The 57,671-nt window shown below is 73.5% G+C and carries 46 protein-coding genes and 1 riboswitch (1 of these 47 only partly in view); of the genes, 20 read left to right on the forward strand and 26 right to left on the reverse strand.

Translation table 11 applies throughout. From position 1 onward, the window contains the following. The 6 genes from AB0G08_RS14490 to AB0G08_RS14515 form a co-directional block, all read right to left on the reverse strand. A protein-coding gene (locus tag AB0G08_RS14490; protein WP_358087294.1) for a glycosyltransferase family 4 protein crosses the window boundary here: on the reverse strand, positions 1-976 show its 5' portion. 158 nt of this gene lie to the left of the window's left edge; the window shows 976 of its 1,134 coding nt (coding positions 1-976); its start codon is at positions 974-976; its stop codon lies beyond the left edge, outside the window. A gap of 14 nt (positions 977-990) precedes the next feature. Then, positions 991-2,313, reverse strand: coding sequence for a glycosyl transferase family 1 (locus AB0G08_RS14495; RefSeq protein WP_358087297.1), 1,323 nt, complete (start codon positions 2,311-2,313; stop codon positions 991-993). Further along, positions 2,313-3,716, reverse strand: coding sequence for an oligosaccharide flippase family protein (locus AB0G08_RS14500; protein WP_358087298.1), 1,404 nt, complete (start codon positions 3,714-3,716; stop codon positions 2,313-2,315). The genes AB0G08_RS14495 and AB0G08_RS14500 overlap by 1 nt, the downstream gene beginning before the upstream one ends. An 88-nt stretch (positions 3,717-3,804) precedes the next feature. Then, on the reverse strand, positions 3,805-4,920 hold the full coding sequence (locus AB0G08_RS14505) for an acyltransferase (protein ID WP_358087300.1): 1,116 nt from the start codon (positions 4,918-4,920) through the stop codon (positions 3,805-3,807). A 66-nt stretch (positions 4,921-4,986) separates the two neighbouring features. Beyond that, entirely contained in the window at positions 4,987-6,183 is a 1,197-nt protein-coding gene (locus tag AB0G08_RS14510) for a glycosyltransferase (RefSeq protein ID WP_358087302.1), read from the reverse strand. Positions 6,184-6,243: 60 nt separating this feature from the next. Further along, entirely contained in the window at positions 6,244-7,188 is a 945-nt protein-coding gene (locus AB0G08_RS14515; RefSeq protein WP_358087304.1) for an NAD-dependent epimerase/dehydratase family protein, read from the reverse strand. A 211-nt stretch (positions 7,189-7,399) separates the two neighbouring features. On the opposite strand from AB0G08_RS14515, the gene AB0G08_RS14520 reads away from it, so the two are divergent. Further along, positions 7,400-8,329: an NAD(+)/NADH kinase gene (locus AB0G08_RS14520; protein WP_358087306.1), complete on the forward strand. Its 930-nt coding sequence runs from the start codon at positions 7,400-7,402 to the stop codon at positions 8,327-8,329. A gap of 50 nt (positions 8,330-8,379) precedes the next feature. Here the strand turns inward: AB0G08_RS14520 and pgm are convergent, their stop codons facing one another. Together pgm and glgC are read right to left on the reverse strand one after the other, a co-directional pair. Beyond that, the gene (gene pgm / locus AB0G08_RS14525; protein WP_358087308.1) at positions 8,380-10,026 is read right to left on the reverse strand and encodes a phosphoglucomutase (alpha-D-glucose-1,6-bisphosphate-dependent); all 1,647 of its coding nucleotides are present in this window, start codon (positions 10,024-10,026) and stop codon (positions 8,380-8,382) included. Continuing rightward, complete coding sequence (gene glgC / locus AB0G08_RS14530) at positions 10,023-11,255, reverse strand: glucose-1-phosphate adenylyltransferase (protein ID WP_101409073.1); 1,233 nt, start codon at positions 11,253-11,255, stop codon at positions 10,023-10,025. Before glgC ends, pgm begins: the two co-directional genes overlap by 4 nt. A gap of 71 nt (positions 11,256-11,326) precedes the next feature. Between glgC and glgA the strand changes: the two genes are divergently transcribed. The 5 genes from glgA (at position 11,327) to AB0G08_RS14555 (ending at position 17,518) form a co-directional block, all read left to right on the forward strand. Further along, a complete protein-coding gene (gene glgA, locus AB0G08_RS14535; RefSeq protein ID WP_358087310.1) occupies positions 11,327-12,535 on the forward strand; it encodes a glycogen synthase in 1,209 nt (402 codons plus the stop codon). Between the two features lie 38 nt (positions 12,536-12,573). After that, a complete protein-coding gene (locus AB0G08_RS14540) occupies positions 12,574-14,673 on the forward strand; it encodes a maltotransferase domain-containing protein (RefSeq protein WP_358087312.1) in 2,100 nt (699 codons plus the stop codon). Further along, positions 14,661-16,763, forward strand: coding sequence for a 1,4-alpha-glucan branching protein GlgB (gene glgB / locus AB0G08_RS14545; protein WP_358087314.1), 2,103 nt, complete (start codon positions 14,661-14,663; stop codon positions 16,761-16,763). Before AB0G08_RS14540 ends, glgB begins: the two co-directional genes overlap by 13 nt. A 129-nt stretch (positions 16,764-16,892) precedes the next feature. Beyond that, complete coding sequence (locus AB0G08_RS14550; protein ID WP_357871637.1) at positions 16,893-17,147, forward strand: type II toxin-antitoxin system prevent-host-death family antitoxin; 255 nt, start codon at positions 16,893-16,895, stop codon at positions 17,145-17,147. Further along, complete coding sequence (locus AB0G08_RS14555) at positions 17,144-17,518, forward strand: type II toxin-antitoxin system VapC family toxin (RefSeq protein WP_358087315.1); 375 nt, start codon at positions 17,144-17,146, stop codon at positions 17,516-17,518. The genes AB0G08_RS14550 and AB0G08_RS14555 overlap by 4 nt, the downstream gene beginning before the upstream one ends. Before the next feature lie 63 nt (positions 17,519-17,581). Here the strand turns inward: AB0G08_RS14555 and AB0G08_RS14560 are convergent, their stop codons facing one another. After that, positions 17,582-19,606 (reverse strand): family 10 glycosylhydrolase, encoded by a 2,025-nt coding sequence (locus tag AB0G08_RS14560; RefSeq protein ID WP_358087317.1) that lies wholly within the window; start codon positions 19,604-19,606, stop codon positions 17,582-17,584. 512 nt (positions 19,607-20,118) lie between these two features. Further along, positions 20,119-21,159, reverse strand: coding sequence for a phosphatase domain-containing protein (locus AB0G08_RS14565; RefSeq protein WP_358087319.1), 1,041 nt, complete (start codon positions 21,157-21,159; stop codon positions 20,119-20,121). 179 nt (positions 21,160-21,338) lie between these two features. On the opposite strand from AB0G08_RS14565, the gene AB0G08_RS14570 reads away from it, so the two are divergent. From AB0G08_RS14570 to AB0G08_RS14585, 4 genes are all read left to right on the forward strand, one after another. Continuing rightward, positions 21,339-22,958: a hypothetical protein gene (locus AB0G08_RS14570; protein ID WP_358087321.1), complete on the forward strand. Its 1,620-nt coding sequence runs from the start codon at positions 21,339-21,341 to the stop codon at positions 22,956-22,958. A gap of 62 nt (positions 22,959-23,020) precedes the next feature. Continuing rightward, positions 23,021-23,818: a peroxide stress protein YaaA gene (yaaA, locus tag AB0G08_RS14575; RefSeq protein ID WP_358087323.1), complete on the forward strand. Its 798-nt coding sequence runs from the start codon at positions 23,021-23,023 to the stop codon at positions 23,816-23,818. 102 nt (positions 23,819-23,920) lie between these two features. Continuing rightward, positions 23,921-24,595 carry a hypothetical protein gene (locus AB0G08_RS14580; RefSeq protein ID WP_358087325.1) on the forward strand — a complete coding sequence of 225 codons (675 nt, stop codon included), beginning with the start codon at positions 23,921-23,923 and terminating at the stop codon, positions 24,593-24,595. Positions 24,596-24,700: 105 nt separating this feature from the next. Then, on the forward strand, positions 24,701-25,666 hold the full coding sequence (locus AB0G08_RS14585) for a TAXI family TRAP transporter solute-binding subunit (RefSeq protein WP_358087326.1): 966 nt from the start codon (positions 24,701-24,703) through the stop codon (positions 25,664-25,666). 10 nt (positions 25,667-25,676) lie between these two features. Here the strand turns inward: AB0G08_RS14585 and AB0G08_RS14590 are convergent, their stop codons facing one another. The 3 genes from AB0G08_RS14590 to AB0G08_RS14600 form a co-directional block, all read right to left on the reverse strand. Next, the gene (locus AB0G08_RS14590) at positions 25,677-27,131 is read right to left on the reverse strand and encodes an ATP-binding protein (RefSeq protein WP_358087328.1); all 1,455 of its coding nucleotides are present in this window, start codon (positions 27,129-27,131) and stop codon (positions 25,677-25,679) included. A gap of 9 nt (positions 27,132-27,140) precedes the next feature. Continuing rightward, complete coding sequence (locus AB0G08_RS14595) at positions 27,141-27,797, reverse strand: response regulator transcription factor (protein WP_357871610.1); 657 nt, start codon at positions 27,795-27,797, stop codon at positions 27,141-27,143. Between the two features lie 142 nt (positions 27,798-27,939). Further along, positions 27,940-28,251 (reverse strand): hypothetical protein, encoded by a 312-nt coding sequence (locus AB0G08_RS14600; RefSeq protein ID WP_358087330.1) that lies wholly within the window; start codon positions 28,249-28,251, stop codon positions 27,940-27,942. A 114-nt stretch (positions 28,252-28,365) separates the two neighbouring features. Here AB0G08_RS14600 and AB0G08_RS14605 point away from each other — a divergent pair, with 114 nt between their 5' ends. Both AB0G08_RS14605 and AB0G08_RS14610 read left to right on the forward strand, forming a co-directional pair. Next, on the forward strand, positions 28,366-28,704 hold the full coding sequence (locus AB0G08_RS14605) for a DUF952 domain-containing protein (RefSeq protein WP_358087332.1): 339 nt from the start codon (positions 28,366-28,368) through the stop codon (positions 28,702-28,704). A 159-nt stretch (positions 28,705-28,863) separates the two neighbouring features. Further along, positions 28,864-29,406 (forward strand): acyltransferase, encoded by a 543-nt coding sequence (locus tag AB0G08_RS14610; protein WP_358087334.1) that lies wholly within the window; start codon positions 28,864-28,866, stop codon positions 29,404-29,406. Between the two features lie 55 nt (positions 29,407-29,461). Here the strand turns inward: AB0G08_RS14610 and AB0G08_RS14615 are convergent, their stop codons facing one another. The 3 genes from AB0G08_RS14615 to AB0G08_RS14625 all read right to left on the reverse strand — a co-directional run bounded on the left by AB0G08_RS14615 (position 29,462) and on the right by AB0G08_RS14625 (position 34,248). Then, positions 29,462-31,204 carry a CDP-glycerol glycerophosphotransferase family protein gene (locus AB0G08_RS14615; RefSeq protein ID WP_358087336.1) on the reverse strand — a complete coding sequence of 581 codons (1,743 nt, stop codon included), beginning with the start codon at positions 31,202-31,204 and terminating at the stop codon, positions 29,462-29,464. Positions 31,205-31,373: 169 nt separating this feature from the next. Beyond that, positions 31,374-32,657: a nucleotide sugar dehydrogenase gene (locus tag AB0G08_RS14620; RefSeq protein ID WP_358087338.1), complete on the reverse strand. Its 1,284-nt coding sequence runs from the start codon at positions 32,655-32,657 to the stop codon at positions 31,374-31,376. 4 nt (positions 32,658-32,661) lie between these two features. Next, entirely contained in the window at positions 32,662-34,248 is a 1,587-nt protein-coding gene (locus AB0G08_RS14625; RefSeq protein ID WP_358087340.1) for a glycosyltransferase, read from the reverse strand. Between the two features lie 325 nt (positions 34,249-34,573). Between AB0G08_RS14625 and AB0G08_RS14630 the strand changes: the two genes are divergently transcribed. Further along, entirely contained in the window at positions 34,574-35,752 is a 1,179-nt protein-coding gene (locus tag AB0G08_RS14630; protein ID WP_358087342.1) for a hypothetical protein, read from the forward strand. A gap of 83 nt (positions 35,753-35,835) precedes the next feature. Here AB0G08_RS14630 and AB0G08_RS14635 read toward each other — a convergent pair whose 3' ends face one another. Beyond that, positions 35,836-37,731 carry a hypothetical protein gene (locus AB0G08_RS14635; RefSeq protein ID WP_358087344.1) on the reverse strand — a complete coding sequence of 632 codons (1,896 nt, stop codon included), beginning with the start codon at positions 37,729-37,731 and terminating at the stop codon, positions 35,836-35,838. A gap of 363 nt (positions 37,732-38,094) precedes the next feature. Here AB0G08_RS14635 and wecB point away from each other — a divergent pair, with 363 nt between their 5' ends. From wecB to AB0G08_RS14650, 3 genes are read left to right on the forward strand one after another with little or no spacing between them, the layout of a single operon-like run. After that, the gene (gene wecB / locus AB0G08_RS14640; protein WP_358087346.1) at positions 38,095-39,177 is read left to right on the forward strand and encodes a UDP-N-acetylglucosamine 2-epimerase (non-hydrolyzing); all 1,083 of its coding nucleotides are present in this window, start codon (positions 38,095-38,097) and stop codon (positions 39,175-39,177) included. 59 nt (positions 39,178-39,236) lie between these two features. After that, positions 39,237-40,715, forward strand: a complete 1,479-nt coding sequence (locus AB0G08_RS14645) for a glycosyltransferase (protein ID WP_358087348.1) — start codon at positions 39,237-39,239, stop codon at positions 40,713-40,715. Further along, positions 40,712-42,847 carry a glycosyltransferase family 1 protein gene (locus AB0G08_RS14650; protein WP_358087349.1) on the forward strand — a complete coding sequence of 712 codons (2,136 nt, stop codon included), beginning with the start codon at positions 40,712-40,714 and terminating at the stop codon, positions 42,845-42,847. Before AB0G08_RS14645 ends, AB0G08_RS14650 begins: the two co-directional genes overlap by 4 nt. A gap of 74 nt (positions 42,848-42,921) precedes the next feature. Here the strand turns inward: AB0G08_RS14650 and galE are convergent, their stop codons facing one another. From galE to AB0G08_RS14670, 4 genes are all read right to left on the reverse strand, one after another. Further along, a complete protein-coding gene (gene galE / locus AB0G08_RS14655; RefSeq protein ID WP_358087350.1) occupies positions 42,922-43,998 on the reverse strand; it encodes a UDP-glucose 4-epimerase GalE in 1,077 nt (358 codons plus the stop codon). Next, positions 43,995-45,014: a Gfo/Idh/MocA family oxidoreductase gene (locus AB0G08_RS14660; RefSeq protein ID WP_358087352.1), complete on the reverse strand. Its 1,020-nt coding sequence runs from the start codon at positions 45,012-45,014 to the stop codon at positions 43,995-43,997. The genes galE and AB0G08_RS14660 overlap by 4 nt, the downstream gene beginning before the upstream one ends. Next, a complete protein-coding gene (locus tag AB0G08_RS14665; protein ID WP_358087353.1) occupies positions 45,011-46,120 on the reverse strand; it encodes a DegT/DnrJ/EryC1/StrS family aminotransferase in 1,110 nt (369 codons plus the stop codon). Before AB0G08_RS14665 ends, AB0G08_RS14660 begins: the two co-directional genes overlap by 4 nt. 111 nt (positions 46,121-46,231) lie before the next feature. Beyond that, positions 46,232-46,891, reverse strand: coding sequence for a TetR/AcrR family transcriptional regulator (locus AB0G08_RS14670; protein WP_358087355.1), 660 nt, complete (start codon positions 46,889-46,891; stop codon positions 46,232-46,234). A gap of 152 nt (positions 46,892-47,043) precedes the next feature. Here AB0G08_RS14670 and AB0G08_RS14675 point away from each other — a divergent pair, with 152 nt between their 5' ends. From AB0G08_RS14675 to AB0G08_RS14690, 4 genes are all read left to right on the forward strand, one after another. Continuing rightward, a complete protein-coding gene (locus tag AB0G08_RS14675; RefSeq protein WP_358087357.1) occupies positions 47,044-47,949 on the forward strand; it encodes an ABC transporter permease in 906 nt (301 codons plus the stop codon). Beyond that, positions 47,942-48,739, forward strand: a complete 798-nt coding sequence (locus AB0G08_RS14680; RefSeq protein ID WP_357871560.1) for an ABC transporter ATP-binding protein — start codon at positions 47,942-47,944, stop codon at positions 48,737-48,739. The genes AB0G08_RS14675 and AB0G08_RS14680 overlap by 8 nt, the downstream gene beginning before the upstream one ends. Before the next feature lie 139 nt (positions 48,740-48,878). Continuing rightward, positions 48,879-50,381 carry a bifunctional cytidylyltransferase/SDR family oxidoreductase gene (locus AB0G08_RS14685; RefSeq protein WP_358087359.1) on the forward strand — a complete coding sequence of 501 codons (1,503 nt, stop codon included), beginning with the start codon at positions 48,879-48,881 and terminating at the stop codon, positions 50,379-50,381. A gap of 35 nt (positions 50,382-50,416) precedes the next feature. Next, positions 50,417-52,144, forward strand: a complete 1,728-nt coding sequence (locus tag AB0G08_RS14690; protein WP_358087361.1) for a CDP-glycerol glycerophosphotransferase family protein — start codon at positions 50,417-50,419, stop codon at positions 52,142-52,144. Between the two features lie 106 nt (positions 52,145-52,250). Here the strand turns inward: AB0G08_RS14690 and AB0G08_RS14695 are convergent, their stop codons facing one another. From AB0G08_RS14695 to AB0G08_RS14715, 5 genes are all read right to left on the reverse strand, one after another. After that, positions 52,251-52,994: an alpha/beta hydrolase gene (locus tag AB0G08_RS14695; RefSeq protein ID WP_358087363.1), complete on the reverse strand. Its 744-nt coding sequence runs from the start codon at positions 52,992-52,994 to the stop codon at positions 52,251-52,253. Between the two features lie 105 nt (positions 52,995-53,099). Further along, positions 53,100-53,945 carry a C39 family peptidase gene (locus AB0G08_RS14700; protein WP_358087364.1) on the reverse strand — a complete coding sequence of 282 codons (846 nt, stop codon included), beginning with the start codon at positions 53,943-53,945 and terminating at the stop codon, positions 53,100-53,102. A gap of 227 nt (positions 53,946-54,172) precedes the next feature. Continuing rightward, positions 54,173-54,312, reverse strand: a riboswitch (cyclic di-AMP (ydaO/yuaA leader). A gap of 311 nt (positions 54,313-54,623) precedes the next feature. Beyond that, complete coding sequence (locus AB0G08_RS14705) at positions 54,624-55,391, reverse strand: hypothetical protein (RefSeq protein ID WP_358087365.1); 768 nt, start codon at positions 55,389-55,391, stop codon at positions 54,624-54,626. Positions 55,392-55,539: 148 nt separating this feature from the next. Next, positions 55,540-56,055, reverse strand: a complete 516-nt coding sequence (locus AB0G08_RS14710; protein WP_358087367.1) for a hypothetical protein — start codon at positions 56,053-56,055, stop codon at positions 55,540-55,542. A gap of 137 nt (positions 56,056-56,192) precedes the next feature. Next, on the reverse strand, positions 56,193-57,434 hold the full coding sequence (locus AB0G08_RS14715) for an acyltransferase (protein WP_358087368.1): 1,242 nt from the start codon (positions 57,432-57,434) through the stop codon (positions 56,193-56,195). Positions 57,435-57,671: the final 237 nt, after the last annotated feature.

Here is a 57,671-nt window from a genome sequence, read left to right on the forward strand (position 1 = left end):
GTTCGCTCCGGTGGTCCGGGGAACTCATCACCGCCGCCAGGGCGACGGCGAGTCGATCCGGCTCGTGCGGTGGGACCACGACGCCACAGCCGTCGCCCAGCATCTCCGCCACCGCCCCCACGTCCGTGGCCACCACCGCGCGGCCGAGCGCCATCGCCTCGAGGATCACGTTGGGGAAACCCTCCGAGTGGCTGGGCAGCACGAACACCTCGCAGCCGGCCATGAGTTCCAACAGGTCCGGCCCGCCCAACTCACCGAGGAAGGTCACGGCGGGCTCGGGCGTGGATGGCCGGATCCGCTGCACGTAGCCGCTCTCGCCCGGGCCGGCGATGACCAGTTCCCAGCCCGTGGTCTCGATGTCCTGCCACGCGGCCAACAGGTCCTCGACGCCTTTCGCGGGGATCACCCATCCCGCGAAGAGCACCCGCTTGCGCGGAGAAGCCCGCCCCGGGCCCGATGGCAGCGTCGACAGGTCCACGCAGTTGGGAATGCGCACGAGCAGCTGGTGATCGGCGTGACCGCGGATGGCGAGTTCGGTCTCCTCGTCCAGGGCCACCACCGCCGACGCCCGCTCGATGACCCGCCGCATCAGACGCCACTCCCGTCGGCCGCCGGCGACGATCTCCGGCACCCTGCCGAACCGGATGTGGTAGACGAACGGCACCCCGAACACCCGGCAGATCCGGAGCAGTACCAGGTCGCGAACGACACCGAGGTGCCCGGAGGTGTTGACGTGCACGACGTCGGGTCGCCGTCGCGCCATCTGCCAGCCGAGCGAGCACGCGCTCCGGGCGAGCTGGATCGCTCCCGCGAGGATCCGGCGCGCCAGCGACGTCTGATGGATCGACCTTCCCCGAAGCGCGATGTCCACGACGACGACATCAACCGTGCCGATGCCCCGCGCGGCACCCGCGATCATCGCGGTCCAGCGCGCGATGCCTCCCTGCGGCGGCGGCAACGGCGAGACCAGGGCCACCCGCAGTGGACGGCTCACCGCCGCGCCTCCCCCGCCGCGCCCGCCACCCGCGCGAGATGCGCCGCGAACGCCGATGCCACTTCCTCGCGTGAATGGCGCACCTTGGCATAGGAGTAGCCGTTGTCCCCGAGCCGCTGGCGCAGCAGGGGATCGCGGCACAGTCGCTCGATGCGCCGTACCAGCGGCTCCATTTCTTCGTCGCCCACCACCAGCCCGGCGTCCGCCGCCACGATGTGCCGCATCGAGGCCAATTCGCCCGGGCCGTGCCCGAGGATGGGCCGCCCCGCAGCCAGGTACTGCGGGATCTTCGTCGACAGCGACAGGCGCGTGTATCGCACGAGATCGGGCGCGAACGACTCGACGTGGACGAGGACATCCGCGCTGCGCAGGATCGGAACCACCTCCGTGCTGCCGACGGACCGCGCGAGGCGGACCGCCGACAGGTCGGCGAAGGCCGGGGCGTAGCGCTCCAGGTCACGCTCTGGCGCGTACACGGTCAGCCGGGCCGGTGGAAGCGGCGACACGATGTGCTCCAGCGCCGACCCGATCCGCGCCAGTGCGGCCCATCGCCCCAGGTGCAGGCCACCGGCGTAGACGAACTCGACCGAGCCCTCAGCCGACCTCGGTCCAGGCGACCCCTCGCCTGCCCGATACCCGTCGAAGGCCGCCCCGTCCACGCAGTTCATGAAGGCGGCGAAGGGGATGCGGTAGCGCCGGCGGTACTCGTCGGCCATGGGCGTGCTGATACAGAGTCCGGAACGGGAAAGCCGCATCACCTCGCGGAGGTTCGCCTCGGCCGCCCGCCGGCCGAGGCCGAGCAGTTCGCCGTCCGCGTACAGCGTGGTCGGCCAGTCGTCCATGAAGTGCGGCACCAGCGGCACGCCACAGTGCCGGGCGATGCCGCAGGCCAATCGCATGACCCGGACGCTGCCCAGCACCGAGTAGACGACCTCCGGACGGTACCGGCGGGCCCAGCTGAGCAGCTGTCGCGGGAGGACGAGCGGGCTCAGATCCGCGACCGCCCGCATGTGCTGCCACATCCGCCCCCGTGCCGACCGTGCGGCAGGACCGGCGTCCGGCGCAGGGGGGCCGCCAGGGGTGCCTTTCGCCATCAACCGCCGCGTCCAGTAGTCGACGGGCGCGCTGCGCGGATCCAGCGCGTAGTAGCGCCGGCACACGTCCGTCGAGGGCGCCGTGGCGGTCAGGTGGACCTGCGCCAGCCGCTCCGCGGGCCAGCCTCCGAAGAGGTTGGACAGGGTTATCCCGGTCCCGGTCGCGTGCCCGAAGGGCTCCGCGCCCACCACCAGTACGCGCGGGTAGGTCGAAACGTCCGCCATCAGTCGGGTTCCTTCGCTGTCGCCGCATGGGCTTCGAGCACCGTGCGGTATCCGTACAGAGCCCCCGGAACGACCGTCAGCAGATAGACCAGGGTTCCGGTGAGGGGCACGGCGGCCGCGCCGTACCTGCCGGCCGCATACCACTTGAGGGGAATCGAGACGGCCAGATAGAAAGTCCAGCCCACCAGCTGCGGGCGGATGACGCCGGCGGCGTTCTGCACCATGAAGCACGGCGACATCGCGGCCAGCAGCACCCACCAGCAGGCGAGGCCGGCGAGCAGCAACCCGCCCCCGTCAACGCGGATGCCGGCCCAGACGTCGAGCAACGGGCCGCCGGCGAGCACGAGTCCACCCCCGAGGACGACAGCCGTGCTCGATGAGACGATCGTCATCCGGCGGCTGGTCCGCCGCACCCAGCCGATCTCGCCTCGGGCAAGGGCGTCTCCGTTCGCCGCCCAGAGCGGCACGTTCACGAGCGAGACCAGGATTCCGACCTGGGCGAAGAGTCGCGCGGAGACGGCGAAGTCGGTGACGTCCCGCAGCTGCAACACGTGCGCGATCACCAGGGTGTCGGCATTGTTCGCCACCGACATGACGATCGTCAGAAGGAAGAACAGCCCCCCGAGAGCCAGCAGGTCCCGCGCCTCGCCGCGATCGGCCGCACGCCACCGCGGGCGCAGGTGCGGCAGGGCGCGCCCGTACACCCAGCAGCTGGTGAGCAGGTTCGTCAGGACCGGTCCGGCCACGCTGGCCGTCACGACTCCGACCGGCGGCAGGTCGAGGTGCACGGCGAGCAGCACGAGGGGCACGGCGGACAGGCCGCCGAGCGCCTGCCACAGGTTGCTCTGCGCCACCTGCTGGTACGCGAACTGCACTCGGACGACCAGGGAGAGCGGCACGTTGACGACGAAGGCCGTGAGGCAGGCGAGCACGAAGGGCTCGGCCTCGGCACCGGCCCGGCCGTCGGCGCCGATCAGCCCCGACCACGGCACCAGCGGCGAGGTCGACCACAGGCACAGCAGGATCAGTACGGCGATGCCGGTGAGCAGGACGTAGGCGCTGGAGACGTAACGACGGGCGCGCGCCACGTCCCCCGTCGCGAAGCAGGGCGCGAGCCTGGTCATCAGGCCGTTGCCGAGGCCGAGGTCGGCGAAGGCCGCCATCGCGGTCAGGGCGCCGATCGCCGCCCACAGTCCGTAGAGGTCCGGCCCCAGCTCCGTCAGCATCACCGGAATCAGCACGAGCGGGGTGACCACGCCGACGGCCCGGCAGAGCACCGTGGCGGCCATTCCGGTGAGCAGACGCCGCTGCCGGTCGCGGGCCGGCAGAGCGTCCGTGTCCGCCGTGGTCGGGGGCGGCGCGGTCCGCACCGGGGTGACGACCTCCTCCCGGGACAGGGACATCACTCACCCGCCGATCGCCGGGGTACGCCGTCCGCCGCCCGGGGCCTCGGCGTCGTGCCGCAGCCAGACGCCGGTCGCGGCCGCCCGCTCATGTGGCCCTGACTGAGTAACGCTTGAAACGCAGGGCCGGCTTCTCCACCAAGTGCCACGAGGCGACGGCGCAGCCCAGCGTGAGCGTGACCACCAGGACGACCAACGGGGTGCCCCGCACCGGCCAGTGATCGCGGCCGGCCCAGATGAAGACATTGACGAGAGGCATGTGCCAGATGTAGGCCCCGAAGCTGAGGTCGCCGATGCGGGCTGTCAGCCCCTGAAGGACCGCGGGTCCTCGGTGTCCCACCCAGAACACCAGGTAGGAGAGGGGAACACCGGCCAGTACGCCGAGCAGCACCCGGCCGGACGGGCCGGTGAGATGCTGGGCCCAGGTGAGTGCGCCGTACCCGCAGAGCGCGGCGAGGGCCACCGCGCCGGATCGAGGTGCCAGGTGCCAGGATCGCGACCACATGACACCGAGCAGGAAGTAGCCGAGCCACGGTAGGACGGAGACGCCGAGCAGCCGTGCCATCTGGTTGTCGCCGCCACTCAGCGACCAGGCGTACAGGCCACCGCCGGCCGCGGCGACCACGAGCGCGCCGTACATCATCGTCCGGAACGACCGGCGGACGGCCACCAGCACCAGGGCCGGCACGATCAGGTAGAAGCCGATCTCGGCAGGGATCGTCCAGAGGCTGCCGTTGACCACCCCCGTCCCGAAGTCACCGAAGAGCGCCGGATGGTAGACCGGCACCAGGAGCAGGGTGCTGGCGAACCAGCCCGCGAACTGGACGTCGGCAAGCGACCGGACGCCCACGACGCCGACGGTCAGCAGGAAGCCGGTCATCACCAGCAGATAGACGTGGATGGCCGGAGCGATACGGAGAAGCCTGTTGCGGAAGTACTCCGTCCAGCCCCGACCGCTCTGCTGACACCTCAAGGCCGAGGAGAAGACCAACCCGCCACTGATGACGAAGAACACGGCGACGCCGTCGCCGAACCACCTGCCGCTGCCCGGCTCGTACCACAGGAAGCGACTGCCGGTGTGCTCGACGGTGTGCTGAACCACGACCGCAAGTGCCGCCAGCAGTCGGAGCAGGTCGAAGCAGTTGCCGTCCTGCCGGCGTGGTGATCCGGTCCGGAGTGCCGCCGAACGGGCGATGGTCGTCATGTGGTGTCGTCTCCCCGCGATCGACGTGTCCGTACAGCTGCCGCGCCTGTGGCCCCACCCGAGCGCCTACCGCCGCCCGCGAAGCGAATCGAGGAATCCGGCGACGGGCTGGGCATACCGTCGGTAGTCGAAGGACGACTCGGCGGTGGCCCTCGCCGCCTCCCGCATCTCCTCCTGCTGTGGCCGGGGCAGCATTGCCGCACGCCGCAACACACGCTCAAGCTCGGCGCTGCTGTGGTCGGCGCAGACGAACCCCTGCCGGCCGTCCTGGAGGTAACGACCGATGTCGCTGGTCAGGTTGGCGATCACGGGAGTGCCGCAGGCGAGACTCTCCACGAACTTGGTAGGAAAGCCGGCGTGCGTGAACCGCTCGGACGGCCGGACCAGGACGCTGAAATCCGCGTTCCGGACGATGTCCTCGACGTCCTGCTGCGGCACCCGGCCGGGCACTCGTACCGACGACGGGAGGTGTGCGCCGCCGACCAGGTCACGGACCTGCTCGGCGCTGGGTCCGTAGACCGAGAGGATGACCGGCGTGCTGCGGCTGACCGCGTCAGTCGCGCGGATGATCGGCGTCAGGAGATCCTTGCGACCCGGTGTCCCGAAGTACACGACGTCGAGCGGGCCAGCCTGCGTGGTGACCGCACGGCCGCCCGGCTTCACCTCGAACACGTCCAGGGTCGGCGGCACCAGCAGAACCCGGCAGCCGCGTGCGCGATAGTGGCGCTCCAGCAGGGAACTGATCGCGATGATGCCCTGGCAGCGGGGATAGTGGTGCCGCAGGGCGAGCTTCGCGCTCAGGTGCGGTGGCCCGAGTGCCCCGCCCGGCATCTGGTGCGGGGCGTACCACTCCACGACGTCCGCGACCAACGCGACGCCGTTGCGGCGGCACCACCGGCCCACGCGGGCCATGTACTGGGCTCCGCCGCCGTAGACGACGACGCACTCCGGGCGCGTGGGCTGTTCGTCGAGCCACCGTACGGTCCGCTCACCGAGGCGGACGACCAGCTGGACCGCCTTCGACACCATGCTGGCGCCAGCCGGGGGCCGCTCCCCCGCGCCGACGTGCCGCAACGTGCCTGCCCCGGACGCCGCGCTGACGGTGACGGGCGTCGTCGGTCCGCTCTCGCCGCTGACCACGACGACGTCGCGGCCGGCCGCCGCCATCGACTGCGCCAGGCCGAGGACGCGCCGCGAGCCCGGCTCGCCCCAGGGAAAGCGGAACGGTCCCACGTAGGCGATCCAGGTTGCCGCGCCGGTCATCGTCGTGTCCGTTCCGACGGACCCGTCGGCTGACGGTCGCCCGAGCAGCCAGGCAAGGGGTCACGGCTCGACGAGCACACGGTCCGACATCCAGCCGACGGTCGCCTCGAGGCCGGCGCGCAACGAATACCGGCGCACCGAGGGAAACAGCTCGAGCAGTCGTGTGCAGTTTGCCTGCGAGTCCCGCACGTCGCCCGCCCGCGGGGAGCCGTGCACCACCTCGAGCCGGCGGCCGAGCACCTCTTCCAGCTCCGCGATCAGCCCCAGCAGCGAGATCCGCTCGCCGAAGGCGAGGTTCACCACGTCCGGGGCGCAGACGCGACGCAGCACCGCGTCGACGATCACGTCGGTGACGCTGCCGACGTAGGTGAAGTCCCGGGTCTGGGTGCCGTCGCCGTGCACCTGGAGCGGCCGGCCCTCCAGCGCCGCCGAGACGAACCTCGGCACCACGGCGGCGTACGCGTGCCCGGCGGCCTGGCGGGGGCCGTAGACGTTGAAGAATCGGAACGGCAGCACCCCGATGCCGTAGCAGGAGGCGTACGCCAGCGTGTAGGCCTCGGTCGCCAGCTTGGAGACCGCGTACGGGCTCACCGGCATCGGCCGCAGCGTCTCCTGGCGGGGCAGGACGGGGTTGGCGCCGTAGACGGACGACGACGAGGCGACCACCACGTGGGGGACCCCGTGGCGACGGACCGCCTCCAGCACGCTGAGGGTGCCGGTGGCGTTGGCGTGGTGGCTGCGCAGCGGGTCGTCGATGGAGCGGGGCACCGAGCCGAGGGCGCCGAGGTGGACGACGCTGGCCGCCCCGCTGACCGCCTCGTCGAGCAGGTCGGGGTCGAGGATCGTCCCGGTGAACAGCCGGACGGGCAGGTCGAGGAGGTTGTCCAGCGACCCGGTGGAGAGGTCGTCCACCGCCACGATCTCGCTGACGGCCGGCGCGTCGGCCAGGGCGCGCACCAGGTTGGCGCCGATGAAACCGGCACCACCGGTAACGACGATCTTCAAAGGTCCTCCTCGTGGCTCCCGCCCGGCGCGCCACCTGCGCGCGGGCACGGGGCGCCGGGCCCCTGCGGACCCGCGCCCGTCTCCACCAACGACCCGCGCACCGACGCGTCACGCGGAAGGCCCCGGACGTGACGAAGTGGCACGTCGCCGGCAGCCAGGCCGCCTCGCGGTATGCCCGTCCCGGCGCCCCGGGATGTGGTGAGCTGTAGGTATGGACCGGAGCCGGCTCGGGCTGGTGCTGCACCCCACCCGGGACGTCTCCGCGGTGGTCGACACCATCGTGACCTGGGCCGCCCGGCACCAGATCTCCCTGGCCGTACGGGCCGAGGACCGGCACCGCGTGCCGGCCACGGTCGAGCCGCTGCCGGTGGGCGAGGTGGCCGTCCGGTCGGACGCGCTCATCGCCATCGGCGGCGACGGGACGATGCTCGGCGCGCTGCGGTCGGCCGTGCACGATCCGAAGCCGGTGCTCGGCGTGCACGTCGGCAAGCTCGGCTTCCTCGTCGAGGTGGAGCCGCCGGAGCTGCCGAGGGCCCTGGACCGACTGGTGGCGCACGACTTCACGGTGGAGAACCACAGCTGCCTGGCCTGCGACGTCTGCGGGGACGACCTCGTCGCATTCAACGACATCGCGCTGATCCGCCAGCCCGGTTCCGGCTTCGTCAGCGCCTCCCTCGCGGTCGACGGGCAGCAGTACGGCTACTACCGCTGCGACGCGCTGGTGGTCAGCACCCCGACCGGCTCGACCGCCTACAGCTACGCCGCCGGCGGCCCGCTCGTCTCGCCGGCCACCGAGGCGGTGGTGGTGACCCCGTCCGCCCCGATGGCCGGCATCTCCCGTGCGCTGGTGCTCTCCCCCCACGAGACGGTCCGCCTGGAACTGCGCGAGGGCTCCGGCCCGGTGGCGGTGGAGGTGGACGGCGTGGTCATCCGGGACGCCGCGACGGAGGGTGTCGTACAGATCAGCTACCGGCGGGACGCCGGCCTGGTCGTCCGCCTGGATCCGCGCCGCTACCAGGAACGCAACCAGCTGAAGCTGAGCCTGCTGGACCTGCCGCTGCTGCCCGAGCAGCTCCGCGAGCTGCTGCCGGAGGGCCTGCGGGAGAGGCTCAACCGCCGCGAGCTACCCCCGCCCCGCTGACCCGCAGGCCGTGCACCGGTGTCGGCTCCGGTGGGAGGCGGGCCAGGTGCTCAGGCCCGCCGGAGAACCTCCGAGACCAGGTCCTTCGCCTCCTGCTGGATCCGGGCCAGGTGCTCCGGGCCCTGGAAGGACTCGGCGTAGATCTTGTAGACGTCCTCGGTGCCCGACGGCCGGGCGGCGAACCAGCCGGACTCCGTCGTCACCTTGAGCCCGCCGATCGGCGCGTCGTTGCCCGGTGCGGTGGTGAGGGTCGCGGTGATCGGCTCGCCGGCCAACTCGGTCGCGGTCACCTGCTCCGGCGAGAGCTTGCCGAGCACGGCCTTCTCCTCCCGGGTCGCCGGCGCGTCGATGCGGGCGTACGCGGGCGCGCCGAAGCGCTCGGCCAGCTCCGCCCAGTGCTGGCTGGGGGTGCGGCCCGTCGTCGCGATGATCTCGGCGGCGAGCAGGCAGAGCAGGATGCCGTCCTTGTCGGTGGTCCAGGTGCCCCCGTCGCGGCGCAGGAAGGACGCGCCGGCGCTCTCCTCGCCGCCGAAGCCGACCGCGCCGTCGAGCAGCCCCGGGACGAACCACTTGAAGCCGACCGGCACCTCCAGCAGCGGGCGGCCCAGGTCGGCGGCGACCCGGTCGATCATCGAGGAGGAGACCAGGGTCTTGCCCACCGCGGCGGCCGGTCCCCACTGCGTCCGGGTCCGGAACAGGTGGGCGATCGCCACCGCGAGGTAGTGGTTGGGGTTCATCAGGCCGCCGTCGGGGGTGACGATGCCGTGCCGGTCGGCGTCGGCGTCGTTGCCGGTGGAGACCTGGTAGTCGGCGCGGGCGGCGATCAGGGAGGCCATCGCGTTCGGCGAGGAGCAGTCCATCCGGATCTTGCCGTCGCCGTCCAGCGTCATGAACCGCCAGGTCGGGTCGACCGTCGGGTTGACCACGGTCAGGTCCAGCCGGTGCCGCTCGGCGATCTCGCCCCAGTAGGCCACGCTCGCGCCGCCGAGCGGGTCGGCGCCGATGCGCACCCCGGCGTCGCGGATGGCGTCGACGTCGATCGCCGCCGGCAGGTCGTCGACGTAGCGGGCGAGGAAGTCGTACGACCCGGTGGTGTCGGCGGCGCGGGCCCGGGCGTACGGGATCCGCCGGACCTCCTTCAGGCCGTCGGCGAGGATGGCGTTGGCGCGGTCCTGGATCCACCTCGTGACGTCGGTGTCCGCCGGGCCGCCGTGGGTGGGGTTGTACTTGAAGCCGCCGTCGTCGGGCGGATTGTGCGACGGGGTGATGACGATGCCGTCGGCGAGGCCGCTGGTGCGCCCCCGGTTGTGGCCGAGGATGGCGTGCGACACCGCCGGGGTGGGCGTGTAGCCGTCGCGGCTGTCGAGCAGCACCGTGACCTCGTTGGCGGCGAGCACCTCGAGCGCGTCGACCGCGGCCGGGGCGGAGAGCGCGTGGGTGTCCCGGCCGAGGAAGAGCGGCCCGTCCAGGCCCCGCTCCCGGCGGTAGTCGCAGAGCGCCTGGGTGACCGCGAGGATGTGGTCGGAGTTGAACGCGTTGCGCAGGCTCGACCCGCGGTGCCCGGACGTGCCGAAGGAGACCTGCTGCGCCGGGTCCTGCGGATCCGGGTGCTCGGCGTAGTAGGCGGTCACCAGCCGCGGCACGTCGACCAGGTCGGCGGGCTGGGCGGGCTTGCCGGCCCGGGGATGACTGCTCACGGTTCCACCTTCTGTCCCTTGCCGATCACCACGATGCCGTTGTCGGAGACGGTGTAGCGCTGCCGGTCCTTCTCCAGGTCGACGCCGATCTCGGCCCCCTCGGGCACGATCACGTTCTTGTCGAGGATGGCCCGGCGCACGACCGCGTGCCGGCCGATGTCGACCCCCTCCATCAGCACCGCGCCGTCCACGTGCGCCCAGGAGTGCACCTTCACCTTGGGCGAGACGACCGAGTTCTCCACCAGCGAGCCGGAGATCACCGCGCCGGGCGAGACCATCGAGGCGACCGCCCGGCCGACCCGCTCGCCCCACTGGTGCACGAACTTGGCGGGCGGGTAGGTCAGTTGCCCGGTGTAGATCGGCCACTCGAAGTTGTAGAGGTTGAACACCGGGTGCACGTTGATCAGGTCCATGTGGGCGTCGTAGAAGGAGTCCAGCGTCCCCACGTCGCGCCAGTAGCCGCGGTCACGGTCGGTGCTGCCCGGCACCTCGTTGTCGCGGAAGTCGTAGACGTTGGCCTCGCCGCGCTCGACCAGCATCGGGATGATGCTGCCGCCCATGTCGTGCTTGCTGGTCTTGTCCTCCGCGTCGCGCTCGACCGCCTCGCAGAGCGCCTTCGTGCTGAACACGTAGTTGCCCATCGAGGCGTAGATCTGGTCGGGGGCGTCGGGCAGGCCGACCGCGTCGGTGGGCTTCTCGCGGAACGCCCGGATCCGCCGGCCGTCCTCGCCGACCTCGATCACGCCGAACTGGTCGGCCATCGACAGCGGCTGCCGGATGCCGGCCACGGTCACGCCGGCGCCGGAGGCGATGTGGTCCTCCACCATCTGCCGGGGGTCCATCCGGTAGATGTGGTCGGCGCCGAAGACGATCACGTGGTCGGGCTGCTCGTCGTGGATGAGGTTGAAGCTCTGGTAGATCGCGTCGGCGGAGCCCGCGAACCACCACGGGCCGCGACGCTGCTGCGCCGGCACCGGTGTGACGTAGTTGCCGAGCAGGGTCGACATCCGCCACGTCTTGGTGATGTGCCGGTCGAGGGAGTGCGACTTGTACTGGGTCAGCACGACGATCTTGAGATAGCCGGCGTTCGCCAGGTTGGACAGGACGAAGTCGACCATGCGGTACATCCCGCCGAACGGGACGGCCGGCTTGGCCCGGTCCGTGGTGAGCGGCATCAGGCGCTTGCCTTCTCCGCCGGCCAGGACGATCGCGAGCACCTTGGCAGCCATGTCCAGACGCTATCCATCCCCGTGGGACTTCACCACTCGTACGGGCACACTTCTGCACTAGGGTGCGCAGGATGACGGAATCCGCACCGCTGCGCGTCGACCTGCTGACCCGGGAGTACCCGCCGGAGGTGTATGGCGGCGCCGGTGTGCACGTCGAGTACCTGGCCCGGGAGCTGCGACGGCTCGCCGACGTACGGGTGCACTGCTTCGGCGCGCCGCGCACCGAGCCGGGTGTCACCGCGTACGCCGAACCGGCGGGCCTGAGCGGCGCGAACGCCGCGCTGCGGACGATGGGCGTGGACCTGGAGATGGCGGCGGCGTGCGCCGGCACCGACGTGGTGCACAGCCACACCTGGTACGCCAACCTGGCCGGGCACGCCGCGAAGCTGCTGCACGGCGTGCCGCACGTGGTGACCGCGCACAGCCTGGAGCCGCTGCGGCCCTGGAAGGCCGAGCAGCTCGGCGGCGGCTACGCGCTCTCCTCCTGGTGCGAGCGCACGGCGTTCGAGGCCGCCGACGCGGTCATCGCGGTCAGCGAGGGGATGCGGCGCGACGTGCTGACCGCCTACCCGGCGGTGCACCCCGACCGGGTCCGGGTGGTGCACAACGGCATCGACACGGCGCAGTACGCCCCGGACCACGGCACGGACGTGGTGGAGCGGCTCGGCATCGACCCGGCCCGGCCGAGCGTGGTGTACGTGGGGCGGATCACCCGGCAGAAGGGCCTGCCCTACCTGCTGCGCGCGGCGCGCGACCTGCCGCCGGACACCCAGCTGGTGCTGCTCGCCGGCGCGCCGGACACCCCGGAGATCGCCGCCGAGGTGGAGGGCCTGGTGGGCGACCTGCGGGCGAACCGGTCGGGCGTGGTGTGGGTGGCCGAGATGCTGCCGAAGCACGAGGTGATCCAGGTGCTCACCCACGCCACGGTCTTCGTCTGCCCCTCGGTCTACGAGCCGATGGGCATCGTCAACCTGGAGGCGATGGCCTGCGAGACGGCGGTGGTGGCCACCGCCACCGGCGGCATCCCCGAGGTGGTCGCCGACGGCGAGACCGGGCTGCTGGTCCCCATCGCGCAGGCCACCGACGGCTCCGGCCGGCCGCTGGATCCGGGCCGCTTCGTCGCCGACCTCACGGCGCGGATCAACGAGGTGCTCGCCGACCCGGGCCGCGCCAAGGAACTCGGCCTGGCGGGCCGGCGCCGGGCGGTCGAGCACTTCTCCTGGGACGCGCTCGCCCGGCGGACGCTGGAGGTGTACCGGTCGGTGGGCGCCACGGGCTGAGCCGCGCGCGAACCGATCTCGCACAGTAGGTTGGCGGGGTGACTGGACGGTTCCCGATCGAAGACGTCTCCCCCGTCGTCTCCTGCGGTCGCTACCCGGCCAAGGCGGTGGTCGACGAGCCGGTGCCGGTGTCGGCCCGCGCCTACCGGGAGGGGCACGACGCGCTCGGCTGCAACGTGGTCTGGCGGGGCCCCGACGGGCGGGCCCGGCCGTTCACCCGGATGCGCCCCGGCGAGCCGGGGCAGGACCGCTGGCACGCCGTGATCCGCCCCGACGCGGTCGGCGAGTGGGTCTTCGCCGTCGAGGCGTTCCAGGATCCCTACCTGACCTGGCAGAACGCGGTCACCAAGAAGATCGCCGCCGGTCAGGGGCCGGAGGAGCTGGCCAACGACCTCGCCGAGGGCGCCCGGGTGCTGCGGGCCGCGGCCGAGCTGGTGCCGGCGGCCGACGCCGACCGGGTGACGGCGGCGGTGCGGGCGCTGACCGACGAGCGGCGGGAGCTGCCCCGGCGGGTCGCCCCGGCGCTGGAGCTGGCCGACCTGCTCTGGGAGCACCCGGTCCGCGAGCTGGTCACCACCGGCGAGGAGCGCCGGCTCTGGGTGGACCGCCGGCGGGCGCTCTTCTCCGCCTGGTACGAGTTCTTCCCGCGCTCGGAGGGGGCGATCCCGGCCACGGTCGACGCGCCGGCCCGCTCCGGCACGTTCGCCACCGCCGTCGAGCGGCTGCCGGGCGTCGCGGCGATGGGCTTCGACGTGCTCTACCTGCCGCCCATCCACCCGATCGGCCGGGTGAACCGCAAGGGCCGCAACAACGCGCTGACCGCCGGGCCGGACGACGTCGGCTCGCCGTGGGCGATCGGCGCCGCCGAGGGCGGCCACGACGCGATCCACCCCGACCTGGGTACGCCGGAGGACTTCCGGGACTTCGTCACCGCCGCCGCCGAGCAGGGCCTGGAGGTGGCGATGGACCTGGCGTTGCAGTGCGCGCCGGACCACCCCTGGGTGACCGAGCACCCGGAGTGGTTCACCACCCGGGCCGACGGCAGCATCGCGTACGCGGAGAACCCGCCGAAGAAGTACCAGGACATCTACCCGCTGAACTTCGACAACGACCCGGAGGGCATCCGGGCGGAGGTCCTGCGGGTGGTGCTGCACTGGGTCGGCGAGGGCATCCGGATCTTCCGGGTGGACAACCCGCACACCAAGCCGTTCGACTTCTGGCACTGGCTGATCGCCGAGGTGAAGCAGGTCGACCCGGACGTGCTCTTCCTCGCCGAGGCGTTCACCCGGCCGGCGATCATGCACGGGCTGGGCAAGGTCGGCTTCACGCAGTCGTACACCTACTTCACCTGGCGCACGTCGGCCGCCGAGATGCGGGCGTACTGCGAGGAACTGGTCGAGGCGGCCGACTACATGCGGCCGAACTTCTGGCCGAACACGCCGGACATCCTGCACGAGTCGTTGCAGCACGGCGGCCCGCCGATGTTCAAGATCCGGGCGGTGCTGGCCGCGCTGCTCTCCCCCTCCTGGGGCATGTACGCCGGCTACGAGCTCTTCGAGCACACCGCCCGCCCCGGCGCGGAGGAGTACCTGGACAACGAGAAGTACGAGCTGCGCCCCCGCGACTGGGCCGGCGCGCAGGCGCAGGGCCGCTCGCTGGCCCCGTTCATCGCCGTGCTCAACCGGGTGCGCCGGGAGAACCCGGCCCTGCACCAGCTGCGCAACCTGGTCTTCCACGAGATCGACAACCCGGCGCTGCTCTGCTGGTCCAAGCACGACCCGGACACGGGCAACACGGTCCTCGTGATCTGCTCGTTCGACCCGCAGGGCGTGCAGTGGGGCAACACCACGCTGGACATGCCCGCGCTCGGGCTGGACTGGCACGACCGGTTCACGGTGCGCGACGAGCTGACCGGCGCCAGCTACGACTGGGGGCAGCGCAACGCCGTGCGCCTCGACCCGTACCTGCAACCGGCGCACGTGCTGACCGTGCGCCGGCCGACCCCGGACCCCGCCGCCGGTCCGGCGTCGGCGACCGGGGCGCCGGACCTGACCGTCACGGACGTTCCCGACGACCTCTCGGGCGGCACCGCGCCCACCGCTCCCGCCCAGAAGGACGACGCCCGATGGACAAGCTGATCGCCGGCGCCACGCACGACCCGCACGCCGTCCTCGGCGCGCACCCGGCCGACGGGCGGACGGTCGTCCGGACGCTGCGTCGGGGCGCCGCCGACGTCGCCCTCCTCGTCGACGGCGAGCGGCATCCCATGCGGCGGGTGCACGACGTCGGGGTGTTCGAGGCGGCGGTGGCGGGCGAGGTGCTCGACTACCGCCTCGAGGTCGACGGCCGGGTCCACGACGACCCGTACCGCTACCCGCCCACCCTCGGCGAGCTGGACCTGCACCTGATCGCCGAGGGCCGGCACGAGCGGCTCTGGGAGGCGCTCGGCGCCCGGGTCTTCGACGAGGGCGTGGCGTTCACCGTGTGGGCGCCGAACGCGCGCGGAGTCCGGGTGGTCGGCGACTTCGCGGGCTGGGCCCCGGACGACGGCTGGCCGATGCGCTCGCTCGGCGGCAGCGGGGTGTGGGAGCTGTTCGTCCCGGGCGCCGGGGCGGGTGCCCGCTACAAGTACCGCGTCCTGGGCGCCGACGGGCACTGGCGGGACAAGGCCGATCCCCTGGCGGCGTACGCCGAGGTGCCGCCGGCCACCGCCTCGGTGGTGCACCACTCGACGTACGAGTGGGGCGACGCCGACTGGCTGCGGCGGCGGGCCCGGCGGCAGCCGCACCAGGAGCCGATGAGCGTCTACGAGGTGCACCTCGGCTCGTGGCGCCCCGGCCTGGGCTACCGGGAGCTGGCCGAGCAGCTGACCGCGTACGTCACCGAGCTGGGCTTCACCCACGTGGAGTTCCTGCCCGTGATGGAGCACCCGTTCGGCGGTTCCTGGGGCTACCAGGTCACCGGCTACTACGCGCCGACGTCCCGGTTCGGCGACCCCGACGAGTTCCGGCACCTCGTCGACCGGCTGCACGCCGCCGGGATCGGCGTGATCCTGGACTGGGTGCCGGCGCACTTCCCGAAGGACGATTGGGCGCTGGCCCGCTTCGACGGCACCCCCCTCTACGAGCACCCCGACCCGCGCCGGGGCGAGCACCCCGACTGGGGCACGTACGTCTTCGACTTCGGCCGGCCCGAGGTGCGCAACTTCCTGGTCGCCAACGCGCTCTACTGGTGCGACCAGTTCCACGCCGACGGGCTGCGGGTGGACGCGGTGGCCTCGATGCTCTACCTGGACTACTCCCGGCAGGAGGGGCAGTGGCTGCCCAACCGCTACGGCGGCCGGGAGAACCTGGAGGCCATCGCGTTCATGCAGGAGGTGAACGCGACGGTCTACAAGCACCACGCCGGGGTGGTGCTGATCGCCGAGGAGTCGACCGCCTGGCCGGGGGTCACCCGGTCCACCGACGCGGGCGGGCTCGGCTTCGGGTTCAAGTGGAACATGGGCTGGATGCACGACACCCTGCTCTACGCCTCGAAGGACCCGGTCTACCGGCAGCACCACCACCATCAGCTCACGTTCTCCCTGGCGTACGCCTGGAGCGAGAACTACGTGCTGCCGATCAGCCACGACGAGGTGGTGCACGGCAAGGGCTCGCTGGCCGGCAAGATGCCCGGCGACACCTGGCAGCGGCTGGCGAACGTGCGCGCCCTGCTGGCGTACATGTGGGCGCACCCGGGCAAGCAGCTGATCTTCATGGGCTGTGAGCTGGCCGACGACCGAGAGTGGAGCGAGGAGCGGGGGCTCGACTGGTACCTGCTGCACGACCCGGCCCGGGCCGGGGTGCAGCGGCTGGTCGGCGACCTGAACCGCGTCTACCGGGACACGCCGGCGCTGTGGGCGCAGGACACGGAGCCGGCCGGCTTCCGCTGGATCGCCGGCGACGACGTCGCCAACAACACCGTCTCGTTCGTCCGGATCGCCCCCGACGGCGCGACCCTGGTCTGCGTGGCGAACTTCTCCGCCCAGCCGCTGGAGGACTACCGGGTGGGGCTGCCAGCCGGCGGCACGTGGGCGGAGGTGCTCAACACCGACGCCCACCACTACGGCGGGTCCGGGGTGGGCAACCTGGGCGCGGTCCACGCGCAGGACGTGCCGTGGCACGGGATGCCCGCCTCGGCGGCGCTGCGGGTGCCCCCGCTCGGCGTGCTCTGGCTGCGCCGCGACTGACCCTCCGCACCTGCCGGTCGGGGACGGGACCGGGAACCGTACCGGTCGGGCCTGAGGGCCCGGACGTGAACCTGTGGCACGGCCGGAAAGAGCGGACTAAGCTGTTAGCTAACCGGGGAGGTGGGAGCAATGTCGGCGGAAGCGGTGCACTACAACATGCATGATGCGAAGACTCATTTGTCGCGCATCATCGAGCGCGTGGAACGTGGCGAGGAAATCATCATCGATCGGGCAGGCACCCCGGTGGCGCGAGTCGTTCCGCTGGTGCGCCGGGTCAACCGCACCGCCGTCGGCTCCCTCGCCGGGCAGGTCGACCTGTCGGGCGACTGGGACTCGCCACGCACCAACGCTGAGATCGCTGCGGACTTCGGCCTCGGCGAATGACCCTGCTCCTGGACACCCACGTCGCGCTGTGGGCCATCACCGGCGACGCCACCCTCGCCCAGGACTTCCTCGAGCGGCTGCGCCATGACCCGGACATCTTCCTGTCCCCGGTCAGCCTTTGGGAGATCACCATCAAGCAGACCGCCGGGAAACTCGTGGGACCGGCCGACCTCGCCGAACAGGTACGGGACATGGGCTTCCGCGAACTGCCCGTGACCCACGCCCACGCCGTCGCCGCAGGGCGCCTCCCGTTCCATCACCGTGATCCCTTCGACCGGATGCTGGTGGCACAGGCGGTCGTCGAAGGCCTGACACTGGTGACCCGCGACGCGTCGATCGCGCTGTACGACGTGGACGTCCTCAAGGTGTGACAGACCTCTTCGCGGCTGGGCCTGGGACCGCGATGACGTGTCCCAGGCCCAGTCCAGATCGCTTCAGAGCCGGGTGATCCGCACCGCGTCGGCGACGACGTACCCCTGGGTGGTGGTCCAGCGGCTGACCCCGACGACCTGGCGCGTCCCGGCGGCGAGGTCGTAGGTGCCCAGCACCCGCCACTGCCCGCCGCCGCTGCGCTGGTCGACCCTGGCCGTCACGGTGCCGTTCGCCGTCGCCACCAGGTACGGCGTGGCGCTGTTGTAACCGGGGTCGGCCGGGTACCAGACCTCGACCCGGTAGCTGCCGGTGGCGGGCAGCGTCGCGCTGAACCAGGCCGGGTCGCTGACCGCCTCCGGGTTGGCGAACCGGTAGTTGGCGCCGTAGCGCGCCGGGAGGTACGACGACGTGCCCCAAGTGGCGGCGGCGGTGAAGCCGCCGGCGGTGGCGTTGTCCACGATCACGCTGAACGTGCCGCCGGTGCCGGTGACCACCCGCGCGTTGCTGGCCGGGCTCTCGTGGTGCAGCCGGTCGAGGGCGGTCACCAGGTAGCGGTACGTCGAGCCGGCCGCGGCGGTGGCGTCGGTGAACGTCCCGGTCGTGCCCGAGGCGCGGGCCGTGCCGAGCAGGTGGCGGGCGTCGGCCAGGTCGCAGGCGTCGACCGCGCCGTCGCCGGGCAGCCGGTACACCGCGTACGCGGCCGTGCTCCCCGTGGCGCCGCGCTGCCAGGTGAGGGTCACGCCGCCGGTGCCGCGGACGGCCGAGGTGAGGTTCGGTGCGGCGGGCGCGGCGCCGCTCACCCCGGCCGGTGCCAGCGCCGGGCGGCGGTAGTGGTCGGTCGCCACCCGGGAGACGGCGCCGATGCGGTCGGCGCGGACGTCCTTGGCGCTGAAGTGGATGTCGCCGACGACGCGCGGGTGGGCGCGGTTCAGCGTCAGGTGGTCGGTCAGCTCGGCCGGGTCCTGCCAGGCGGCGTCCTGGCCCGTCGCGCCAGCGCGGTAGGTGGCCTGCCCGACGAGCAGTTGCACGTCGGTGCCGGTCACGGTCTCGGACCACCAGCGCACCAGCTCCGCGTAGTCGGCCGCCGGGTGGCCGATGTGCCAGTAGATCTGCGGGGCGATGTAGTCGACCCAGCCCTGGCGCACCCAGCGGCGGGTGTCGGCGTAGATCGCGTCGTACGACTGGAGGCCGGTGGTGCGCGAGCCGAGCGGGTCGGTGCCGGCGTTGCGCCAGATGCCGAACGGGCTGACGCCGAGCTTCACCCACGGCTTGGCCGCCCGGATCTTGTCGCGCATCTCCCGGACCAGCAGGTTGACGTTGTTGCGCCGCCAGTCGCCGATGGTGCTGAAGCCGGCGCCGTACTGGGCGTAGGTGGCCTGGTCGGGGAAGGCGACCCCGCTGACCGGGTACGGGTAGAAGTAGTCGTCCCAGTGCACCGCGTCGATGTCGTAGCGGCGTACGGCGTCCATCATCGCGTCCTGCACGAAGGCGCGGACGGCGGGGATGCCGGGGTTGTAGTAGAGGTGCCCGCCGTAGGCGACCGTCCAGCCCGGGTTCTTGCGGGCCGGGTGGCTGGTCGCCAGCTTGCTCAGGTCGGTGTGGTTGGCCACCCGGTACGGGTTGAACCACGCGTGGAACTCCAGGTTGCGGGCGTGCGCCTCGGCCACCATGAAGGCCAGCGGGTCGTAACCCGGGTTGCCGCCCTGGGTGCCGGTGAGCCACTGCGACCAGGGCTCGTAGGTTGACGGCCAGAACGCGTCGGCGGCGGGGCGGATCTGCACGACGACGGCGTTCATCCGCCGCTGCTTGGCCAGGTCGAGCCAGCCTCGGTACTCCGCCTGCTGGGCGGCCGGGGTGAGCCCGGTGCGGCTGGGCCAGTCGATGTTGGCCACGCTGGCGATCCACATGCCGCGCAGTTGCCGCTTGGGGGTGGCCGGGTCGGTCACACAGGCCGCCTGGACGGCGACGGGAACGGTGTCCGACGCGGCGGGCCGGGAGGTGGGGGCGCCCGTGGGGACGGCCACGCCGAGCGCCAGCGCCGCTACCAGCGCCAGCCCGGAAAGGTATCGACCATAGTCTCTGCGCACGAAAAGATGTTCAATGTTGCCGGCTTGTTGCGCAAGTATTCTTCACCACCTTTTCAGCCGGCCGGGTGGACCTCAGCCGCACGAGACCCCGCAGCCCCGCGCACCGACCACGGTGAGCAACTCCGAGCCAGGTCGCCCTGTGTCACTCTGCGCGATCGACGTCTCCCGCGCGGCGAGGCTCCGATCCTGGCCTCCACTGCGACAGCTTGGTCTGGCCAGGCGTTTCACACCGGCACGCTCGGCCGCCCCGGCACCTCCCGCGCTCTCTTTGCTCTGCATCCACATGGGCACCGCTGACGCAGCGTGCCTGGTGCCGATATGGCTGCAGAGCAAAGGGAACGGACCGAGGGCAGCCAGGAGCAGGAACCGGTCACTCTGCGTGACGCACGGCTGTCACAGGTTCGATATCGGCCTGCGCGTCGGGTCGAACACCGAAGTCCGCGCCTCCCCGAGAGCACCCGGCCCCGGGCGAACCGCTGCGGCGTGGGGGCGGGCGGGGTGCGGGCCGGGCGTCAGACCAGGCCGGCGTCGCGCAGCAGCTTCCACAGGCCGGCGCCGTCGGGCGCGGAGAGCCACTTCTGCCCCACCGGCCCGGCCGACGACTCGCCGCCCGGCGTGGGCAGGCTACCGGCCAGCACCGCCTGCGTGGGCGAGAGCCGGCGGATCGCCACCCCGGCCACGTTCTCCGGGTGGGCGGCGGCGAACTCGCGGTAGATCTCCGGGTCGTGCTGCCCGTCGTCGCCGACCAGCAGCCACTTCACGTCGGGGAACTCCCTGGCCAGCCGGGCCAGGGTGACCCGCTTGTGCTCCCGCCCGCTGCGGAACCAGCGGTCGGCGGTCGGCCCCCAGTCGGTCAACAGCAGCGGCCCGGCCGGGTAGAGGTGCCGGGACAGGAACCGGGTCAGCGTCGGCGCCACGTTCCAGGCGCCGGTGGAGAGGTAGAAGACCGGGGCGCCCGGGTGCGCGGTGACCAGCCGCTCGTAGAGCACCGCCATGCCGGGCACGGCGTTGCGGGCGTGCTCGTCGAGGACGAACGTGTTCCAGGCGGCGAGCAGCGGGCGGGGCAGCGCGGTGACCATGACCGTGTCGTCGATGTCGGAGAGGATGCCGAAGCGCACCTCCGGGTCGAGGATGCGCACCGGGGCCTCGACCGGCTCGGCGTCCGGCAGGCTGATCCGCACCGAGCCCCAGCCGGGCGGCAGGTCCGCCTCGACCACGGCGTCGACGAACCCGCTGCGGTCGGCGCGCGCCTCGTGCCGCGCCCCGCCGGCCTCGATGGTCACCGTGACGTGCTTGGCCGGCAGCGTGGTGAAGCTGCGCCACCCGCGCACCTTCTCCAGCCGGCCCCGCTGGCGGGTGTCCGGCCGGCCCAGCAGCACCCGGCACATCACCCGCACCCAGCCGGGCGCGCCGTAGCCGGTGTACGCGATGACGTTCGTCCGCCAGCCGGTGCGCCGCAGGCGGCGCTCGACCAGCGAATGCACGGCGTCCTCGATCCGCGCGGCCCGGTGCAGGTTCGGTACGGCCAACTGGCCGGCGGGAGTGGGTGGCACGCCAGCAACCCTGCCACAACCCGGCCACCTCGGCCACGCGAGGCGATCTTCCGGACCGACGGGAAGCGGGACGCCACGTCCGCCGTGGTCCAGCAGGTCGTCCGCGCTGTGCCGATCCGCCCCGCCCGGCCCCGGCGGCGTGAAACACTCCGGTCGGGACGACGACGGGGGCGTTGGTCGTGTCGCAACCAGTGCGCAAGCGTGGGCGGTGGCGCCCGCAACTCGACCGGCCGGCGCTCGTCGCGCTGCTGTTCGGGCTCGCCGGGGTCGGCTACCGGCTGGTCCTGACCCTGCACACGGTGCCCGTCTCCAACAGCGACGAGGCGACGTTCGGGCTGGCCGCGCTGCACATCGCGCAGGGCCGCGAGCTGCCGGTCTTCCTCTACGGGCAGCGCTACATGGGCGTGCTGGAGTCGTACCTGGCCGCGCCGCTGATCGCGGTGGCCGGGCCGGGCTGGCCGCTGCTGCGCCTGCCGCTGCTGCTGCTCTACGCCCTCTTCCTCTGGCTGATCCACCGGCTGACCCGGCGGATCTGCTCGCCGTGGTTCGCCGCGTTCGTCGTCGGCCTGCTGGCCCTCGGCGGGGAGCGGGTCGTCCGGGATCAGCTGACCGTGGTCGGCGGCCGCCCGGAGGTCAAGGTCGCGGTGCTGCTGATGCTGCTGATCGCGGTGGGCCTGGCGCGGCGGACGGTGCGCCACCGCCGGCTGGCCGTCGGCCTCTTCGGCCTGCTCGCCGGGGTGGCCGCCTGGTCGGACTGGCTGATCCTGCCCTACCTGGCGGTGGCCGCGCTGGCGCTGCTCTGGGCGGCCCGCCGGGAGCTGCTCGGCGGGGCCGGGGTGCTGCTGCTGGCCGGGTTCGCCGTCGGGATCGCGCCGATGATCCGGGACAACCTCCTCGCCCCGCCCGGCGAGGACTCGCTGTCGGTGTTCCGCGAGATCAGCACCAAGGCGGGGCCGACGCCGCCGTGGTCGCGGCGGCTGGACGGCGGGCTGCTGGAGGGGGTGCCGCTCGCCGCCGGCCTCTGCCCGGTGGACGGCTGCGCCCGCTGGCAGGGCTGGTTCGGGCTGCTCTACCCGGTGCTGCTGGCGGTCGCCGCCGCGCTCGCCGTCCGCGCGTACCGCCGGGCCGCGGGCGCCCCGCGCGGCGAGCGGGTCGGCCCGGTGGTGCACCTCGCGCTGGTCGTCGGCGCGGCGCTGACCCTGCTGTCGTACGTGCGCAGCCCGCTCGCCGCCACCAGCCCGCTGGACAACGCCCGCTACCTGTCGGTGCTCCAGCTCTCCCTGCCGGCGGTGCTCTGGCCGCTCTGGGTGGCGGCGCTCGCCTGCTGGCGGGGCACGGTCGGCGCGCTCGGCCGGCTGGCCGGCGCGCTGGCCACCGCCGTGCTCGCCGCGCTGACCGCGACCACGCTGGTGGTCACCGTGCTGTTCGCAGCCACCGGCACCGAGGCGTCCCGGGTCGAGGAGCGGCAGGCCCGCGAGCTGGCCGACAGGCTGCGCGCGGGCGGCCCTCACGAGGTGTACGGGGACTACTGGACCTGCAACCGGCTGATCTTCAACACGGCCGAGGCGGTGGTGTGCGCGGTGCTCGACGGCGACCTGACCCCCGGGCAGAACCGCTACCCGGCGTACTGGCGGCAGGTGGGGCGGGCCGACCGGCCCGGGTACGTGCTGGCGGCCGGCTCCGCGGCGGAGCGGCGGCTGCGCCGGCTGCTGGGCGACCGGGCCGACGCCGCGCTGGTAGCCGACGTCGCCGGGTATCGCGTGTACCACCCGGAGACGCCGGTGCGGCCGTGGCGGTAGGAGCGGCCCGTACGCTGGCCGGACCGGCGCGCGGACGCCGCGCCGAGCCGAGGAGTCCACCGATGCTGATCCTGCTGCCGCCCTCCGAGGGGAAGGCCGACGCCGGCACCGGCCGGCGGCTGGACCTCGCCCGGCTCTCCCTGCCGGAGCTGACCGGCGCCCGGGAGGAGGTGCTGACGGCGCTGGTCGCGCTCAGCGCCGACGGCGACGAGGCGGCGGCCCGGGCGGCGCTGGGGCTCAGCGAGGGCCAGCGCGGCGAGCTGCGCCGCAACGCCCGGCTGCGGGCGGCGGCCACCGCGCCCGCCGGCAGCGTCTACACCGGGGTGCTCTACGAGGCGCTCGACCTCGCCACGCTGCCGGCGACCGCGCAGCGGGCCGCCCGCCGGTCGGTGCTGATCAGCTCGGGGCTCTGGGGCGCGGTACGCCTCACCGACCGGATCCCGCCCTACCGGTGCCCGATCGGGGCGCGGCTGCCGGGGGTCGGCGCGCTGTCGGCGTACTGGCGGCGGGCGCTCGCCCCGGCGATGGCCACGGCGGCCGGCGACGGGCCGGTGCTCGACCTGCGCTCCGGCGCGTACGCGGCCACCTGGGCGCCCCGCGGCGAGGTGGCCGACCGCACGGTGACCGTCCGGGTGCTGCACGAACGGGAGGTCGACGGCGTGCCAGTCCGGTCGGTGGTGAGCCACTTCAACAAGGCGACCAAGGGCCGGCTGGTGCGTGACCTGCTGACGGCGGGTGCCCGGCCGCGCACCGTCGACGGGCTGCTGACCGCGCTGCGCGACCTGAAGTACCCGGTGCTGGAGCAGGCCGTCGCAACCGGCCGGCCACGCCAGGTCGACGTGGTCGTCACGGAGCTGTAGGACTGCCGCAAGATTTCCTCAAGGCTGGGGCCGATCGGTTTCCCCGGCGGCGTCGACGGGCCACGGTAGAGGAACCCCCGACGCCGACAAGGAGTGCCTGAGTTGGCTCCCGAACAGATCCTGCTCGACCGGCCGCGCCTGCCCTCGACCCCGCCGCCGCTGGACTGGTCCACCCTGGCCGACGCGTTCGAGGCCGCCTGCCTGCTGCGCTGCACGCCCCCGCCGGCCGTCGTCGGCCCCCGCCGCTCGGTGCCGGAGCACCGCCCCCCGTCGGTGGAGTTCAACCGGGAGGAGGCGGCACACCGGATGCGGCAGCTGCTCGGCCGGCTGGACGTCCCGATCGAGCACGAGGTGACCGTCGGCGGGCTGCGCCGCCGCTACGAGCTGCACCGGCTCTCCGTGCCGCACCCGCACCGGCCGGCGTACGCCAGGACGCTGGAGACCGGCTGGCGGCAGGGCCGGCGCGAGCTGTTGGGCGGGCCGGTCCCGGGCGCGTCGACCGTACGGCGGGCGTGGCGACCCCGGCTGGCCGCGGCGGCCTGGCGGGCCGCCCTGCTCGCCGGTGGGCGGCACGTGCGCCGGCACATCCTCGGCGTCCGGATCACCGACCGGGAACTGGCCGCCATCCTGGTGCGCGGGGCCGCCCTGCTGGACGTCCCGGCGCTGCTGCGCCCCGGCACCGGCTGTTACCTGGTCTGCGTCGCCGACGGCCCGGACCGCCAGCGGATCCTGCACAGCACCGCCCTGGGGCCCGCCCACGTGCCCGATCGGTCATGATCGGCGGATGAACGCGATCGGTTTCGTCGACCCGCCGCCGGGGCCCTAGCCCGACGGGTGGGTGGCGGGTTGCGGCGACGGCCCGCACGGCGCAGAGTGCAGCCCGTGAGTCGTACCCGGTTCCGCCGTGTCCGCCCGCGTCCGGTCCGCCCGCCGGCGCTGCTGGCGCTGCTGCTGGTGGTGGCGTTGCCCGGCCTGGCCGGCTGCCAGGACGCTCCCGACCCGCCGGTGCGGATCCGGATCGCGACCGGCAGCCCGACGGCGGTCTACCACGCCTTCGGGCAGTCGCTGGCCGCCGTGCTCAACCGGGAGTTGCCGGACGTCCGGGCCAGCGTGGTGGTGACGGCCGCCTCGGCGGAGAACGTCCGGCTGGTCGGGGCCGGCGAGGCCGAGCTGGGTTTCACCCAGGCCGACGTGCTGCCGGCGGCGCCGGCGGCGCACCCGTCCGTGGTCGCGGTCGCCCGGGTCTACGACGACCTGCTGCACCTGGTCACCACCGCCGGCGGTCCCGTCCGCACGCTGGCCGACCTGCGCGGGCGGCGGGTGTCCGTGGGCGCGCCCGGCTCCGGCACCGAGATCACCGCCATCCGGCTGCTGGAGGTGGCGCGCCTGGGCGGTGACCGGGTACGCCAGGAGCGGCTCGGCCTCGACGATTCGGTCGCGGCGCTGCGGGCCGGCACGATCGACGCGTTCTTCTTCTCCGGCGGGCTGCCGGTCCGGGCGGTGGAGCAGCTCACGGACGACAGCGCGACCCGGATCGTCGACCTCGGCGAGTGGACCGGGCCGCTGCGCGAGAGCAACCCGGAGGTCTACGTCTCCCGGGACATCCCCCGCTCGGTGTACGGCACGGACCCGGTGACCACGGTGGCCAACCCGAACTTCCTGATCGTCCGGGCCGACCTGCCGACGCCGCTGATCCGGGAGGTGACCCGGCTGCTGATGGAACGCCGCCAGGAGCTGGCCGCCGCGCACCCGGCCGCCGGTCGGATGAGTCCCCGCTCGGCCATCGCCACCGCCCCGCTGCCGCTGCACCCCGGCGCCGCCGACTGGTACCGCGCCGCCAAGCCCTGAGCCGCCGCCGCTACACCCCGACGCCCCTGTCGAGCTGCCCCGTGTCGTGGGGCAGCGCGGGAGCGTCGTCGCGGCCCGGCGGGGCGGGTGCGGGGTCGCCGGGAGCGGGGAACCAGAGGCCCGCGGCCAAGCCGCGCGGCTCGGCCCCGCGCATGGTGAGCCGCCCGTCCGAGGCGTCGACCAGCACGGCGACGATGGTGAGGCCGAGCCCGGCCCCGTCGACGTTCTGCACCTCGGGGGCCCGCCAGAACCGCTCGGTCGCCTGGTCGAGCTGGCTGGCCGTCATGCCCGGGCCGGTGTCCCGGACCTCCAGCGCGGTGCCGTCGTCGTGGTGCCGGACCGTCACCGTCACCTCCCCACCGGCGTCGCTGAACTTGACCGCGTTGTCGATCAGCGCGTCCAGGGCCTGGTCGATGGCGGTCGGCACGGTCCGCGCGTACGCCGGAGCGTCCTCGACCACCAGCCTCAGGGCGATGCGGCGGTGCCGGGCGAGCGGCTCCCAGGCGGCGACCCGGGACGCGGCGACGGCCGCCGCGTCGACGGTGACCCGCTGGTTCTCCCGCCGTTCGGCGCGGGCCAGGGTCAGCAGCGCGTCCAGCACGAGGGCCAGCCGGTCGGTCTCCTCCAGGGCCAGTTGGTGCTCGGCGCGCCCGTCCGCGTCGGTCAGGCTCGGCCCCAGCTCCTCCACCCGCAGCCGCAGCGCGGTCAGCGGGTTGCGCAGCTGGTGGCTGGCGTGCGCGACGAACGCCCGCTGCCGGTCCATCACGTCGGAGACGACGTCGGCCATGTGGTTGAAGCTGGTCGCCAGGCGGCGCAGCTCCGGCGGGCCGAGCCGGTGCTGGACCCGCGCGCCGCGGTCGCCCTCGGCGATCTCGTGGGTGACCGCGTCCAGCTCGGTGACCGGGCGCAGCACCCAACCGGCCAGCCCGAACGCGGTCAGCACGCAGGCCAGTACGGCGAGCAGACCCGTGCCGGCCAGCGCCAGCCACCAGACGGTGACGGCCCGCCGGACGGAGTCGGCCGGGGTGGCGATGACCACCGCCCCGAGCACCTCACCGCCGTCGTTGATCGGCACCGCCACCACGATCGGCCCGTCGACCCAGGGCCAGACCGCGTCCGGCCCGCTGGCCTGCTGCCCGGAGAGCGCGGTGTCCAGCGCCTCGCGGGAACCGGGGGCCGGCTGCCAGCTCTCCGAGGCCGCCACCGTCCGATGGTCCCGGTCGACCACCGCCGCGCCGATGCCGTACAGGGCATCGTAGCTGCGCAGCTCGTTGTCGAGCGGACCGGGCGTGCCGCCCCGCAGCGCCGGGCCGGCCAGCGAGGCGAACCGGGTGGCGTCGGCGAGCCGGTCGGCGCGTACCCGGTCGGTCTCCCGGGTGGCCAGGGTGGCCGCCAGCGGGGTCTCCAGCGCGATCAGCACCAGCACCATCAACAGCAGGTAGCTGATCACCAACCGACGTCGCACGGGGTCCCCTCACTCGCCGCGCAGCCGGTAGCCGACCCCGCGCACGGTCTCCACCAGGCCGGGGTCGCCCAGCTTGCCGCGCAGCGACCCGACGTGCACCTCGACCGTGTGCCCGTCGCCCCAGGTGGTGCCCCAGGCGTCGAGCAGGATCCGCTCCCGGGCCACCGCCACGCCGGGCTGCCGGGCCAGGGAGAGCAGGACGTCGAACTCCTTGCGGGTCAGCGCCACCGGCCGGCCCGCGACGGTGACCGTCCGGGCGGACACGTCGACGCGTACGGGCCCCACCTCGATCAGGTTGCGCTCCGGCACGGCGTGCGCCGCGCGGCGCAGCACCGCCTCGATGCGCGCCTGGAGCTCGGTCATGGAGAAGGGCTTGACCACGTAGTCGTCGGCGCCCAGCCGCAGGCCGAGCACCCGGTCCCGTTCCTCGCCCCGGGCGGTCACCGCGATGATGCCGAGCTGGCTGCTGCGCCGCCGCAGCTCCCGGCACAGGTCAGTGCCGTCCCCGTCGGGCAGGGTCAGGTCCAGCAGCACCAGGTCGCAGGGGGCGGCGGAGAGGGCCGCGGCGACGGTCGCGGCGTGCTCCACCTCGTACCCCCGGCGGGTGAGGGCGGAGGAGAGCGCGGCGGCCACCCGGCGGTCGTCCTCGACCAGCAGGATGCGCACCCGGGGCCCCCATTCGTCGGTGTGTCGACCCGAATGGTGGCAGAAGTACGCGCGCGACGGGAGAGCCGGTACCGCACCGACCGGTCCCCGGGCCGCGCCGGCGGTCCGGCGCCGGGCCGCCGGCGGCGGGTCGGCCGGCAGGTCAGAGGCCGAAGACCTCGTCCGCCGTGGCGTCGCGGACCCCGTCGACGAAGCCCCGGAAGCCGGGGTCGCGGTGGCTGGCGGGCACGCTGGTGACGAGCTCGCCGGTGGCCTGGGTGACCGCGTCGACCAGGGGCGGATAGTCGATCTCGGCGTCCGGGAGGGTGTCGTCGTCCGCCTGGCCGAGGTTGATCACGTGCTGCACGTCCTCGGCCGGCGTGTCCGGGTCGTCGGCCCACTCGCCGCCCGCCCGGTGGCACTCGTCGTAGAGCGCCCGCTGGCTGTCGGTCCAGTCCTCGTCGTAGTTCTCCATCGCCATCCCTCCGCGACCCGCTGCCCAGAGCATGCCGGCCGGCGGCGGGCGCCGGGGCGGTACGGGGAAACCGGGACGGCCGCCGGCCGGGCCGGCCGCGCGTAGGCTGCCGGGGTGATCTACAAGCTGCTGACCACCGTCGAGTGGGACGACGCGCTGGCCGCCGGCCACTTCGACGGTACGGCGATGGACCGGCAGTCCGGGTTCATCCACCTCTCCGGCGCCGACCAGGTGGTCGGGACGGCCCGGCGGTACTTCGCCGGCGCCACCGGGCTGACCCTGCTGACGGTGGACCCCGACCGGTTGGGCGACGCGCTGCGCTGGGAGCCGTCGCGCGACGGCGCGCTCTTCCCGCACCTGTACGGACCGCTGCCGGTGCCGGCCGTGGTGGCCGCCGACGCGCTGCCGGCGGACCTGCCGGCCGCCGACGCGGTGGCGGCACTGCTCGCCTGACGGCTGGCTATGCTACGCCGAGCCCGTCCCGCCCCGGCCGTGCTGCGCGCACCGGGCGGTACGGCGGATCCGCACCGCGCGGCGGGGGCCGGCTGCGTGGCCGCCGAGGCGCGGCACCGACGGCGCCCGGCACGCGCCCCGAACCGAACGAGTTGACACATGACTGACAGCAGTTCCACGCCCCCCTCGGTCTTCGTCCACCCGACGGCCGACGTCGAGGAGGGCGCCCGCGTCGGCGACGGCACCAAGGTCTGGCACCTGGCCCACGTCCGGTCCTCGGCGCGGATCGGCGCCGGCTGCGTCATCGGCCGCAACGTGTACGTCGACGCCGGCGTGACGGTCGGCGACCTGGTCAAGATCCAGAACAACGTCTCGGTCTACCAGGGCGTCACCATCGAGGACGAGGTCTTCGTCGGCCCGTGCGCGGTCTTCACCAACGACTTCCGGCCCCGGGCGCAGAATCCGGACTGGACGATCACCCCGACCCTCGTCCGCCGGGGCGCCTCGATCGGCGCCAACGCCACCCTCGTCTGCGGCATCGAGGTCGGCGAGTACGCGATGATCGCGGCCGGGTCCGTGGTGACCCGGGACGTGGCGCCGTACCAGCTCGTCGCCGGCAACCCGGCGCGCCCGAAGGGCTGGGTCGACGAGCGCGGCGAGGTGGTCTCGCGCGACGTGGACAACCCGCCGCAGCGCGGCTGAGCGGACGCGGGGGCGGCGACCGGCACCGCCCGGACACCGCCCCCGCGTCGACGCGTCAGCCGCAGAGCCGGTCGACCTCCGCCCGGAACCGGTCCATCGGGTTCGGCTCGTCCGGGCCCAGCAGGTACGTCTTCAGCTCCCGCCGCGCCTCGGTCATCGGGTCGTCACCGGCGCGGGCCACCGCGACGATCTTCGCCAGCTCGCCGCAGTCCGCACCGAGCAGGTACGCGGCCCGCGCCGTCGGGTACCGGCGGCGGAACTCGTCCTCGGGCAGCCCGGCCGGGTTCGCCACGACGTACGGCCGCTGGCTCTGCATGAAGTCCGAGACCACGCTGGAGATGTCGCTGACCAGCAGGTCGGTCTGGTTGAAGCAGTCGAACAGGCCCGGCGTCCGGCCGGTGACCACGAGGTGCGCGTCGCCGGCCAGCGAGGTCGCGTCGGTCTGCCCGCCGGCGGCGCGGATCAGCCGGACGATCCGGTCGTTGACCGACCGCGCCCTGGCCGACCGGCTGCCGGTGAGCGGGTGCGGCTTGTAGATCACCCGCACCCCGGGGGTGGCCAGCAGGCCGGCGACGATCCGCTCGCCCATCAGCACCACGGAGGTGTGGTAGACCTCCTCCTCCAGCCACCCCTCCCAGGTCGGGGCGTACAGCACCGTGAACGGCCGGCCGGCGGCCGCCGAGCCGAAGGTCTGCACGCCGGCCAGCTGCGGCCGGCCGATCTCGACGATGTCGCGGTCGAGCACGCCGACCCCGCTCAGGGCGTACCGCTCCCGCCCGGCCGGACCGGCCACCCAGACCTCGTCGTAGACCTTGCTGTACGGGTTGACGCTGGCCTGCTTGTCGCTGTCGCCGTGGCCGACGAAGACGTGCTTCACGCCCGGCTCGCGCAGCAGGTGGATGTTGGCGCCCACGTTCGCCACGTAGAGGGCGGCCCGGAGGCTGCCCAGTTCGAGGTTCATGAAGTCGGTGCCGGCGGGTACGCAGATCACCGGCAGGCGGGTGTCGGCGAGCGCCCGGAACGCTTCCTCCTGGCGCATCAGCACCACCGCCCGGCGGCCCGTCGCCTCGACCGGGGCGAGCCACATGTTGGCCTGGTAGACGTCCTTGACCGGGCCGGCGAAGTAGAGCGCCAGGTCCGGCTGCTCCCGCACGAGCCAGTTCTGCGCCACCGGCAGCGCCGAGGTGGCCCGGCCGCGCCCGCGCAGCCAGGCCAACGCGAGCACGGCGGCGACCAGCGCCCCCGCCACCAGCGTGGCCGCAGCGGTGAGCACCACCGGCGTCACCTCGTCGACCAGCACCGCGACCACGGCCGCCGGCACCAGCAGCAGGTTGAGCAGCGGCAGCCGGTCCCCCTCGACCGCGACGGCCCAGGCCGGCGGGCTGGGCGCCCCGGAGGACCGCCCGAGGTCGATGTTGCGGACGAAGGCGACGGTGGCGCCACGCCCGCCGAGCCGCGTCAGCACCCCCGTGCCGAGGCCGAGCGCCAGCAGCGCCGCGGGCAGCAGCAGGACCAGGACCAGCCCCGTCGGGCCGGGACGGACCGTCGTCACGACCAGCAGGACGACCGACAGGTCCCGGGCCAGGTGCCGGTGGAGCTGTCCGATCCCGGCCTTCGCCAGCAGCGCCTCGCCGCCCGGCCGGCGCAGCAGGGTGAGCTCACCGGCGGCGGCGGCCAGGCCGGCGACCGCGAAGGGGATCATCCAGCCGAGGGTCCCGGCCAGCACCATCACGGCGTACGACAGCAGTAGCGCGCCGATGAGGCCGGCATCCGGCTGCCTGCGCAGTTTGCTGAACAAAGACACTCCCCTATCGATCACCGGCGAATCCGGGCAGGTGCGACCTTAACGTGGCATGTCCTTCGAGTATTGCCGGGGTGTCGCGTGGCCCACCGGCGGGCCGCGCCCGGCCACGACGCGACGGGGCCCCGACCGATCCCGGCCGGGGCCCCGTGACGCGCGACGGCGGTCAGCCGCCGATGACGACCCGCCGCACGCCGGCCCAGCGGGCCGGGTCGGTGACCCGGCGGCCGTCCACCAGGACGGTCACGCCGGGCAGGTCGGACGGGCTGAGGGTGCGGTACTCCGCGTGGTCCGCCTGCACCACGGCCGCGCCGAGCGGCTCACCGGCGTACGGCGGCAGGCCGTGCGCGGCGAGTTCCTCGTCGGTGTACATCGGATCCGAGACGTACGGCCGGGCACCGCGCCGACGCAGCGCGTCCACGGTCGGGAAGACACCGGAGAAGGCGGTCTCCTTGACCCCGCCCCGGTAGGCGGCGCCCAGCACCAGCACCCCGACGTCGGTCAGGTCGCCGTACGCGGCGGCGAGCAGGTCGACCGCGTACTCGGGCATGGCCGCGTTGGCCTCCCGGGCCGAGCGGACGACGGTCGCCGCCGGGTCGTTCCACAGGTACATCCGGGGGTAGATCGGGATGCAGTGCCCGCCGACCGCGATGCCCGGCTGGTGGATGTGGCTGTACGGCTGGGTGTTGCAGGCCGCGATGACCTTGGTGACGTCCACGCCGACGGTGTCGGCGAACCGGGCGAACTGGTTGGCCAGCCCGATGTTGACGTCCCGGTAGGTGGTCTCGGCCAGCTTGGCCAGCTCGGACGCCTCGGCGGAGCCGAGGTCCCAGACGCCGTTGGGGAGGTCGAGGTCGGGCCGCTCGTCGAAGTCCAGCACCGCCTCGTAGAAGCGGACGCCGTGCGCCGCCGACGTCTCGTCGATGCCGCCGACCAGCTTCGGGTAGCGACGCAGGTCGGCGAAGACCCGGCCGGTGAGCACCCGCTCGGGGCTGAAGACGAGGTGGAAGTCCTTGCCCGCGGTCAGCCCCGAGCCCTCCTCGAGCATCGGCGCCCAGCGGTTGCGGGTGGTGCCGACCGGCAGGGTGGTCTCGTAGCTGACCAGGGTGCCCGGCTTCAGCCCGGCGGCGATGGCGCGGGTCGCGTCGTCCATCCAGCCGAAGTCCGGCACGCCCTCCGCGTCCACGAAGAGCGGCACGACCACCACGACCGCCTCGGACTCGGCGACCGCGGCGGCGGTGTCGGTGGTGGCGCTCAGCAGCCCGGCGGCCACCGTCTCCTTGAGTTTGACGTCGAGGTCGGTCTCACCGGGGAAGGGCACCGCCCCGTCGTTGACCAGCCCGACGACCCGCTCGGAGACGTCGGCACCGATCACCCGGTGGCCCTTCGTGGCGAACTGCACGGCGAGCGGCAGACCGATCTTCCCCAGCGCGACGACGCAGATGTTCATGGAACTACTTTCCTCCTGAGGGCCAGATACGGCGCAGACGGGCGATGAGCCGCCGCGGAGTCACCGGAGTGACCGCGACGATCACCTGGCCCTTGTGGTTGACGGTGGGCGTGACGAGATGCAACCGGACCCCCTGCCGGACGACGACGCGCGGCGCGGACAGCCGCCGCTCGGCGCGGACGGGAACCGGGCGGGACCCGCTGCCCTCGCCCCTGGCCCGCACCACCTGACGCCCGCTGCCCACGGCCCGCACCAGTTCGTCGGCCGGAAGGTCCGCCCGCACGACGGTACCGTCCCGGCCGCCCGAGACCACGCCGTCGACGGTCAGCTCTCCCACCCCGATCCGGAGCGGCCCGCACGCCTCCGTGCCGGGGCTCGTCCACGGGGGCCGGGCGGTGACGGTCAGCACCCGGTTTCCGGCGGGGTCGTGCCGCCAGGTGAGATCCGTCGCGACGAGCCGCGCCATGATCTCGCCGGCGCGGTCGGTGACGTCGTAGAGGTCGTCCGGCAGCGACAGCCGCGGATCGCGGAAGCCGACGTATCCCGCGTACCACCGGCCGTCCTCGACCGTCACGGGGGGCAGTTCGCCGACGGCCTGCTGCCGGACCAGGTCGAGCAGCTGGGCGAGGTCGCCGTGCTGGGCGATGGCCAGCCGCAGCCGGACGTCGGCCGGCAGCCGGTCCCGGATGCCGTCGGTGAGGTACTGGTCGGCCAGCTTGCGGATCCGCGTGTGCACCTGCTGCTGGGCGTCCTCCGGCAGGTCGAGGAAGTCCTTGCGGAGCAGCTTCGCGACCTCCCAGGTGAAGTGCCGCACCAGCACCGCGTCGCGCCGCTGACCGGGTTCGATCAGGCCGGCGACGAAGTCGACGATCTCCTCCGCGCAGCGCAGCCGCTCCTCGTGGCGGCTGCGGTAGGTGATGTTCTGCGCGTTCTCCCGGCGCACCGCGAAGTAGTAGTCGTAGTCGGCGAGCACCGAGATCCGCCGGGCGCGGTAGCAGGCCTCCAGCGTGAACGGCTGGTCGCTGCCCATGGGCATGTCCTCGCGGAAGCGCAGGTGGTGCCGCTCGACGAGGTCGCGACGGAACAGCTTGGTGTTCGACAGGGACCAGGGCAGCTCGCTGTCGAACAGGTCGACGTCGGGCGCGCTGCTGGCGTAGACCGCCTGGTGGACGTACCGCTTGTTGGTGCCCACCATCCGGCCGAGCACGACGTCGGACTCCCACCGGTCCGCCGCGGTGACGAGTCGCTCCAGGGCCTCCGGCCCGAGGTGGTCGTCGGAGCCGATGAAGAACACGTACCGCCCGGTGGCCCGCTCCAACGCCCGGTTGCTCGGCGCGGCCGGCCCGCCCGAATTCGCCTGGTGCAGCACGGTGAAGGTCTCCGGATACCGCGCCGCGAAACGGTCGAGCTCCTCGCCGCTGCCGTCGGTCGAGCCGTCGTCCACCGCGACCACCTGCAGCCGGTCCCGGCCGATGGTCTGCTCGACCAGCGAGGTCAGGCAGGTGGTCAGGTAGGGCATCGTGTTGTAGACCGCGACGACGACGCTGACGTCCGGCGCGCTCGTCCGGCCGCTCTCCCCGTCGAACCTCATCGTCTGCCTCTCGCTGTGGCGGCGGCCCGGGCGGAACCTCGGCGAGTGTACGGCACACAGGTGCACGGTCGGTGACACCTGAGCGCCCCCGGTGAGGCGCGCGGCCGGGCCGGTCACCGATGGCTCCATCCGGACTGGTGGGGGCCTCGCCCGGCGTCCGGACCGCCCCGCCGGACCGCCCCGCCGGGCCGCCGCGTCGCTGCCGTCCCCCGCCCGCGACGCCTGATAGTCTGCCGCGGGCGCAATTCGATCACCGGAGCACTGGGCCTGGGCTGCGGTTCGCCCGGCGGTCGACGCGGGGGACGGTCGTCGAGAAGGCATGGGCATGGACGTCAGAACCGACCCTGATCGGGAGACAACGACTGCCGACGCCACCACGGGCGCCGGGCCCGGTGGCATGATCCGCCGGCTGCGGAGCGCCCTGCTCCTCGCCTGGCCGGCCCTCGTCGGCTACACCGCGGTACGGGCCGTCGGACTGGTCACCCTGGCGGTGTGGGCGGACGCGAGGGACGCCCGGTTCGGCCGGCTCATCGGCATCAGGGCGGACGCCGGCTGGTACCTCCGGATCGCCGAGCGGGGCTACGACTCCGGCGAGCGGTTGCAGAGCGACATGGCGTTCTTCCCGCTCTACCCGTACGTGGTCTCCTGGCTGGAGCCGCTGTCGCCGCTGGCCATGCGGAACACCGCCATCGCGGTCGCCTGGGTCGCGTCGCTGGCGGCCGCCTGGGGGCTGTTCGCCGTGGGCAACCATCTGCACGGGCGGCGCACGGGTGTCCTGCTCGCGGTGGTGTGGGGCCTGCTGCCGCACGCGATGGTCCAGTCGATGGCGTACACGGAGTCGCTCTTCACCGCCCTCGCCGCCTGGTCGCTGTACGCCGTGCTGACCCGACGCTGGCTGACCGCCGGCGTGCTGTGCCTGCTCGCCGGCCTGACCCGGCCGACCGCCTCCGCCCTGATCCCCGTGGTGATGCTCGCCGCGCTGATCGCCCTGCTCCGCCGGTACGGCGGTTGGCGGGCGGCGGTCGCCCTCGTGCTGGCCCCGCTGGGGTGGGTGGGATACCTGGCCTGGGTGGGCTGGCGCACCGGCCGGCCCGACGGCTGGTTCCACATCCAGTCCGCCGGCTGGGGTTCCACCTTCGACGCCGGCGCGGCCTCGGTCGAGGCGCTGGGCAAGGCGCTCGACGAGCCCTCGTCCCTGCAGTGGTACATGGTGGCGACGGTGGCGCTGGTGTCCATCGCCCTGTTCGTGCTGAGCTGCCTCGACCGGCAGCCGTGGCCGCTGCTGATGTTCAGCGGCCTGTTGCTGTTGACCACGCTCGGCTCGTCCGGCTACTTCTACTCCAAGGCCCGGTTCCTGCTGCCGGCGTTCGCTCTCCTGCTGCCGGTGGCACGGTCGCTGGCCAGGACCACCGGGCCACGGATCGCGGTCGTGCTGGCCACCATGACCGTCATCTCCGCCTACTTCGGCTCCCACCTGCTGCTGATCTGGAGCGCCTCACCCTGACCGCCTCGCCCTGACCGGCCACCGGCCTCGGGCGCCCGAGGCCGGTGTGGCCCGCCGGGCGCCCGAGGCCGGTGGCGATGCACCTAGCGGGTCAGCGGCCGCACGTCCCAGACCCACACGTCCTGGACGCGCTGTCCCGGGCCGAAGCAGGCGTCGAGGACGGTCCGCAGCTCGGCCTCCCTCGGATGCGACGGCAGCACCACCGCGTCGGCCTTCCACCACCGCACGTCGGCCACGGCCTGCTCCCGCTCCGGGCCCGTGACGGTGGGCGGCCGGGTGCCCGCCCCGACCGCGGTGAGCAGCACCGCCGTCGGGCGGGGCGCCACACCCCACCGGCCGGTGTCGTCGGTCGGCGAGGTGGGACCGAGGAAGTAGCCCTGCGGGACGGCGAACCCGGTCAGGCTCGCCGCACCCCAGTAGATCGAGGTCATGTTGTGCACGGGCACGGGCACCAGGGTCCTGCCCTCGGCGACGTGGTCCCGCCACGTCCCCGAGGTGACGAAGGACGGCACCTCGGTGCGGCCCTTCGCCTCCAGCGGCGTCGGCAGCATCGGCAGCAGCGCCGCCGCCAGCGCCGCGCCCGCCAGCACCCGCAGCGGCCGGCCGACGTGGGCGTCCGACCGCTTCGCCAGGGCCGTCACCCGGTCCAGGCCGAACGCCAGCAGCAGCCCGATGACCACGGTGGTGATCAGCGCGAACCGGGCGATCACCATCGCGTCGATGATCGGCAGGCCGTTGATGAGCGCGAACGGGGCGGGGATGTCGGTCTTCCGCGCGCCCCAGCTCAGCGTCGAACCCAGGGCGAACAGCCCGGAGGCGATGCCGACCAGGGCGAGCACGCGCACCCCCAGCTCCCGCCGGAGCGCGGCGACCGCGACGGCCACCAGCACCAGGACCGGCCAGCCGTAGAAACTGGCCTCCTCGGTGGTGTTGGCGGAGAGGCCCTTCGCGCTGTTCGGCCCTCCCCCGATGGACTCGGTGGCGTAGGCGACGAACGACCCGAGCTTGAGCGAGTAGACGTCCGGGTTGCCGGGGTGGCCGACGCGGTGCTGCGGGCCGGCGAACTGCATCCACAGCGGGTAGGCGGTGACCACGAGCACGAGCGCGCCGGCGATCCCCAGGGCGGCGAGTGCCGACGGCGCGCGCCGCAGCGCCTCCCGCGGCCGGAGCAGCACGTAGGCGATAGTCGCCATCGCGGCACCGAGCGCGACCAGGAAGAGGATCTCCAGGCCGACGTAGAACTGGGCGGCGACCAGCCCGCCCAGGACCAGCCCGTTGCGAACCGCCGCGCCGGGCCGGGCCAGCAGGACGATGCGCCAGACGATGAACGGCACCAGCCACTGGGCGGTGATGTGCGGATGCCCGTTGCTGTGCGCCACCATCGCCGGCGCGAAGGCGCAGAACAGGCCGCCGACGAAGGCCGCCGCCCGGGACTCGACCAGGTGCCGGGACAGCACCCAGTACCAGGCGAACCCGGTGCCGAGCAGGTTCAGGGTGAGCAGCAGCAGGAACGACAGCGAGGGGCCGCCCAGCACCGTGACCGGGGTGAGCAGGATGCCGGTCAGTTGCATGCCCACGTTGGCCACGAGGTTGACGCCTTCGGGGGCGTTCTGCAGCGTGGTGAAGAAGGGGTTCTTCAGGTGCGTCGTCGCGTGCGCGGCGTACGCCAGCATCCACTCGTTGAAGCCCTGGTCGTCGGGCCGGGTGCCGAGCAGGCGGCCGTCCGGGTCGCGCCAGCCCCGCGCGGTCAGCATGAGCGCGCCGAGGAGGTAGACCGCCGCCGCGAGCAGGTCGGCCAGCCGCGAGCGGGTCAGCCACGCCGGGCCGGACCACGCGTACCGTCGGGTCGCCGGCGCCGGGGCGGCCTGCTCCTCCGGGACCGCCGCGTCCCCGTGGCCGGCGGGTGTGCCCGGTTCGGCGAGCCGGCTGGCCGCCGGGTCCGCCCGGGACCCGTCGGGCGTCGATCTGCTGCTCGCCACTTGTTCCGTAGGCCCTGTCGTCACGACCGCGGATCTTAGCCGCGCCCGGCCGAGCGCGAGCCGCCCGGCGCGCGGACGGCGGATCGCGACCGGCCGCAGGTGGGCCCGTCCGGACGGCGCGGGTCGACAGGGCGGCGGACCATCCGGACGGTCACGGGTGAACAGGGCCAAACAGTGCCGTCAGGACGATCCGCGCCATCCCGGCACCGGGACGACGCACCGATGTCGCGCATCGGCGGTTTCGGCGGACCCGGCGTAGATTTGGAACGGCCTGTTGGGCTGAGGCAGAATTCGTCGACATCCAGGGACCGTGCCGGGGCACGCCGGCTGCCCTTCACGAAACCACTCGGAGGAGCCACCCAAGTGAAGGTCATCAGCGTGGTCGGGGCCCGTCCCCAGCTGATCAAGCTCGCACCCATCGCCGCAGCCTTCGCCCGCACGGAGCACGAGCACGTCATCGTGCACACCGGGCAGCACTACGACGCCGACCTCTCCGACGTCTTCTTCTCCGGGCTCGGCATCCCCGACCCGGACGTGCACCTGGGCATCGGCTCGGCGTCGCACGGCGTGCAGACCGGCAAGGCCCTCGCCGCGCTGGACCCGGTGTTCCTGGCCGAGAAGCCCGACTGGGTCCTGGTCTACGGCGACACCAACTCGACCCTCGCCGGCGCGGTCTCCGCGGTCAAGCTGCACCTGCCCGTCGCGCACCTCGAGGCCGGGCTGCGCTCGTTCAACCGGCGGATGCCGGAGGAGCACAACCGGATCCTCACCGACCACGCCGCGGACCTGCTCCTCGCACCGACGGAGGAGGCCATGCGGCACCTCGCCGCGGAAGGGCTCGCCGACCGGTCGGTTCTCGCCGGCGACGTGATGGTCGACGTCTGCCTCGGCGTACGCGACGCGGTGCTGGCCGGCCGGCACCCGGCCCCCGCCCTGCCGGAGGGCATCGACCCCGGCGAGCCGTACCTGCTGGCCACCGTGCACCGCGCCGAGAACACCGACTCCGCCGAGCGGCTGGCCGCCCTGGTCGACGCGCTGGCCGACCTGCCCGTGCCGGTCGCGCTGCTGGCGCATCCGCGCCTGGTGGCCAAGGCCGAGGAGCACGGCGTCAAGCTCGCCCGGGGCGCGGTGCACGTCGGGCGACCGCTGCCGTACGCCGGCATGGTCGCCGCCGTCATCGGTTCCGCCGGTGTGGTCACCGACTCCGGCGGACTCCAGAAGGAAGCTCACCTGCTGGCCCGGCCGTGCACCACGCTGCGCCCGGAGACGGAGTGGATCGAGACCCTCGAGGGTGACTGGAACCGTCTGGTGCCCGAGCCGGCCGCGCTGAGCCGGGCGGAGTGGATCGACGTGGCCACCCGGCCGGCACCCACCGCCGACCGTGGCACCCCGTACGGCGACGGTCGGGCCGCCGAGCGCGTCGTCTCCATCCTGGAGTCGAGGTGAACATGCCGGACAACGCGAAGACGGACGCATCTCACCTGCCCGTGCTAGCTTCTCCCTCCGTGTCAGCATCCTCTGGAAACGGACGTTCGTCGTACTCCGCCCGCTCGGGCCGGCGCGACGAGCGGGTCCGGCCCCACCTGATCTACCTCGCCATCGGGTTCCCTCCGGCGGCCAAGAGCTGCGCGTACCGGATGCGGGAGACCGCCAACCAGTTCCGTCGGCTCGGCTGGGACGTCACCGTCGTGACGATCGCCGCCGCGTCGTGGGAGCGGGACTCGGGGCTGGACTACACCCTCTCGGAGAACGTCGATCCGGGCATCGAGATCGTGGAGCTCCCGCTCGCCCGGGAGGACCTCGAGACCGACATCCGCAAGTTCAGCGAGGAGCGCGCGCTGCGGCCGGACAAGTGGCTGACCAGGCTGCGCAAGCGGGAGCAGAAGCAGTTCCCGGAGCCGGTCTTCGGCGGCTGGCGCGCCACCCTCGAGCGGGCGGTGCTCGACGTCCACCGCCGGCACCCGGCCGACCTGCTGCTCGCCAGCTGCGTCCCCTACGTCAACCTGGCCGCCGCCTGGAAGCTGTGGGAGGAGTGCGGCGTCCCCTACGCCGTCGACTTCCGCGACGGCTGGTCGATCGACGTGGTCAACGGCGGCGAGGCGTTCACCCCGGACTCCGAGGCGGGCGCCTGGGAACGCAAGATCATGGATCACTGCCTCTCGCTGTGGGTGGTCAACGACCCCATCGCGGAGCACTACCGGGCCCGCTACCCGCACGTCGCCGACCGGATCCACGTGGTGCGCAACGGCTACGACAAGGACAGCGTTCCGGCCCGGCCGCGCAAGGCCGACCTCGACGCCGGTCTCACCTTCGGCTACCTGGGCACGGTGAACTACTCCCGGCAGCAGCTCAGTGTCGTGCTGAACGCCTGGCGGGCCGCGCGGCAACAGGACCCGTTGCTGCGCAACGCGAAGCTCGACATCCGGGGCCACATCGGCGCCGGGGCGAACCGGGAGGCGAACAGCCTCACCGAGCTGATCCGCGACGCCGAGCAGGACGGCGTGTCCTTCGGCGGGCCGGTGCGCAAGGCGGAGGTGGCCGACACCTACGCCGGTTGGGACGCCCTGGTGCTGATCCTCATCGGCGGTCGCTACGTCACCTCCGGCAAGGTCTACGAGTACATGGCGACCGGCCTGCCGATCGTGTCGGTGCACGAGGTCGACCATGACGCGTCCCGGGTGCTGACCGGGCACCCGCTCTGGAGCGGCGCGTTCGGGCTCGACGAGATGAAGCTCACCAACGCCTTCCGGGAGGCCGCGCGGGCGACCCTCGAGGCCACCGACACCGAACGGGCCGCGGTGCGCGCCCACGCCGACCCCTTCACCCGGGAGGGACTGATGACCAGGGCCGTACGGCAACTGGCCGAGTACGCGCTGAGTGATCCGCACGATCTGCCGGTCAACGGCGCTGCCGTCCATCCGTCGGGCGCAACCCCGACCACCGGTGCGGCCGAGTCCGTTCGGGCGGGCGGTGTGAGCGCATGACCGAGGTGTTGCTGGTCGCGGGCACGCCGCCCCAGCCCGGAATCCTGTCCGGCGCGGTGCGCCGGCTCCGGGAGCAGGGCGCACGCGTCCGCCTGGTGGGCGCGCTCAACCCGGACGAACTCCCCGCCGACCTGGGCGTGGACGGCCTGTGCGCGTTGCCCGAGGCGATCGCCAAGACCGCGCCCAGCAGGACCGCGCTGCGCGCGGGGCCCGGCGAGCGGGTGTGGGCGCGGATCCGCCGTGAGCCGTGGCTGCGGGAGCGGTACCGCAGCGCCGACGTGCTGGTGGCGATGGACGCGCACGCCATCTACACGGTGTGGCGGCTCGCCCAGCGCAACCGCACCGCCGACGCCCGCTACGGGGTGGCCGCCGCGGTGCAGGCCATCGCGGAGCGGAAGATGCGTCCCGCGCCGAGCCCGCTGCAACGGCTGACGAACGGGCTTCCGTCGTCCGACGTCGTCCGGCAGGGCGTGAGCCGGCTGGTGCACGCCGCTCCGCACGCGGCGGTGTCGGCCGTCACCGCCCGGCCCCTGATGCGCAGCAAGATCGGCACCCAGCTGTGGCTCACCGCCGTGCAGGCGCCGCGGATGCCCGACTCGCTGCGGGCGAAGGTCGCCCACCAGGTGGCGGACAGCATGGCGTGGGCGGGCCGTCCCGACGGCGAGGCGCTCATCCTCAACGCCACGGCGCGCAAGCTCAGCCAGCCCGCCGCGCGGGCGCGGATGCTGGCGGACGCCGCCAGCCGGCAACTCAAGGCCGGCATCGCTCCCAGCGACCTCAAGCCCGCGGTGGAGGCGCTGCTCTCCGTCGCCGACCAGCGGCACCGGGTCGACGAGAACGCCGCCGCCGCCAACCTGCTCAACCGGGCCATGACGCTGGCCTTCGACCGGGTGCTGCACATCGACCAGCTCAGCTCGCCGCTGGCGCAGGATCCGGAGGGCTTCATCGCGCCGTTCCGGCGGTCGCTCACGGCGACCACCGTGGCCGCCCCCCGCGGGCGGCTGCAGCCGGCGGCGCCGCCGCCCACCGGGCGGCCGCTGCGGCTGCTCATCGCCACCAGCGCCAACGACAACTTCCTGAAGCTGATCCGGGCGCACTACGAGGCGCACCCGGACGTCGAGGTCCGTTTCCTCGACCTCGCGGCGAACGCCGCGCTCAAGAGCGTGACCTGGGCGGCCAAGTCGATGCTCGAGCACCGGCTGTCGGCGGACCAGACGGCCTACGGCGCGAAGGTCGAGGACCGGCTGCGCCCGCACCTCGACTGGGCCGACACCGTGTTCGTCGACTGGTGCGTCGCGCCGGCCGCGCTGTTCACCATGATCGATCCGGGCACCACCCGGATCATCGCGCGGCTGCACAGCTACGAGGCGATCTCCCGCTGGCCGCACATGGTCGACTTCTCGCGCATCGACGACCTCGTCTTCGTCGCGGACCACATCAAGGACCTGACCACCACCCTGGTCCCGCAGTTGCAGGGCGCCGACGCGCCTCGGATGCACGTGCTGGACAACGCGATGGACCTGCGCGGTTTCCAGATCGACAAGGCTCCGGAGGCCCGCTTCCAGCTCGGCATGGTGGGCATCAACCAGGTCGCCAAGGACCCGCGGTGGGCGATCGAGGTGCTCCGGCTCCTGCGCCGGCGCGACGACCGCTACCGGCTGCTCCTGGTCGGCGGGGAGATGAACCCCGACGTGAGCATCGCCACCCGCGAGTACCTGGAGGCGTTCCACCGGGACCTCGCCGAGCTGGAGCCGTCGGGCGCGGTCCGCCGGCTCGGCCCGACCAACGACGTGCCGAAGATGCTCGCCGACATCGGCGTCATCATCAGCTCCTCGGTCCGTGAGGGGTGCCACTGCGGCCTGATGGAGGGGGCGGCGAGCGCCGCCGTCCCGGTCGTACGGGACTGGCCGTTCTTCGCGGGCCGGCCGCACAGCGCCCGCACGCTGTACCCCGAGGGGTGGGTCATCGGCACCCCGGAGGAGGCGGTCGAGCGGATCCTCGCCACCACGGCCACCGAGGAGACCTGGCGGGCCACCGGCCGGGCGGCGTCCGAGCACGCCCTGCGGGAATGGGACTGGTCCGTCGTGCAGCACCACTTCGACCGGATGATCCTCGACGGCGGGCAGAGCTAGTCAGGCCGGAACGTACGACGAGGCCCCACACCGGATCCGGTGTGGGGCCTCGTCGGTGTCTCGGCACTCCGCCGTCAGGCGGACCGCGGGGACGGGGTCAGGGCGGGCCGGTGGCCGTCCGCTGCGGAATCGGCGGCGGACAGCTCCTGGTCGGCAGCGCCGAGTCGGCTGTCGCGCAGCTCCGCCCACTGCAGCGAGTGCCGGATGCCGTCCTCCAGCGACAGCCTCGGCTGCCACCCGAGCAGTTCCCGGGCCCGCTCGCTGCGGGTGTACGTGCCGGCCGAGTCGCCCGGCCGCCGGGGCGACAGGCGGGTCTCGATCGGTCGGCCCAGCACGTTGGTGAACGCGGTCAGCAACTCGCGGACCGTGGTGCCGTTGCCCGTGCCCAGGTTGACGACCTCGTAGCCGGCGCGGCCCGGGGCGAGGACGGTGTCGAACCGGCGCAACGCCTCGACGTGCGCCTCGGCGAGGTCCCACACGTGCACGTAGTCCCGGATGCCCGAGCCGTCGCGGGTCGGCCAGTCGGTGCCGGTGACCTGGAACGGCTCCCCGGTCCGCGTCGCCTCGATCATCTTGCCGAGCACGTGCGACGGGCGGGCCAGTTGCAGGCCCGTCCGCATCCGGGGGTCGGCCCCGACCGGGTTGAAGTAGCGCAACGAGACGACCCGCAGCGCGTACGCCCGGGCGCTGTCCTGGAGCACCTGCTCCACCATGGCCTTGCTGTGCGCGTACGGGCTGTTGGCGGCCACCGGGGACGTCTCGTCGACCGCGAAGTCGTCACCGGGCTGGTAGATGGCCGCCGAGGAGCTGAACAGGAACCGGTCGCACCCGTTGGCGACGAGCGCGTCGAGGAACTCGACCGTCTTGCCGACGTTCTCCCGGTAGTAGCGCAGCGGGTGCGCGACCGAGTCCGGCACCACGATCAGCGCGGCGCAGTGGACGGTCGCCTCGATGTCCGGGTGCTCCGCGAAGATGCGGTCGACCAGCTGCCGGTCGGCGATGTCACCCCGGTAGAAGATCCGGTCCCGCACGAACTCGGCCCGGCCCGTGCTGAGATCGTCCAGGATCACGGGCGTGACGCCCGCGTCCAGGCAGGCGGAGGCGATGGTGCTGCCGATGAAACCGGCGCCCCCGGCGATCAGGACCTTCATGCGTCGACTTTCCCGGTGGCGGAGGCGATCGGCACGGTGACGCCGTCGCTGGCGGAACGGAGGACGGCCCCGGCCACCTCGACCGTGCGCAGGCCCTGCCGGAGCGTCACGATGTCGCTCTCCTTGCCCTCGACCGCGTCGCGGAAGCGCTCGTGCTCGACCAGCAGCGGCTCGCGCTTCGGGATCGCGTAGCGCACCATGTCGCCCTCGGCGACGCCCCGGAACGCGCGCAGCGCCTCCCACTCGGTGTCGATGGCGCCGTTGGCGTAGAAGGTGAGGTCGGCGGTGAGGGTGTCGGCGACGAAGCAGCCCCGGTCACCGGTGATCACCGTGGACCGCTCCTTGAGCGGGCTCAGCCAGTTGACCAGGTGGTTGACCATGGTGCCGTCGGCGAGCTGCCCCACCACGGCGACCATGTCCTCGTGCAGCCGGCCGCTGCGCGAGACCGTCCGGGCCGACACCGAGGTGTACTCCTGGCCGGTCACCCAGCTGGTCAGGTCGATGTCGTGGGTGGCCAGGTCCATCACCACGCCGACGTCGGCGATGCGGTGCGGGAAGGGGCCCTGCCGGCGGGTGACGACCTGGTAGACCTCGCCCAGCTCGCCCGCCTCCAGGCGGGTGCGCAGGTTCTGCAGGGCGGGGTTGTACCGCTCGATGTGCCCCACCCCGGCCACCAGGCCGGCGGCCTCGAAGGCCTCCACGAGCCGCAGCGCCGCGTCGACGCTCTGCGCGAGGGGCTTCTCGATCAGGGCGCTGACGCCGTTGGCGGCCAACTCCAGGCCGATCCGCTCGTGCAGCGCGGTCGGGCAGGCCACCACCGCGTAGTCGACGCCGAGGGCGAGCAAATCGCCGAGCTCGGGCACCACCGGCGCCCGCAGCGTGCCGGTGGTGTCGCCCGCCGGGTCCACGATGCCGACCAGCTCGACGCCGTCCAGTCCGGCGAGCACGCGGGCGTGGTTGCGGCCCATCGCGCCGAGGCCGATCAGGCCGGCGCGCAGCTTGCGTCCGGCGCTCATCGGGCGCCTCCGGCCAGGTTCGCGCCCTCGGCGATGCGCTCCAGCTCGGCCTCGGTCAGCGAGGGGTGGACCGGCAGGGAGACGACCTCGGCGGCGGCGCGCTCGGTCTCCGGCAGCTCCCAGGGGCCGGGCCTGCCGTCCGCGGTGAGGTACGGCTTGAGCCGGTGGATCGGGGTCGGGTAGTAGACCGCGTTGCCGATGCCCAGCTCGGTCAGGCGCTGCTGGGCGGCGTCCCGGTCGCCGCGCACCCGCACGGTGTACTGGTGGTAGACGTGGCGGGCGGCGTCGGCCACCGGCGGGGTCACCATCCCGGTGATCTTCGAGTCGAGGAACTTGGCGTTGGCCCGGCGCTGCTCGGTCCACTCGCCGAGCTGGCCCAGCTGGACCCGGCCGATGGCCGCGGCGACGTCGGTCATCCGCATGTTCGCGCCGACGATCTCGTTGGCGTACCGCTGCTCCATGCCCTGGTTGCGCAGCAGCCGCAGGGTGCGGGCGAGCCCGGCGTCGGCGGTGCTGACCATGCCGCCCTCCAGGGCGTGCATGTTCTTGGTGGGGTAGAAGCTGAAGCAGCCGGCGGTGCCGAACGCGCCCACCGGGGTGCCGTCCAGCGCGGCGCCGTGCGCCTGGGCGGCGTCCTCGACGACGGCCAGGCCGTGCCGCTCGGCGATCGCCATGATCCGGTCCATCGCGGCGGGGTGGCCGTAGAGGTGCACCGGCATGATCGCCACGGTGCGCGGGGTGACCGCCGCGGCGACCGCCTCCGGGTCGACGCAGAAGCTGCCCGGCTCGATGTCCACGAAGACCGGCTCGGCGCCGACCAGCCGGACGGCGTTCGCGCTGGCCGCGAAGGAGAACGACGGCACGATGACCTCGTCGCCCGGGCCGAAGCCGAGCGCCATGAGGGTGAGCTGCAGGGCGGACGTGCCCGAGTTCACCGCGACGCAGTGCCGCCCGGCGACCAGCTCACCGAACTCCTCCTCGAAGGCCGCGACCTCGGGCCCCTGCACCACCCGGCCGCTGCGCAGCACCCGCACGGCCGCTTCGATCTCGGCTTCCCCGATGATCGGCCGTGCCGGGGGGATGAACTCTGGGTGCGGCCCAGCCATGGGGATTCCTCCTGTGTCGAACGGGCGCGGGGGTCTCGGGGTGCGATACTAGTCCGCTGGGCCACGGGTGGGGCCAGCCGAGTGCGTCGTCAGGCGACGGCCCGACGGGGTTCAGATCAGATCCGCGAGCGGGGCGTCGAGGACCTCGGGCGCTGCGTCGACCTGACCACCGCATGCTACCCGCAGCCCCGCCACGATCGCCGAAGCCATCCTGGCGAGCTCGGCGGTGTCGAGCGAGCCCCGGGAGATGGCCAGCCGCCAGTAGACGGGCCCGACGATCAGGTCGGCCGCGGCCTGCGGGCGCACGGCGGCCGGCAGCTCGCCCCGACCGACCGCGCGGCCGATGACGATCTCGCCGACCCGGTCCTGGTAGTCGTTGAGCGCCCGCTGGAGGGTCTCGGCGATCTGCGGGTTGCGCGCCGCCTCGGCGAGCAGGTCCGGGATGATCTGCGACGCCAGCGGGTGGCTCAGCGCCCCGGACACCACCAGGAGCAGCAACTCGACGTCGCCGTCCAGGCTGCCGGTGTCCAGCAGGGGGAGCTTGCGGCCGGCGACGGCGGACACCATGTCGAGCACCAGGTCGATCTTGGAGCGCCAACGACGGTAGATTGCGGTCTTGCTCACCCCGGCCCGGCGAGCCACCGCCTCGATGGAGAGCCGACCGTAACCGACCTCGGCCAGCTCCTGCATGACCGCGCGGCGGATGGCCGTGGTGATCTCGCCTCGGAGAACCGCCGCGCCGGCCGGCACCCGTCTCTTATCGGTCTTCACGTGCAACAATGTAGCGCAGCGACGGTACGGTTGCGTCCCGACGTGTTTTCCACTACGGTTCGCGCTGCGACGAGGCGGCGCTCCGCGCACTGGCCACGCTCATCACGTCGTCGCGCGCACCCCGTCGGTACGAAAGATCGGAGCGCCAGATCATGGCCAACACCACGGTGGCCGACCCCGATTCCGGCCTCAGCGGGGCCGAGCTCGCACACCGGTACGGGCTCCGGGTCGCCGGGGAGCGACCGTCGCTGTCCGAGTACGCCCGGAAGCTGTGGGCGTACCGGCACTTCATGACAGCGTATTCCCGGGCGAAGGTCGCCTCCTCGTTCAGCAATACGCAGCTCGGCCAGCTCTGGCAGGTACTGACCCCGCTGACCAACGCGGCGGTCTACTACCTGATCTTCGGCGTGATCATGTCCCAGGGCCGGAACGTCCCGAACTTCATCGCGTACCTGTGCACGGGCGTGTTCATCTTCATGTTCACCCAGAGCGCGGTACTCAACGGCACCAGCTCGATCACGTCCAACCTGGGGCTGATCCGGGCGTTGCAGTTCCCCCGGGCCGCGCTGCCGATCACCGCCACGCTCATCCAGCTCCAGCAGCTGCTCATGGCGATGGTGGTGCTGGCCGGCATCGTGCTCGTCACCGGGGAGCCGATCACCCTCAAGTGGCTGATGATCGTGCCCGCCCTGCTCCTCCAGTCGGTCTTCAACGTCGGCCTCACCATGATCATGGCTCGGCTCGGCTCGAAGATCACCGACCTGAAGCAGGTCATGCCGTTCGTGCTGCGCACCTGGATGTACGCCTCCGGGGTGCTCTACAGCGTGACCCTCTTCCGGGACCACCTGCCCGGCTGGGCGGCGACCGCCCTGGAGTGCAACCCCGTCCTCATCTACATCGAGCTGGCCCGGTACTCGCTGCTGGAGTCGGCCCACCCGGAGCACATCACGTCCTCGCCGACGCAGCTCTGGCTGCTCGGCGTCGGCTGGGCGGTGCTGTTCGGCATCGGCGGGTTCATCTACTTCTGGCGCGGAGAAGAGGAGTACGGCCGTGGCTGACCAGATCCAGCCTGCGGGCAGCGCCGTCGCGGAGCAGCGGCGCATCCCGACCGTCGTGGTGGACGACGTGCACGTCATCTACCGGATCCACAAGGGCGCCACCGGTGGCACCAGTCCGGTCGCCGCGCTGAAGCGCATCGCCTCCCGGACCAACGCCCCGAACATCCGCGAGGTGCACGCGGTCAAGGGCGTGAGCTTCACCGCCTACCAGGGCGAGGCGATCGGGCTGATCGGCAGCAACGGCTCCGGCAAGTCCACCCTGCTGCGGGCCATCGCCGGGCTGCTGCCCGTGAACCGGGGCGCCGTCTACACCCTGGGTCAGCCGTCGCTGCTCGGCGTGAACGCCGCGCTGCTCAACGACCTCTCCGGCGAGCGCAACGTGGTGATCGGCTGCCTGGCCATGGGCATGTCCCCGGAGGAGGTCAAGCGCCTCACCCCGGAGATCATCGAGTTCTCCGGCATCAACGAGCGCGGAGACTTCGCCTCGCTGCCGATGCGCACCTACTCCTCCGGCATGGGGGCCCGGCTCCGCTTCGCCATCGCCGCCGCGAAGAAGCACGACGTGCTGCTGATCGACGAGGCGCTGGCCACCGGCGACCGGAAGTTCCGGGCCCGCAGCGAGCAGCGGGTCCGGGAGCTGCGCGCGAGCGCCGGCACCGTCTTCCTCGTCAGCCACTCGATCGGCTCGATCCGCGACACCTGTGAGCGGACGATCTGGCTGGAGGGGGGCGTGCTGAGGATGGACGGGCCCACCGACGAGGTCGTCCGGGCGTACGAGGCACACAAGTAGCATCCCCGGGCGCAGCGACCACCGGTCGCTGCGCCCGGTGGCAGTTCCACAACGACGCGCTAGGGTTTTTCCGGTCACCGGTGGCGCCCCGCCACCCCGCCGCCCACCCCGCGCCACCCCGAGAAGCGAGGACCGCCACATGACGCAGGACCACACCGTCGCCCCGGCCACCGCGAAGGCGGGCCCGGCGCCGTGGCGGCCCTCGCGGACGGTGGCGGTGGTGCTGGCCGGCGGCACCGGGACCCGGCTGGGCCTCGGCATCCCGAAGCAGCTGCTGAAGATCGCCGGCAAGCCGATCATCGAGCACACCCTGGCGGTCTTCGAGGCGGCGCCCGAGATCGACGAGATCGTCGTGCTGATGGCCACCGGCCACGTCGCCGACGCCCAGCAGATCGTCGACAAGGCCGGCTTCCGGAAGGTCACCAAGGTGATCGAGGGTGGCGACACCCGCAATGCCACCACCCGGATCGCGCTCGACGCCGTCGGCGAGGGCGACTGCAACATCCTCTTCCACGACGCGGTGCGGCCCCTGGTCAGCGGCCGGATCGTCCGGGAGTGCGTGAACGCGCTCTGGACGTACTCGGCGGTCGACGTGGCCATCCCCTCGGCCGACACGATCGTCCAGGTCGACGAGGACGACTGCATCACCGACATCCCGGTGCGCTCCTCGCTGCGCCGGGGCCAGACCCCGCAGGCCTTCCGCTCAGGCACCATCCGCGAGGCCTACCGGCTCGCCGAGGGCGACCCGCACTTCGCCGCCACCGACGACTGCGGGGTGGTGCTGCGCTACCTGCCCGGCACGCCGATCAAGGTCATCGACGGCTCCGACGAGAACATCAAGGTCACCCACCCGGTCGACGTGCACCTGGCGGACAAGCTCTTCCAGCTCGCCGCCGCGCAGGCGCCCCGGGTGACCGACGAGCGCAGCTACACCGAGGAGCTGACCGGCCGGACCATCGTGATCTTCGGCGGCAGCTACGGCATCGGCCACGACCTCGCCGAGCTGGCCCGCCGCTACGGCGCGCAGGTCTTCCCGTTCAGCCGCTCCAGCACCGGCACCCACGTCGAGCGCGCCGAGGACGTCGAGGCGGCGCTGAAGACCGCCTTCGAGGCCACCGGCCGGATCGACCACGTGGTGGTCACCGCCGGCATCCTGGAGAAGGGCGCCCTCGCCGAGATGGACCAGGAGACCATGGACCGGGTGCTCCAGGTCAACTTCGTGGGGCCGGTCATCGTCGCCCGCCAGTCGCTGCCCTACCTCCAGCAGACCAAGGGTCAGCTGCTGCTCTACACCTCCAGCTCCTACACCCGGGGCCGGGCCCGCTACGCGCTCTACTCCTCGACCAAGGCGGCCCTGGTCAACCTCACCCAGGCGCTCTCCGACGAGTGGGCGGAGTTCGGCGTACGGGTCAACTGCGTCAACCCCGAGCGGACCGCGACCCCGATGCGCACCAAGGCGTTCGGCGAGGAGCCGGAGCACACCCTGCTCGCCGCCGAGACCGTCGCCCGGTCGTCGCTGGACGTGCTGATCTCGGACCTGACCGGTCAGGTCATCGACGTGCGCCGCGCGCCGGGCGAGGTGCCGACCCAGCCGGGACCGGCACGGGCCGAGCGCGACGCCAGCCTCGCCGACGCCGGCTGACGCGGTTCTCGGGCACGGCGGGAGACGGAGCCGACATGCGTGGTGACCTGGTTCGGAAGCTGCTCGCCCGCGCGCTGGCCACCGGCCTGGCGGTGCTGGCCTTCCTCGTCGCCGCGCTGACCGGCGCGACCGGCTGGGGGCTGGGGCTGGCCGTGGCCGCCCTCGCGGCGGTCACCTGGGAGCGGCGGGTGCGGCCGGGCGCCGACAACGCGGCGGAGACCGCGCTGGTCGCGGCGGCGATCCTGGTCGGGTACGCCCGCCGCCTCGACGCCGGGTTCGACCCCGCGCTGGCCGTGACCGCACTGGCCCTGCTCGGGCTGGTGCTGCTGGTCAATCCGCTCCGCGACGCCGGCGGCCTGGAGGTGCGCGCCGCGAACCTGCCGGTGCGCACCTGGACGCCGCTGGTCGCCGCCCGCCTCGGCGACGCGCTGGCGGGGCTGCTCGCCCTGCTGGCGCTGGCGGCCGTCGTGGGTCTGCCGGCCGGCGTCGCGCTGGCGGCCGTCGCCGTGGTCGCCGCCGGCGCCGCCGCGGTCGGGCTGGACCTGGCCAGGCGCCGGTTCCGGCCGAGGGCCGGCGGCTCGGCGGTCTCCCGCGCGCTGCGCGGGCACCAGCCCGAGTTCCTGCTCCACTTCTCCGCGCCGCCCGGCTCGGAGTACCAGGTCACCATGTGGCTGCCGTACCTGGAGCGGATCGGCCGGCCGTTCCTGGTGATGGTGCGCGAGCCGGAGTTCCTGCCCGTGGTCGCGGCGGCCACCCGCGCGCCGGTGGTCTACTGCCCCACCACCAAGGCGATGGACGAGGCGCTGGTGCCGAGCCTGCGGGTGGCGTTCTACGTCAACCACGGCGCGAAGAACAGCCACTGCATCCGCTTCACCCAGCTGACCCACGTCCAGCTGCACCACGGCGACAGCGACAAGGCCCCCAGCGCCAACCCCGTCTCGGCGATCTTCGACCGGATCTTCGTCGCCGGCCAGGCCGCCATCGACCGGTACGCGCGCGCCGGGGTGGACATCCCGGCGGAGAAGTTCGTCATCGTCGGCCGCCCGCAGGTCGAGGCGATCGAGGTACGCCCCGAGCCGGCGCACGGCCGGGGCAACCCGACGGTGCTCTACACGCCGACCTGGACCGGGCACCACGCGGACGCCAACTACTGCTCCCTGCCGGTGGCCGAGACCCTGCTGCGCCGGCTGCTCGACCGGGGCGCGACGGTGATCCTGCGGGCCCACCCGTACACCTCGCAGAACCCGGCCTCCGCCCGGCAGCTGGGCCGGCTCGCCGAGTTGCTGGCGGCGGACCGGGCCCGCAGCGGCCGGCAGCACGTCTTCGGCGCCGCCGCGAGCCGGGAGCTGACCCTGACCGAGTGCGTGAACCGCTCGGACGCGCTGATCTCCGACGTGTCCGGGGTGATCTCCGACTACCTCTACTCCGGCAAGCCGTACGCGGTGACCGACATGGGGGACTCCGGCGACCGGTTCTGCGAGCAGTTCCCGCTCGCCGGGTCGGGCTACGTGCTGCGCCGCGACATGTCCAACGTCGACGAGGTGCTGACCGCGCTGCTGGACACCGACCCGCTGGCCTCGGCCCGGTGGACCACCCGGAGCCGCTACCTGGGCGACTTCCCCGCCGAGTCGTACGCCGAGGCGTTCCTGGAGGCCGCGCGGCGGCAGCTCGACGGGGGCTGGAACCCGCCGGCCCCGCGCGTCGCGGGCGCGACCGGCCTGCCGCTCGACCCGGACGACGCGGCCCTCTCCCCCACCGCCTGACACCCTGCTCGGGCGGCCCGCTCCGGGTCAGGCTCCCGCCGCTGCGGCACGCGACGGCCGTCCGCACCCGGAATCCTCGACGCCGCGCCCCGGGGCGGGGCAGCCGTCAGCGGTACGGGTCGACGAGGTCCAGGACCGCCTCGGGGGCCTCGACGTGGGCGTTGTGGCCGAGGCCGGGCAGGGTGGCGACCGGCACGCCCAGCTCCTTGAGCTGGGCGTCGGTGACCATGGGGTCGTGCTCGCCGCGGGCCAGCAGCACCGGCACGTCGGTCGCCGCCAGCAGGGCGGGCAGGTCCGGCGCGCCCACGCCGAACGCGGCCGGGTCCATCGCCAGCCGCCAGCGGCCGTCGACCTGCCGCAGCCCGGCCTCCACGACGGGATGGTCGGGGGCGAAGAGCCCGGTCAGGCCGGCCACCCGCAGGTAGCGGCGGGCCGCCTCGTCCCGGCTCGCGAACCAGGTCACCGGCCGGGCGGCCAACTCCCCCGCCTTCGCCAGCTCCGCCGGCGACCAGACGGCCTTGATGCCGAGCCCCACCACGGCGTCGACCGGCAGCCCGGCGCTCCGGGCGGCCAGTGCCAGGCCGACCACCCCGCCGAGGGAGTGCCCCAGCACGACGAGCCGGTCCCCCGCCGAAAGCCCCGTGGAGATCCGCGCGGCCAGCCCCGGGAACGAGTACGCCGGCAGCGGCGGCGACCAGCCGTGGCCGGCGAGGTCCGGCGCCAGCCACCGCCCCGCCCAGCGACGCTCGAGCAGCGGCGCCCAGGGCAGCCACACCTCGCCGGTGGCGCCCATCCCGTGCAGCAGCAGAAGCACCCGCCGGCCGTCCCGGTCACCCGATTCATCGACCATGGGGCGCAGTGTGCCACCACGGGACGCCGCGGGCGAGGGCCCTGACCCGGACACGACAACGGGCGCCGACCCCCGGCACGGGGAGCCGACGCCCGACGCTGTCGCTCAGGCGGAGTAGCCGCGGGTGGCCGCCCAGTTCGCCAGGGCGATGGTGCTCATCCAGTACGACGCGGTCGCCGGGTTCGCCGAGTCGGCGACCTTCACCAGCCGCCCCTCGTCCTGGTAGCCCACCACGGCGATGTAGTGCCCGCCGGGGAAGGAGTGCCAGCCGCCGTCGGTGTCCGTGGCGCTGCCGGCGACGTTCACCACGACGCCCCGCCCGTCGCCGATGGCCGCGACCACGTCGGCCTGGAGACGGTCCATCTGGGCCGGGGTGGCGGCGCCACCCGGGATCATCCGGGTGCGGTACGGGTCGCCCTTCACCGTCGCGTTCAACACGCGGGTGGTGTCCTGGGCCGAGTCGGTGCCCATCTGGTCGGTGCCCAGCTGGGCGCCGAGGGCGTCCTGGCTGCGCGCGATGCCGGCGGCGCTGAGGGCGTGCCGGACGGCCGCCGGACCGCAGTTGTAGAAGGTGGTCTGGGCCTGGTAGTCGTAGTCCAGGGTCTTGTCGGCCGGGGGCTTCGGCGGGGCCGGCTTGCGGGTCACGTCCGGGTCCGGGGCGGCGCTGGAGGCGCTGGCCGACGGGGCGGCGCTGGAGGCGGCCGGGGCGGCGCTGGACGGGGCGGTCGCGACCCGGGCCTGGCTGCGCGAGGCCGCGGTGTCGTCCCGCAGTTCGGTCGCGGCCACCAGGGCCTGCGCGGCGGCGGGGGCCTCGTCGGTGCCGGCCAGCAGCGCGCCGGAGCCCGACGCCAGCACGAGCGCCGCTGCGGACGCGGCGGCCAGCTGGTACGGACGCTCGGACGTGAGGCGACGCAGCTGTCGCTTGAGGTGGTGCTTCACGGTTTCCTCCACGGGCTGGGGGTGAGCGGTCGTCGGTCCGTGCCGAGGGCAGGGCGGACCGCCGCGCGGACGGACGTCCGGGCGGGTCGTGGACCACTCAGGGGACGCGCCCGGGATGCCGGGCGACGGACGGTGACCGGTGGGTCAGCTCGCGACCGGCGGACGGACGAGCACGGGCACCGCGGCGCCGTGGAGACGGCGGAACAACCGAGGGGTGGACGGGTGTGGCATGAGGATGGAACTCCTTCCGACACCGCCGACCGGGTTAGCTGACGGATTCGGGCGGGAAGAACGCCCTACCACGGGCCACGGCCCACGGATTCACCCCAACAAGCACTGGGTCCCCGGTTCGTCGTTCACGATTAGGCGGGTCGGCGCGGCGTCGCCTCTGGCGATCGGGTACCGCACCGGACGCGCCGACATTACTGGCCGGTCCGGGCCCTGCCAACCCCGTCCCACCTGCTTAAACCTTGATCTAGAGGCAATTTTTGCGGGCACTTCGCCACTGACGCGACTCAATGGGACGACCGTTTCCGAGCGCCCCTTGGGGTGACAACGGGACGAGTGGCGGACATCGGCGTCGAAACCCCGGCGGGAATCGACCGCGCCGCGCCGGATGACCGGTTCACCGGCATGGTGACCGGCGTCACCGAAGGATTCCTCGGCGTCGCGGGGACGGCGTGCGGCGACTCAGCCCACCCGGGCGGGCCGCCAGCGTGCCGCGGGCACGGGCCGGGGCGCGGCGGACGCCACCCGCGGCGCGGGGAGCCGGCCCGGCCGGAGCCGGGCCGCCGCGGCGTACGCCTCCACGGCCAGCGCCCGCGCCGCCTCGGCGGCCAGGTCGGCGTCGCGCCACGCCGCCCGTTCCCGTTCGGCGGCGGCGCGGTGGCGGGCGCGCTTCGCGTCGCGTACCGCGCGGGCCAGCACGATCTCCTGCTCGGCCGGGTGCCGCCGGGGATCCCAGCCCGCCCGCCGGGCGAACACGTCGCTGAGTTGACGGGCGGAGAGGTCCCCACGCCAGTGGGCGGCCATCGCGGCGTGGTGCAGCCAGCGCTCCCGGGCGGCGTACTCGGCGGGCGTGCGCGGGGTGCGCGGGGCGGGCAGGAGGGCGGCCGCGGTCAACCGGCGGGCGGCCCTCTCCGCCTCGTCGTACGCCTGCCAGGCCCGGTCGGACTCCTCCTGCGCGGCGAGCCAGTCGGCCCGTCGCCGCCGGGCGGTCCGGGCGGCCCGGGCCGCCGCGACCGCCACCTCCTCGGCGTAGCGGCGCAGGTCGGCCGCGTCGGCCACCTCCGCCGCGGGATCGTCGGCCGGCGGCGCGACCGGAGCGTCGACGGGGCGGGCCCGCTCGGGGCGGGCGACCAGCACGGCGAGCACGGTCAGGGCCAGCAGGAGCAGGACCGACCAGATGACGGCGGCCTGCGGCACCTCGATCAGGAACTGGTAGAGGACGGTCTCCATGGTCGGCACCTCACGGACGAGTGCGGCGGCGGGGCGTACGCGCCGCCCGGACGACCGGCGTGGTGACGCCACGGGCCGCCGTCGGGCGGTGCGGGGACGAGGTTCGGTGGGCGCGGGCACGGGCGCCGGCCCGTGCGGGTGACGCGGCTCAGCCGCGCGGCGGCGCCCGGGGGCCGGCGGGGCGCGAGGCGGACCCGGCCGGCAGCCGCACCGGACCCGCGAGCACGACCACGGCGGCCCGGTCCGGGGCCGGTTCGGCGGCGGGCGCGGCGGAACGGGCAGCCCCGTCGCGGACGGCCCGGACAGGACCGGCGGCACGGACAGGACCGGCGGCACGGACGGGACCGGCGGCACGGACAGGACCGGCGGCACGGGCGGGGCCAGCGGCACGGGCGGGGCCGGCGGCACGGGCAGTGCGCGCGGGACCGTCGGCGCGGATGACGTCGTCCGCCCGGGCGGCGGGCGCGGCGCAGGGGCAGTCCGGCCAGCCGGCGGGCGGCGGCGGGGCGGGGGCCGCCAGGGCCTCGGACGCCCCGCCGAGCGGCGCGGCGGGGAACGCCCCGGCGCCGGCGGTGAACGCGACCGCGACCGCCAGGCCGGTCAGCAGTCGCGCGGCCCACCGCGCCACCCACCACAGGGGACAGGTGAGCGCGACGGTAGCCACGCGATCACGCTACCGCCGGTTCCGCCGGCCCGCACCGCCACCGGGCGTGTCGGCCCGCGCCGCACCGGCAGGCTGGACGCACCCGCCCCGGTGGCGCGGGTTCCGCACGGCGGTGGACGCCCGGGTGGCCGGGGCGGTCAGCGCGAGTCGACGTACGCCGATCGGCGGTCGGGCTGCGGGTCGGCGGGCCGGGGGCGCGGCACGGCGTTGCCCCGCTCCCCCGGCGGCGGCGCGGGGCCGCCGGAGGCCTCCCCGGCGCCGTCGCCGCCCCGCGGCGTCGCCCGGGCCGGCCTGCGCGGGGTGAGCAGCCGCATCATCGGCGTCTCGACGAAGCGGTGCAACAGGCCGGCCAGGGCCAGGTTGACCAGCAGGAAACCGAGCACCACCGCCAGGCCCCACCAGCCGGGGAAGCCGACGCCCCAGTCGCCGGTGAGCCGCAGGACAGTGATCATGACCAGGACGTGCACCAGGTAGAAGGCGAAGGAGACCTCGCCGAGCCACACCATCGGGCGGGAGCGCCACGGCGAGCGCCGACCGCGCACGTCCGCGTCCGCCGCGGCGGCGATCACGAGGATGTACGCCACCGAGAGCAACGCCGCCCACAGTTCGGCGCGGACCCACTGGGCGGCGACCACCCAGGTCGCCACGAAGACCAGGCTGGCCAGCGGCAGGCCCGGCCCCCGCCACCGGCCACGCCGCATCAGCTCGGCGGCGGCCACGCCCATCCAGAACTCCAGCGACCGTACGGGCGGGAAGATCTGGGTGAACCACCAGCGACTCTCCTCGGGCACCAGGGCCTGGGCCGGCCAGAGCGCCAGGATCAGCAGCGGCACCGCGACCACGACGGCCCACAGCGCCCACGGCCGGGCCCGGCGGATCAGGGGCAGCGCCAGCGGCAGGCAGAGGTAGAAGAAGAACTCGCAGGACAGCGACCAGCTGACCGTGTTGATGCTGTAGAAGTGGCCCGGCCGGGGGTCCCATGCCTGGAGGAGGAACAGGTTCTCCACCGCGACGGCCGGGTCCACGGGGTCGGCGAGCCAGGCCGCGACCGCCAGGGCCGCGGCCCACAGCACGACGTGGCTCGGCCAGATCTTGGCCACCCGGCGGCGCCAGAACGCCCGGCGGGTGTCGCTGGGGCGCGCCGACCAGACCAGCACGAAGCCGCTGAGGATGAAGAAGAACTGCACGCCGGAGAGGCCGAGGGCGAAGGCCCAGTCCACGACGGCCCGGTGGCCGGGCTCGACGATGATGCCCATCGTCGCGACGTGGAAGCCGAAGACGAGCAGGGCGGCGACCCAGCGCAGCCCGGTCAGCGACGGCAGGCGGTTCGCCGAGGACGCGGGCCGGGAGGCCGGCGCGACGGTCGCGACGTCCGTCATGCCGGCATCCCGACGATCCGCAGGGTCACCAGCACGTACGTCTCCTCCTCGGCCCCGTCGTCGGCAGCCCCGGAGGGCGCCCGTGGCGGTCCGCCGCGCGACGCCGCCCGCCGGGCACCCTACCCGCCGGACCTGAGGCTCTGTTCCGTCCCGTCCGCGAGTGCCCGTTCTGTTCCGTCGGGGAGCGCCTGTTTCTCCCGTTCCCGGCGACCGTTCCGTCCCATTCTGTGACGGCGG

The sequence above is a fragment of the Micromonospora sp. NPDC023644 genome (assembly GCF_040640115.1).
GTDB lineage: Bacteria > Actinomycetota > Actinomycetes > Mycobacteriales > Micromonosporaceae > Micromonospora.

Bases quoted from the DNA above. Each gene is read 5' to 3' on its own strand.
- AB0G08_RS14610 (WP_358087334.1), top strand. From the start codon at position 28,864: ATGACTGACAGCAGTTCCACGCCCCCCTCGGTCTTCGTCCACCCGACG.
- AB0G08_RS14510 (WP_358087302.1), bottom strand. From the start codon at position 6,183: ATGACCGGCGCGGCAACCTGGATCGCCTACGTGGGACCGTTCCGCTTT.
- AB0G08_RS14715 (WP_358087368.1), bottom strand. From the start codon at position 57,434: ATGACGGACGTCGCGACCGTCGCGCCGGCCTCCCGGCCCGCGTCCTCG.
- AB0G08_RS14650 (WP_358087349.1), top strand. From the start codon at position 40,712: ATGACCGAGGTGTTGCTGGTCGCGGGCACGCCGCCCCAGCCCGGAATC.
- AB0G08_RS14600 (WP_358087330.1), bottom strand. From the start codon at position 28,251: ATGGAGAACTACGACGAGGACTGGACCGACAGCCAGCGGGCGCTCTAC.
- AB0G08_RS14665 (WP_358087353.1), bottom strand. From the start codon at position 46,120: ATGGCTGGGCCGCACCCAGAGTTCATCCCCCCGGCACGGCCGATCATC.
- AB0G08_RS14685 (WP_358087359.1), top strand. From the start codon at position 48,879: ATGACGCAGGACCACACCGTCGCCCCGGCCACCGCGAAGGCGGGCCCG.
- AB0G08_RS14520 (WP_358087306.1), top strand. From the start codon at position 7,400: ATGGACCGGAGCCGGCTCGGGCTGGTGCTGCACCCCACCCGGGACGTC.
- AB0G08_RS14555 (WP_358087315.1), top strand. From the start codon at position 17,144: ATGACCCTGCTCCTGGACACCCACGTCGCGCTGTGGGCCATCACCGGC.
- glgC (WP_101409073.1), bottom strand. From the start codon at position 11,255: ATGGCTGCCAAGGTGCTCGCGATCGTCCTGGCCGGCGGAGAAGGCAAG.
- glgA (WP_358087310.1), top strand. From the start codon at position 11,327: ATGACGGAATCCGCACCGCTGCGCGTCGACCTGCTGACCCGGGAGTAC.
- AB0G08_RS14620 (WP_358087338.1), bottom strand. From the start codon at position 32,657: ATGAACATCTGCGTCGTCGCGCTGGGGAAGATCGGTCTGCCGCTCGCC.
- AB0G08_RS14705 (WP_358087365.1), bottom strand. From the start codon at position 55,391: ATGGAGACCGTCCTCTACCAGTTCCTGATCGAGGTGCCGCAGGCCGCC.
- AB0G08_RS14500 (WP_358087298.1), bottom strand. From the start codon at position 3,716: ATGTCCCTGTCCCGGGAGGAGGTCGTCACCCCGGTGCGGACCGCGCCG.
- AB0G08_RS14505 (WP_358087300.1), bottom strand. From the start codon at position 4,920: ATGACGACCATCGCCCGTTCGGCGGCACTCCGGACCGGATCACCACGC.
- AB0G08_RS14495 (WP_358087297.1), bottom strand. From the start codon at position 2,313: ATGGCGGACGTTTCGACCTACCCGCGCGTACTGGTGGTGGGCGCGGAG.
- galE (WP_358087350.1), bottom strand. From the start codon at position 43,998: ATGAAGGTCCTGATCGCCGGGGGCGCCGGTTTCATCGGCAGCACCATC.
- AB0G08_RS14660 (WP_358087352.1), bottom strand. From the start codon at position 45,014: ATGAGCGCCGGACGCAAGCTGCGCGCCGGCCTGATCGGCCTCGGCGCG.
- AB0G08_RS14675 (WP_358087357.1), top strand. From the start codon at position 47,044: ATGGCCAACACCACGGTGGCCGACCCCGATTCCGGCCTCAGCGGGGCC.
- AB0G08_RS14690 (WP_358087361.1), top strand. From the start codon at position 50,417: ATGCGTGGTGACCTGGTTCGGAAGCTGCTCGCCCGCGCGCTGGCCACC.
- AB0G08_RS14630 (WP_358087342.1), top strand. From the start codon at position 34,574: ATGGACGTCAGAACCGACCCTGATCGGGAGACAACGACTGCCGACGCC.
- yaaA (WP_358087323.1), top strand. From the start codon at position 23,021: ATGCTGATCCTGCTGCCGCCCTCCGAGGGGAAGGCCGACGCCGGCACC.
- AB0G08_RS14550 (WP_357871637.1), top strand. From the start codon at position 16,893: ATGTCGGCGGAAGCGGTGCACTACAACATGCATGATGCGAAGACTCAT.
- AB0G08_RS14625 (WP_358087340.1), bottom strand. From the start codon at position 34,248: ATGAGGTTCGACGGGGAGAGCGGCCGGACGAGCGCGCCGGACGTCAGC.
- AB0G08_RS14695 (WP_358087363.1), bottom strand. From the start codon at position 52,994: ATGGTCGATGAATCGGGTGACCGGGACGGCCGGCGGGTGCTTCTGCTG.
- glgB (WP_358087314.1), top strand. From the start codon at position 14,661: ATGGACAAGCTGATCGCCGGCGCCACGCACGACCCGCACGCCGTCCTC.